Here is a 57,671-nt window from a genome sequence, read left to right as displayed (position 1 = left end):
GGTTGTTAGATCGGCAATCAGACCGAGGCCTTCATCGTAGAGTTCCATCGCCTCCTCACCTTCACCCCGATCCCTCAAAATGCCCGCCATCAGACCTCGCTGTGCGGCGAGCAGGGATCTCGCCTCGGCGCTCCCTGGACGGTGGGGAAGCAACTCCTCCAACAGGGATACCGCCGCCTTCGACATCGACTCCGCCGTCTTCATATCCCCATCGATCAGGGCCGACTCCGCGATCGAGCCATAGCAACCCGCCAGATCGATGCGCAGATCCAGATCGGAAGGCTTCTCCTTGATCAGCTCCGTCAGCACATCCACCGCCAGAGTCAGCGCCGTCCTCGCATCCCCCAGCTTGCCCATGGCGTCCTGGATCGTCGCCGAGGAGAGATAGCTGGCTACCAGCTCGGAACGGAGAATCGATGCGTCGGGGCGACTCGCCGCCAGACGGTTGAGCTCTTCTGCGGCACGGTGGAGCAATTCCAGCGCCCTGGCTTCCTCGCCCGCCGCTGCCAATTGGCGCGACTCGTGAATATCGAGAATCGCGAGCAAGCGCGCCACGCGATCCGCATCCACCTCCGCCTGCGGGACGGCCTCCAGTGCCTGACGCGCAGCGCCGAAACTCTCCTCGGTTTCTGGCGCCCCCTTTTTCTGCCTCAACAGAGCGAGAAACAGACGGTCCTTTGCGAGTCGGAGTTCCAGATCGGCACCCGCTTCCTCGAGATCGCCGGCAACTGAAATGGCCGCTTCCAGTCGAGGAGCGGCTTTGGCCGGGTCGCCACTGGCCAGCGAAACTTCCGCCAATTGCAGCTGAGCACGTGCTCGCTCATCCTCGAGACCAGCGACTCCTTCGGTTCGCTCGAGAAAGCTCACGTAGTAATTCTCCAATCGGCCCAGACGAACCTCCCGACTGTCAAGAGGCGGCAGATTCCGATTCCCTTCTTCCATCGCCCAAGCAAACAGCCGATCTCCCATGGCGCTCGATTCCTTCACCCGAGCCAGCCAGGTACTCGCCTCATCCCGCAAGGTTTGCTCCGCCGAAAGCTTCGCCTCGTGAGCGAAATCCCGCTGCTCTTCCGCGACCCGCAGCTCCTCCGTCAGACCATCCACTTCCGCTTTTCGCTCAATGGTGGCGTGTTCCAACTGAGAACGCGTCCACTGCCAAAGCAGCCCCAGGACAACCACGGCCGCCGTCAGAACCCCCGCCGCCACCGTCGCACGCCAAGCCGAGTGTTGAGTTCGGCGTCGCTGATCGAGAACCTCTTCGCGCTTCAGCTCCTCCTCGACGGCGACCTCCGCCTCACGCATCAAACGACGAACCTCCATGGCATTGGCCGGACGCGCCAGAGGGTCCAAAGCCAGGCAGGCATCGATCACCTCGCGATACGCTTCCTCCAACGGCGTTTTGGGCTCACCAGGCCAGGAAGTTTCAGGCTGCCCCTCCAGGGCGACGGCGATCTTCTTGAGGTCCGCCGCGACACCCTCGCGGCTCGTCTGGCCACAAACGGGAGCGACCTTCTGAAAGGTCGCGTGGCAGCGGGGAAAGACACCGGTCAGCAAGCGGTAAGCGAGCACTCCGAAGGCAAAAACGTCCCAGCGGTAGCCCTCTTCTTCCAGATAGCCATCCGACGAACGCAGCTGCTCAGGCGGATGATAGAGGCAGGCATCCGTGAATTCCAGATGGGTAACACCGGGCATGTGCCCAAGCCCCCAATCCACCAGAACCAGGTTGCCATCGTCATCGAAGAACACATTGCCCGGCTTCAAATTTCCATGAGCCACCTGCCGACCATGCAGCGCAGCCAAGGCCTCCGCCATCCCGACCACCACCGGCCACGAGCGCTCCCCGGGAAACTCATCAAGCTGGTGCTGCAGGCTTCTCGGTCTCCACTCCCCATCCTCCTGCTGATCGGCCAGACAATCCGTCAATCGAGCCGCCGGACGCGCGCGAAAGTCCGCCTCGTGCACCTCCAGCACCCCTTTCGGCCACCCCCCCCGTTCCAATCGCGCGCAGGCCTTCTCCAGAACCAGTCGGTTGATCGCCATTCCGTCGAGCAGCTTCACCACCTTCACTGATCCGTCGGCCTTCACCGCACGAAAAACCGCACCACTGGGACCAGATCCCAGCAGCTCTCTTTCCCGGAAAACATCCAGATGAGGCGACTCCATGGAGAAAGTCTAACGCTGATCCCAGCGAGGCCAACCCTTCAATCTGGCACCTAGCGGCAGTCTCTCTGGAATCGGCTCCACCGCCTTCATCCCGGCCGACTAGACGCTGCACCATTTCACTGCGTCTTGAGCCCGGTGAGTTCGTATTCTTGAGAACCGGAACGATATCACCTACACTCCCTCTCAAAGGGGCTATTTGCGATCCATTTGAGGCATCTGAAAAGCCTCACCCATTTTCCCCGTAGCCCTTGAAACCTTTCGTTCCGATCAAATTATGAAGCACCAATGCCCAGGAAACCCGCTCGAACGCTATTCATCTCGTCGCGAGTTCCTCTACGTCGGAATGCTCGGAGGACTCGGACTTACCTTGCCGGGATTCCTCCAGCAGCAGGCAAAGGCCGCTCAGAAATTCTATGAAACCACCGAAGGACCGGCCAATGGCATCATCCATATTTTCCTGCCAGGTGGCCTGTCTCATCAGGAATCCTTCGATCCCAAGCCCTACGCACCTGCTGAATACCGGGGACCCTTCGGTGCGATCGACACCAAGCTCCCCGGCATCCAATTCGGTCAGAAGCTCCCGCATCTCGCCAAGATCGCCGACAAGCTCACGATCATCCGCTCGATGTCGCACGGCGAAGCCGCCCATGAGCGCGGCACCCACAACATGTTCACCGGCTACCGACCCTCGCCAGCCGTCGATTACCCCTCGATCGGCTCGGTGATCTCCCACGAGCTCGGATCGAAAAACAATCTCCCTCCCTACGTCTGTGTGCCAAACGTGCCAAACGAGTTCGCCAACTCCGGCTACCTTTCCTCCGCCTACGGACCCTTCGCACTGGGCTCGAATCCCGAGCAGGGCAACTTTCAGGTCCGCGACCTCAACCTTCCCAAGGATGTCAGCGAAGAACGCTTTGCCCGACGCCGCTCGCTGCTCGAAACCGTCGATCATCACTTCCGCAGCTTGGAAGAGTCCGACGGGCTCGACTCGATGGATGCCTTCTATCAGCACGCCTACAAACTGATCTCATCCGAGAAAGCCCGCGAAGCCTTCAACCTCAAAGCCGAGCCCGACAAAACCAAAGAGGCCTACGGCAAAACCGCCGCCGGTCAGCGGATGCTCCTCGCACGTCGTCTGATCGAAGCCGGAACCCGCTTCGTCTCCCTGACAGCTGGTGGCTGGGACCACCATGACAACATCAAAGCAGGCATCGAAAAACAGCTTCCTTCCGTCGACAAGGCCATCGCCGCCCTGATCAACGACCTTGAGCAGCGCGGCATGCTCGACTCGACCCTCGTGCTCGTCACCACCGAATTCGGCCGGACCCCCAAGATCAACCCGACCGGTGGCCGGGACCACTGGCCCCGCGTCTTCTCCACCATGCTCGCCGGTGGCGGCACGAAAAGGGGCTACGTCCACGGTTCGTCCGACGCCCTAGGCGGTGAAGTTGATACCGATGGCGTCACCGTCGCCGACCTCGCCACCACCCTTTACAAACAAATCGGCATCACCGCCGACAAGGAACTCATGGCCCCCGGTCTTCGTCCGATCGAGATCATCGACGGCGGCAAAGTTCTCGAGTCGATCCTGGCATAATTTTTAAATGGCACTGGCTGCCTGCCGGTCATCCCGACGAATGGAGAGACTCGACAGGCATCGACCGTGCTATTTGTGAGTTACCGCGACACCCATGAAGTTCACCAATCGCTGCCTGAGAGCCCTCGCCAGACTCATCCCGACGGTCATCATCCTCGGGGTCGTCTATGTTGCTGCGTATTTCCTGCTCATGGAGAAAGGAACGGCGATTAACCGCACCACCTTGATCCCCGAATATTCATCGATCTCCCGGCTCGGGAAGGACGAGCGAAAGATCGGACCTCTATCGATCCAGGTGACTTTTTCCAGCTGGCTGAACCCAATCTTCGAACCCCTTGACCGGGTCTTTCGATAAGCCCTTCCGACATGCTCCGCCTCTTCTCCATTCTCGCCTTCGCTCTTCTAACAGTCGCCGACGCCGGCTTCACACCCGAGCTCGCCCGCATTTTGCCCCAGGGCATTCAGCGCGGCACCGAGATCGACATCAACCTCCGCGGAAACCGACTCGAGGCTCCGGAAGAAATTCTTTTCCACAAGTCGGGCATCGAAGTCCTCAAGCTCGAAGCCAAGGATCCCAAACATGTGATCGCCCGGATCCGCATCTCACCGGATGCCGAACTTGGCGAACACCCGCTGCGGCTCCGCACCAAGGGCGGCGTCACCTTCCTCCGCAGCCTCTGGGTCGGTCAGTTTTCTACGCTTGAAGAGAAGGAACCTAACAACAGCTTCGAAGCGCCACAAAAGGTGTCACTCAACTCCACGGTTCAGGGCCTTGCCAAGACCGAGGACGAGGATGTTTACTCCGTGAACCTCAAGAAGGGCGAAGCGCTTTCCGTCGAAGTCGAAGCCATGCGTCTCGGTCGGCTTTTCTTCGATGCCTACGTCGCCATCCTTGATCCAAAGCGCTTTGAGCTTGCCGCCTGCGACGACTCCCCTCTCCTCTACACCGACGCCTCCGCCTCGATCATCGCACCTGAAGACGGCGAGTATCGCATCGTCGTTCGCGAGGCCGCGTATGAAGGCAACGATCAATCCGCTTATCGCCTGCATATCGGCAGCTTCCCCCGCCCTTCTGCCGCCTTCCCCCCCGGAGCCAAGCCCGGTGAGACCCTCGACTTCCGCTTTATCGGAGATCCCTCCGGTGAGCTCACCCGCAGCATCACGATCCCGCCCGACGCCTCCGGCCGCTTCCCCGTCTTCGCCGAACGCGGGGGGCTGTTCTCTCCCTCACCCAACTGGATTGAAGTCTCCCCTCTCGAACATCTCGTCGAAACCGAGCCGAACGAAGGCGCCAAAGCCGCGACTCCGGCCCCCGCCATTCCTTTCGCCGTCCACGGTTTGATTTCGAAAGAAAAGGACGTCGATTGGTATCGATTCGCGGCCAAGAAGGGTCAGAACCTCGATTTCAATATCCTCGCGCGTGGCCTCCGCTCGCCGCTCGATTCGGTGATCGGCGTCCATGATTCCAAAGGCAAGGGCCTCGCCAACAATGACGATCAGGGGAGCCCCGACTCCATCCTCAAATGGACCTGTCCTGCGGATGGAGACTACTTTGTCAGCGTCCGCGACAAACTCATGCGCTCGGGCCCGGACTTCTTCTACCGCCTTGAAGCCACCACCCGAGCCCCGTCCATCTCCGCCACGCTGCCGGTGGCCGAGCGAAACAAATCCCAGGTGCGCAAAGTCATCAGCGTCCCGCGCGGCAACCGCTATGCCACTGTCGTCAACATCGCGCGCAGCAATCTCGGCTGTGACGCCCTCTTCGATAGCGGCCCTCTTCCCGCGGGCATGAGCATGCACGTCCCGGAGATCCCGCGCTCGCTTACCAGCTTTCCGGTCGTTTTCGAAGCGCAGGCCGACGCCGCGATCGCGGGTGGCTACGTCCCTTTCACCATCCGCTCCACTGGCGACAAAGCCCCGCAGGTGTCGGGACCATTGAAAGAGGAAATCCACCACGTCGAAGTCAACAATCAGGGCCCCTACCACTCGACCTTCTCGGAAAAGATTGCCGTCGCCATCATCGAAGAGGCCCCCTTCACGATCACTCTCGAAACCCCACCCACCCCCATCGTCCAGCGGGGTATTCTGAAATTGAAGGTCCGCGCCCATCGTCAGGACGGCTTTGACGAAGCGATCAATCTGCGTTTCCTCTGGAATCCCCCCGGCATCGGATCACCCACCAATCTCAAACTTGAGAAAGGCAAGAACGAGATCGACTACGAAATCAATGCCAACGCCGATGCGCCCGGTGGCGAATGGCAGGTTTGCGTGCTCGCCGATGCCAACACAGCCCAGGGCCCCGTCTTCGTCTCGTCATCACTAGTTCCGCTGAAAGTTGTCGAACCATGGGTCACGGCAACTATCGATCTCAGCGCCACCGAACAGTCCCGCAATGTTCCGGTTCTCTGCAAACTTGAGTATCTAACAACGTTCAAAGGAAAGGCGAAAGCCGAGCTCATGGGGCTTCCCCACGGCACAAAAACCAAGCCCATCGAGTTCCCCCACGGAACTGCCGATCTCACTTTCCCCATCGAAGTCGCCAAGGACGCGGCGGTCGGTAAGCACAACGGCCTTTTCCTCCGCATCGATGTCCCTGACCAAGGCACCACCATCCTCCACCAAACCGGCCACGGCGGCACCCTGCGCATCGACAAACCGTCGCAGAAAGAAGTCGCCGCCAAACCCAAGGCGGACAAAGCAAAAGAAAACAAGCCAGCTGCCAAACCCCTCTCCAGACTCGAGCAGCTCCGCCAGAAAGCGCCGTAACTCAAGTCACCACATGTAGGTGGCTCCCAACAAAAAGGAATCGGAGTCCGCACCACTCCGCTCGAGCGTCTTTGAGCTGATGTATGTCAACTGGAAGCCGAGCTTCGGCGAGATCGACATGCCCAGGCTCGTCCCCCAGAGGAAATTGTTTTTGTAGTCGTTGAGGCGGTTTCCATCGAGTGTCGATTGACCATCCGTTCCGAAAGCCGCCCCCGTCGCGAGCCAGAAGCCGGGCCGGAAGGTGTAGACGACGTGGCTCTGAAAGGACCACAGCGGGTCCTGTTCAAGAGTGCTGCCATTGAAGAACGAATCGTTGTCGGTATAGAACCAGACACTGCCCGTCAGCTCAAACGACCAGGGTCCGCGGCTATGAACCATGCCGATTTGAGGGCGAATCGTAAAACGATTCTCGCCAAGGTTGAGCAAGCGGTCCTTCAGGTAGTGGCCGGTCGGAAGCACCACGATCAGCGCCGCACCTACGATCGTCTCGCAGTCTCGCTTCTCGGCCCGATACTTCAGATACTCCTCACCGGAAAGTGGCGGAGCCCCATAGAGGTTCATCGAGAACCGGAGCGCCGTGTCGCTGAAACCGGTCCGGCTCGTGGACGTATCCACTCCATCCACGACACCTTCCCATCGGCCATCCTGATAGGCCTGCACCAGGTCGAAACGTGCCGATTTTCCGAGCAGCTCAAAACTCCGCACATAGCTGAACGCGGCCGTATGTTTATCCAAGGTCGCGTTTTCAACTCTCAGACTCGGATTCAGATAAAGATCCGCCGAGGTATAGCCATAGAGCACGCCCGCAAAATTCGTATCCATCGGGAAATGCCCCCAGCGACGCGGCTGGAGATCCTGGCCACTGGAAAGGGTGGCGCTCAGGACAAGAAGCAGGGCAGCAAAATATCGGATCACTCGCCGTCTTCTAGCGTGCACTTCATCAAGAGCAAGAAGGATCAAAGCGTCTTCACATCTTGAACAAGCCGCCCTTCTTTCCCCCGATGCCCGCCGCGCCGGCGATCGCGATGCCGAGGAAGACCATCGCCCAGACACCGAGAGCTGCGGCAAGTTCGTGGCCGTTGCCCAGCGTGCTCAGCAGGGTGTAGATCGCCTTGGTGATCGGATAATGCTGCGCCTGCTGGGCAAGGATCAAGCTGTCGCTGACTTCCAACATCGAGAAGGCGAAGGCCAGGATCGCGCCCGCGGCCACATTCGCTCCGATCAGCGGGATCGATATGCGCCACAGGGTTCTCCATGGTCCGGCGCCCAGGGAACGCGCGGCCTCCTCCATTGCAGGGTTGCTCTGCTGAAGTCCTGCCACCGCCGCCCTCACAACATACGGCAAACGTCGTACGGCATAAGCCACGATCAGCAGCATCGCCGGACTCCCTCCCGCACCCATGAGAAAATGCAGGGGCTGACCTTCCTGTGAAAGCGCCAGGTATCCGAAGGCCAGAACCAATCCAGGCACGGCCAGCGGAAGCATCACCAAGGCATCAAGAACACCCCGTCCTTTGATATCACTCCTCACCACCACCCAGGCGATGGCCAGCCCGAGAATCACCGCCAACATCGTTGCCACCGAGGCATAAAGCAGGCTGTTCTCAATCGATGGAACCACCAGCGGATCACCAAGCGCCTCCGCGAAATGCCTCCATGTCAGATGCAGCGGAGCCACACTATCATACCAATTTTCCGACAAGGATAGCAGCACCACGCCGAGGTGGGGAATCGAGGCGATGACGAACACGCCGGCGAAGACCGCCGCCAACCCGAGCGATTTGAACCCCCGCAGCTTGATCGCGGCATCCCGTCCCTTCGGTCGCGGTTGAGCTCCCGATTTTCCTCGCCCGAAGACGAACTTCGTCACGCCGAAGACGATCGCTGAGATCACCAGAATCACGGCTACCAGAGCATACGGTGCCGGGTTTCCGCCAAGGTCCTTGATGCCATCAAATACCTGCACCGGAGCGACCCGGCTGTAGTTGAAAACCAGCGGAACACCGAGCTCGGTGAAGGACCAGATGAACACGATCGAGCCACCCGCAAAGATCCCGGGCATTGCCAGTGGCAGGGTGATCCGAAACAAACGACGCCTCGGAGAGCAGCCCAGATTTTCCGCCGCCTGCTCCATTGCCGGATCCAGATTCGCCAGCGACGCCGCAATGTTCATGTAGAGGATGGGATAGAGGTGCAGCGCGTTCATCGCCACAATCCCCCAGAACCTTCCATTCGCCAGCCAATCGATCCTGCTCGTCGATTCCATCAAACCCCAATCAATGAGCAAGGCATTGAGTGAGCCGGTGACCCCGAGGATGTGGACCACTCCAATCGCTCCCACAAAGGGCGGCAGAACCAAGGGGACCAATATCAGGATGCCCAGCGCCTTTTTCCCAAAGAAGTCATAGCGATGCGAAAACAAGGCGAGCGGAAACGCGATCACGAAGGTCGCCAAGGTGCTGACGATGCCGAGCATCAGAGCATTCCTCAATCCTTCCACGTAAACCGGATTGCGAAACACCTCGCGCACGAAGTCGAGCGTCAGCCCGTCCTCGCTTTCGAAAGCCTCCTTCACCACCGACAAAGCCGGATAGACAAAGAAGAAGGCAAAAATGAGGCTAACCGCGACCGTCACCAAAATGGCGTGGCTGCGCTTCATGGCTGCCCCCCTTTCTCCTCTGCAGCCCGCTGGTAGTTTCTCCGGAACTGCTTCGAGATCTCCGTCATGGTTCGCGTCAACTCGATCGGGTCACCATCCTGCACCATCGGCACCAGCTCATTCATCACCCGCTCGTAATTGACCGCCGAGACATCATGAAAAACCGACAAGTCACCTCGGGCATCGACCGCCAAACGACTCCACGCCTTCTTCATTTCCTCGTGAGGATCCATGCACATCGCACGGAAGATCACACGCAGGGTATTGAATGCCTTACCCGTCAGCTCAGGCTGATACACGAACTGCCCGGTGCGCTCATAGGGCATCGCCCCGGCATCCGTGAAGTCCGCCATCAGCTCCGTCCTATACATGTCACGCCGTACCGGGAGCCGTCGCAGCGCCCGCGCCTTCGGACCGCCCTCCGAACCCGGCTTCCGATTCCATAGCAACTGACCTTTTTCGCTCAGACAAAACGTCACAAACCCCTGCGCGATTTCCATCTGCGGCGCACCGCGAAAGATCGCCACCGAGTCGACATTCAAGGAGGTCCCCCCTTCGGGAGAAACCCAGTGGACCCGGCTCCGGCCAGAGTCATCGCGCACCGCATCTTCAAACGAGCGACCGTAGAAATCGATGCAGGTTCCCGCCGCCGCATCGCCCATCGCGACGTCGTGCGGAATCTTGCTGGCGGAGTCGGTGAAGTAGCGTGCGTTCGCCGCGAACTTCTGCAGCATGTTCATCCCCAGCGCCCACCCTTCCGATCGTGATTCTGCGGAATCGCCCTTCTCGCGGATCACCTTCTGCATCTGCTCCTGCACAAGCATTTCGAATGCCTGAGTGACCGAACTGCTCTTGGTCGGGTCTGCGAGGGCGAGCTTCCCGAAATAAGCTGGATCTCCGAGATCACTCCACTCCTGAGGAGCCGCGATACCCATCCACTCGATGACGTCCCGGTTATAGACGATCCCAAACTGCGAAACGCAAACTCCCACCCAGCGGTGCTCGGAATCGTAGTACGTCTCACCCGAAAACCCCGCCGGCAACCTTTCCTCTCCGAACCATTCCGGATGACTCTCGAAGGCCTCGATTCTGGCCAAGTGCCCGAGCGATGCCTGCTTGATGAAATCCTTGGTCCCTCCTCCGAAGAACACATCCAGATCCGTGCCATCCTTGCCAAGCGCATGCGCCGCGGCGAACGAACTCCCAATCACCCGCAAAATATCTCCACCACCTCCGGGAGCACGCCAGTCGATGTAAAGCCTGCGTCCCGTCTTCTCTTTCCAATGGGCCGCAAAGGCCTCGCCGAATTCATTGCGAATCGAATCATTATGAGGAGTGATGATGACCAGACGGTCCTCACTGTCGTCCGCCTTCGCGACCTCTGTGTCACGTCGCAGCAGCAGCGGTGCCGCCACCACGATGGCCAGCAGAACAAACACCGGTAGGACTCGTTTCAACATGGCTCAATCCTTTAGAACGACCACATCCGTGCGCCTCACGGAGAGACGAATCGACGTTTCCCCACGCTCATGAAGCTTCAGCGGATTCAGCTCCACCACATGCTGCATGCCCGCTGCCGTGCTGACGACGTACTGGATGCACTGCCCCAGATAACTTCGTTCGGTCACTTTGCCTTCCACGCCGTTGTCGCGGTCTCCGTCTCCGATGTTCCAGGCTTCGGGGCGAATCGACAGAAGCACCGTCTCTCCATCGCTGGGCGTCCAGGATTCGTCCGCCGTTTGACCGACCATGACGCCCACCGGAGTCTCTGCCATCACATCGCCATCCTTCACCCCGATCACCCTTCCCTTGATCAAATTCGTCTCACCGATGAATCCGGCCACATACGCTGAGCGCGGCTGACGATAGATCTCCTCCGGGCGACCGAGCTGCTCGATCCGCCCGCCATTCATGATGGCCATCCGATCAGCCATCGCCAAGGCCTCCTCCTGATCGTGAGTCACGTAGATACCTGTTAGACCGCCCTCCTTCACGATCCTGCGGATCTCCCGGCGCATTTCGATCCGGAGCTTCGCGTCAAGGTTCGAGAGCGGCTCATCGAGCAGCAGGCACTTCGGACGCACCACCAGCGCGCGGGCCAGAGCGACGCGCTGCTGCTGCCCTCCGGACAACTGATCAATGCCCCGATCACCCATGCCACTGAGATGGACAAGCTCCAGCGCTTCACCAACCCGGCGCCTGATCTCCTCCTTGGAAACCTTCCGTTCCTCCAGACCGAACGCGACGTTCCTTTCCACATTCAAATGGGGCCACAGCGCGTAACTTTGAAAAACCATCGCGGCTTCCCGCTTGTGCGGCGGCAGGGAGCTCACTTCCTTCTCCCCGAATCGGATTTGACCCGAAGTCGGCGTCTCCAGACCCGCAATGCATCGTAGCAAGGTCGTCTTTCCGCAGCCCGAAGCTCCGAGCAGGAAAAACAGCTCCCCGGCATCCACTTCCACGCTCACGCCATCGAGCGCCGTGACGGCTCCGAACTTCTTAACAACGGCACTGACGCGAATCGATTCCATGACGAGCGCGCCCATGCTCCAAGGCATTCCTCATCTGGCAAGCCTCGATCTGGGACGAAAGAATTGAATTTCTTTCAAAGATTCTCTTGCCAACTTCCGGATCGCTCCCTAAATCCCCGCGCACCAACCAACCACACAAAGCTCAGGTGGCGGAATTGGTAGACGCGCTAGACTAAGGATCTAGTGGGCATTGCGCCCGTGCAGGTTCGATTCCTGTCCTGAGTACCATTTTTAGAACGACCCCGACGATTTCGATCGCCGGGGTTTTTCTTTGGGGATGCTGTGAGATGCCTTCAGTCGCCCTCTTCGACAATCTTACGAATCTCCTCCTCAATCTGGCGGACATTCGGATGCCTCCCCCCGAGACCTGCTTTTTTCAATTCTTCCAGCTCCTCCTCCAATTGAGATTTCCTGCTCGCTGGAGAGTTTACTTTGCGTTCCTCATCGCTCGGCCGGAGCAGCACCCGCTTCTGACCCAATGGAGGTTCACCATTTCGAATTCCAGCTTCAGGCGTATCGGTTTGAAAACGAGACCCGCTTTCCCGCACTAACTCCTCGGCATCGTCGCTCCCGGTTTTCGACTTGTTCTCCCAAAGTAGAAAGAGCGCCAACAGGACCAGTAGCGTGGCAACGGCGGGATAGATCCTAAAAGTTTCACCTTTCATCTTTGGTAGCAGACAATCGGGAACTCAGAGTTGCCAGTAAATAGCATCATCTGCGACTAGCACAATCCGCGTCACCACCCGCCTTCTCACTTTCCGAAGCCCTAAAATCCGTTAGGGTGCGCGTCGAGATGACCCCCGCCCTTGCCGATCTGCTATCCACAGCCTTCACCGGCGGAGCAAGCGACGTCTTCCTCGTCGAAGGAGAACGGCCCCGCGTCAGGACCAATGGCGAGGTCGTCGTCGCCCACGGGGAAGAACTCGATCACTCATCGATCGCCGAGATCTGGAGATCCTGCGGACTCGACCCCGAGAAGCAGAACGACGGCGACGCCAGCCTTGAAGTCGCCGGAGCCGGACGCCTCCGACTCAATGCCTATCGCACGCTCGGTCGCCTCGCACTGGTCATGCGACCCATCAAGGAAGTCGCCCCCTCGTTCGACGAACTCGGCTTGCCCGGCGAGTTGCTTACCTCGTGGCTCCAGCGCCGCTCCGGTCTGATCCTTTTCAGCGGACCAACCGGCTCCGGGAAATCGACCTCGGTCGCCGCCTGCCTCGACTGGATCAACAAGCACCACTCGCGCCACATCGTCACCATCGAGGACCCCATCGAGTACCTCTTTCGAAACGATCAATCCTACTTTTCCCAGCGCGAAGTCCATCACGACACCGGCGACTTCGACGTCGCCCTGCGTCAGGCCCTGCGCCAAAATCCCGACGTCATTTTTTTCGGAGAGATCCGTGATGCCGAATCCGCGCTCGCCGCCCTGCGCGCCTCGGAAACCGGCCATCTCGTCATTTCCACGCTGCACGGCTCGGGCGTCGCCGGGGTCACCACTTCACTCGAACGGATCGCGCGACTCATCACCACCCACACCGCCAGCACCGCCAGCCTGCTCTCCCAGCAGCTCATCGGCGTGGTGTCCCAGCAACTCCTCCCCCGGATCAATGGCGGCCTCGTTGCCGTGCTCGAGTATTTCCAAAACGCCTCCGTCACCCGCAAGTGGATCGCCGAAGGACGATTCGACGAATTGCGCGATCACGTCAGCACTTCCAAAAGTGACGGCGCCTGCCCCTTCATCCGCTATCTTGTCGCCGCCGTGGAGCAGAACATCATCGATCCAGACACCGCCCGCGCCGCCTGCGATCGCCCTCAGGATCTCGATCGGGCCCTGCGTGGTATTTCATAAATCATCAACCCCAGTCATCTCGTGAGCCAAGCCAGAGAAATCACCGACTACCTCCGTCAAGCTGTCGAACTCGGCGGCTCCGACCTTCACCTATCCGGCTGGGCCCCGCCTGCAGCACGCGTTTCAGGCAACCTGGTGCCGCTCGAGGACTTCATCCTCGATCCGCCGACGGTTAAGCGTCTCATCGACGACACCCTTTCCGAAACCCAGCGCTCGAACCTCGATGAGAACTGGGAACTCGACTACGCCCTGCACCTCGATGGCGTCGGACGATTCCGGGGAAACGTGCACGTCGTTCGCGGCAGTCACGAAGCCGCCTTCCGACATATCCCCGATGAGATTCCGGAACTCGACAACCTCGGCCACCACTCCGTCGTCGCCGAGCTCTGCAATCTCCGCCGCGGCCTCATCCTCGTCACCGGCATCACCGGATCGGGAAAGACCACCAGCCTGGCGGCGATGATCAAACGCATCTCCGAGACGCGTTCCGGCGTCATCGTCACTATCGAGGACCCCATCGAATTCGTCTACTCCCACAGCAGCTGCCTCATCAAGCAGCGCGAGATCGGCCACGACACCCGCGGATTTCCCATCGCCCTGCGCCAGGCACTTCGCCAGGACCCGGACGTCATCGTCGTTTCCGAGCTCCGCGACCTTGAAACCATTCGCATCGCCCTCACTGCCGCGGAGACCGGTCACCTCGTTCTTGCCACGCTCCACACGCTCGATGCCCCACAGTCGATCGACCGCCTCGTCGATGTGTTCCCCGCCGACCAGCAAGCCCAGATCATCACCCAGCTCGCCAGTGTGGTGGAAGGCATCGTCTCCCAGCGCCTGATCTCCCGGGCCGATGGAAAGGGCCGCGTCCTCGCCTCCGAAATCCTCCGGGCCAACCACGGGATCCGAGCCTGCATCCGCGAGAAAAAGTTCGAGCAAATCGTCGGCCTCATGGAAATCGGTCACCAGGATGGCAACCGAACGATTGACCAATCCATTGCCGGACTGCTTCAACAAGGCTACATCACCCGCGAGGAAGCCCTCTTTCACGCCCGCGACCAGCGCAACTTCGCCGAGCCCGAGCAAGCCAAGAAACCAACCAAATCCATCTGGACCTAATGGACCCCCGCATCATCGACATTCTCCGCTACTCCGCTCTCACCGTCGTCCTGCTGGTTGCTTCGCTGTTTGTTCACAAGCACTACCGCCGACACGTGGCGAAAAAGGAGATCGTCGCCGAGCTCCAGAGCATCACCACCGACTCATCGTTCTACCGACAGTTCGAAGCCGAGGCGGCTCACGCCACCCTCCTTCAAAGTGTCGCGCTGATCCAACAGGCCAGCGACCTCGGCCTGACGCCTACCGAACTGTTTGATCGCGTCTTTCTTCATGACCAGATGGATGACTTCGGTGAAAGCCCAAGCACCGACTACCCCGTCAAAGAGGAACTCGCCCGCAACACGCTCACCAGTGCCTACGAATCCGCCAAGCGGCTGGAAATCCTCAACGACAAGGCCGACATCAGCGACCTCCAGGATGGTCGCATGCCCATCAGTCTGTCCGGCACTCCCGTGATCCTCCCGCTGATCGATCCCAAGTTGTCGCCAGGACTTGAAAAGATCATTCCCAATCTGGAAATCCTTCCTGCCGACCGAGCCAACTCGGAACGAGAACTCACGGCGATCGAAACCGCCGCCGCACGCAAGCTCGCCAAGGATCTCGCCACCGCCGGCCTGATCGAGAACACCATCGCCGAGCGCATCGTCGAGCACTATCAGAGCAAAAAGAAAGTGGCCTCGGAAGACGCCGCGACCGAATAGGGTCAGGCACTCCAATCCACCCCACCAGCGATGGAAGAGCGCCCGCCGCTGCCCCCCTCTTCCCGACATGAGTGGCGATCCGCTCGTTCTCATCATTTTGGATCGGCTCGTGCTTCTCTGCGATCGGTGATCTGTGAATCACACCGTGCTCGCGGAACAGAAGTCCGTGCGCCCAGAGAACTCCGAACCCTTCCAAACGGCGAAATTCCTCCGGATTTCACCTAATAAATTCCTCAAATATTCGTTATCCCCATGAGCAAGGGGCCAGGCCGCGCTTTTCGGCTGGCCAAGTCCCTCACCCGCTCTACTTTTTTTCTCAAGCCAATCTCCGTCCACTCTCTATCCATGAGCCTTCACGCCCAACTCAGCCCGGAAGCCGAAGCGCGCCTCCATGCCCAGCGCCGCAACTCCACGATTTCCGCCGTTATCGTTTCCTTTCTCGTTCTTGTCCTTCTCGGGCTGATTCTCGCGTTCGTGCTCCTCGATCCCTTCTTCAAGGAGACTCCCGTCATCGTCAGCTATTCCTCGACCATCAGCGACGACGACAAGATCGAGAACAAGAAGATGAACACCAGCATCGAGCGCAAGCCCTCTGCGCCTTCGTCTTCCATGGCCAAAGTCATCGCAGCCAATACCAGCTCTCCGACCGCCGTTCCCGTCCCTGATATCGACGTGCCAGAACCGTCCACCGATTTCGGTGACGGCGATGACTTTGGCGATGGCTGGGGATCCGGTGGCGACGGCGGTGGTGGTGGTGGATTCGGAAACATCCCGGCCTCGATGAGCAAGCGCTGCTCCCCGGAAGACCGCATGTCCCGTCTGCTTGAAAGCGGCGGTACCGAACAGTGCGAAGTGGCGGTGGTCAAAGGCCTCGACTGGCTTCAGAAAACCCAGAATCCCGATGGAAGCTGGGGCAAGAGCAAGAAGGCCGCAATGACCGGTCTCGCCGTGCTCGCCTACCTCGGACACTGCGAAACTCCCCTTTCCGAAAAATACGGTGAAACCGTCCTCAAAGGCATCACCTACATCGTCAATGTCGGCGTGAAAAAGAAGGGCCGCCTCGTCGATGGCAACGAGCCAAACCCGATGCCCTACGAGCACGCCATTGCCACCTACGCCCTCGGCGAGTCCACCACCTTCTGCAAGCAACTTGGCCTCAACATTCCCAAGCTTGAGGAAATCACCCAGCAAGCCGGCCAGTACATCATCGACAACCAGCACACCAAGTCCGGCGGCTGGGACTACGGCTACGCGGAAGACGGCAAACGCGGCGGAGACCTCTCCGTCACCGCTTGGCAGATCCAGGCCCTCAAGGCCTGCAAGCACACCGGCCTCGACTTCCGCAACATGAGCGGCTCCATCAAGAACGCTCTCCAATACGTTGAAGAATGTCAGAACCGAGACGGCGGATTCGATTACCTCCCCGGCCGCAAGTCCCACTCGCCTGACGGCTACTCCACCCTCACCGGTGCCGGCATGCTCTCCTTCCAGATGTGGGAAAAGGAAAACCACGCCGCTGTCCGCCAAGGCGCCAAATACGCCGACAAAAACGCCAAGTTCAAGTACAACGAAGCCGACTGCGACCTCTACGGTCACTACTACCTCGCCCAGGCAATGATCGCCCGTGGCGGACCGGAGTGGAAAAAATACAACGACATGATCCGCGATGAGCTTCTTAAAAATCAAGGCGCGGACGGATCATGGAAGAAGCCCGGTGGCGGAACCAAAGTGAACGCCGTCGCCGCTCAGTTCGTCAATGACGCCCACTACCGCAATTGCCTCTGCATCCTGATGCTCGAAACCTACTACCGCTTCCTTCCCGGAACCGGAAGCCACTGAAACCTTTCGATCGACACCATTTCCAAACGGCGGCCCCCTCATGGGATCCGCCGTTTTGCATTCCCCCCATGAGGAAGATTCATGCCGCATCCCCCAAATGTCCGGCTTTTCCCCTCGCCTAGCCCCACAGCAACCACTATCCCAACAAACAGACATGAGCGCTACTCAACTCGATCAACTCAAGAAATTCACCACCGTCGTCGCCGATACCGGCGACTTCGAATCCATGAAGGCCTACCAACCCCAGGACGCCACCACCAATCCCTCCCTGATCCTCCAGGCTGCGGGAAAAGATGAGTACCGCCCTCTCGTTGAGAAAGCCATCGCCGAGCACAAGGACTCGTCGCTCAGCGGAGACGCCCTCATCGAATCCATCCTCGACCGCATCCTCATCATCTTCGGCCTCGAGATCCTCAAGATCGTTCCCGGACGCGTCTCCACGGAGGTCGATGCGCGTCTTTCATTCGATACCGAAGGCACCGTCGCCAAGGCTCGCCAACTCATTGCCGCCTACGAAAAGGAAGGCATCTCGCGCGACCGCGTGCTGATCAAGATCGCCTCCACCTGGGAAGGCATCAAGGCCGCCGAAGCCCTCGAGAAAGAAGGCATCCACTGCAACCTCACCCTGCTCTTCTCCTTCGCCCAGGCGGTCGCCTGCGCCGAGGCCAAAGTGCAGCTCATCTCGCCATTCGTCGGACGCATCCTCGATTGGTTCAAGGCATCGACCGGCAAGGATTATCAGGGCGACGAAGACCCCGGCGTCCAATCCGTCCGCGAAATCTACACCTACTACAAAAAGTTCGGCTACAAGACCGAAGTCATGGGAGCCTCCTTCCGCAACAAGGGCGAAATCCTCTCCCTCGCCGGATGCGACCTGCTCACCATCGCCCCCAAGCTCCTCGGCGAACTTCAGGAGTCCACCGACAGCGTCGAGCGCGTCCTTTCTCCTGAAACGGCCGCCGCCGCCGACCTGGAAAAGGTCTCCTTCGACGAAAAGAGCTTCCGCCTCGCCCTCAACGAAGACGCCATGGCCACGGAGAAGACCGCCCAAGGCATCCGCGGATTTGCCGCCGATATCGTCAAACTCGAGGAGCTCGTCAAAGGCATGCTCTGATTCTCCAGAGTTTCATGACATCACCCAAAAGCCGAAGCGACCGCTTCGGCTTTTTTTTTTGAAAAGACCCGCCGGATCTCCAGACCGACTGGCCGATCTTTTTCGAGATCTTCTGCGATTTTGGCGGGCAGCCATCGCCCCATTCATCCCGGTGACTTTTTCATTCACCCCAAGCCTCCTTCCAGTCACTCTCCGCCCATGAACCTTGCCCGCATCCTCATGGCCGCCCTCGCCATGATCCTGATTCTTCCCGCCTCCGCAGGTGGCAAGAAGGAGAACAACGCCATCATCGCCTTCCACATGGAAACCGATCCCGGCGACAACCATACCATGATCTTTACCCAGTTCGTGGCTGGCAAGGAACGGGTCTTCCGCCGCATGCCGGAAATCGGCACCAAGGACATTGAAACCTTCAATCCCTTCCCATCGAAAGACGGCGAAGGTTTCGGGCTCGTCTTCCGCGTCAAGAATGCCGCCAAGCACCGCCTCGCAGCCGTCACCGCCAACAGCACCGGACGCTGGTTCATCGCACGGATCAATGGACGCATCGTCGATGGCGTCATCGTCGACCAACAGATCACCGACGGAGAACTCATCATCTGGAAAGGCGTCTCGCTCGCCGAAGTCAACGAACTCGACAAACGATTCCCGCGCTTTGGCGCCAAAAAACCAAGAGGCTGAACTCACCATGTTTCGATCACTGATCCTCGCCGCCCTGCTTCCGGCCATCAGCGCCGCCCAGGTCACCCAATTCCAACTGCCCACCGAAAACGAACACCTCTTCACCGGAGAACCGGAGAAGTTCTACATGTACGTCGATCGGAACTTCGAAGGCGTCGCCTCGAAACCATGGGAAGGCGGATCCTTTGGGCTTGTTAGAAACCCCATCCGTGTCGGCGGAAACGTCGAATACCTCCAGATCCACGAAGGCATCGATATCGCGCCCATCAAGCGCGACAAGGCCGGCAACCCGCTCGACCTCGTCATGTCGATCGCCGACGGCACCGTGGTTCATCTCAGCGACTCACCCGGGCGCTCGAATTACGGTCGCTACATCGTCGTCGCCCACCCCATCGATGCCTCCGGCAATGTCGTCCACAGCCTTTATGCCCACCTCGCCCGGGCCTCCGTCAAACCGGGCGACACCGTCAAACGCGGCTCCGTCCTCGGCCAGATGGGCTACACCGGTGCCGGCATCAATCGCACCCGCGCCCACGTCCACCTCGAACTCGGACTGCTCATGAGCCCTCGATTCGATGGCTGGATCCGGAGCTACGGCGGTGGCACCAACCACCATGGGAACTACAACGGCATGAACCTCATCGGCATGGACGTCGCCCGCTTCCTCACCGAGCAGCGCGCCAACCCCCAACTCTCGGTCACCGAATTCGTGCGCAAGAGCCCCGCCTATTTCAAAGTGACCATTCCACGGAACGGCAGCCTCGATTTCGCCAACCTTCATCCCTGGCTCGTCTACGGCGAACTCTCCCGCCCCGGCCCATCGTGGGAAATCTCCTTCACCGATACCGGCCTGCCCACCGGCATCACCGTCAGCCAGAGGAAAGTCAGCACGCCCATCGTCTCGGCTGTTAGAGACGCCAAAACACCTCACCGGTATCTAACACGTGGGCTGCTCTCCGGAGAAGGCAAGACCGCCACCCTTTCAAGCAGTGGCAAGAAACTCGTCGCCCTCATCGCCGGCAGTTTCCCCGATCCCCGATAAGCACCAACTTCGCCGATCATCGGAATTTGAAGTTCACCATCTAACGTTTTTTCACCACATGGACCAAACACTCGAACACCTTCAGTCCCTCGGACACACCCTGCCCGAAGTGCCCGCACCCGTCGCGGCCTACGTCAACTGCGTCCGCAGCGGCAACCTGCTCTACCTCTCCGGCGGACTCCCCATCGATGGCGACCGCAAGATCCTCGGCAAGATCCCCAGCGATGTCTCCATCGAGGAAGGTCAGGAAGCAGCGCGCATCATCATCCTCAATCGTCTCGCCGTCATCAAAGCTGAGATCGGCTCGCTCGACAAAATCAAGCAAGTCGTCGCCCTCAATGGCTTCGTCAACTCCGAGCCCGACTTCTATGGCCACCCCCAGGTCATTAACGGCGCCTCCGAGTTCCTCATTGAAATCCTCGGCGAGCGCGGCAAGCACTCCCGCACCGCCCTCGGTGCCGCCGCCCTGCCCCTCAACGTCGCCGTCGAAATCAACCTCGTCGTCGAAGTCGAGGCCTGAGGAAGGGCCGGGTTGGGCAGCCGCCCATTTCCCGCACCTTCTAACAGGGGCACCGGCTTGCAACCGTTGCCCTCCCCCTCAGTTCACCTTCAGCGAGGCGAGGTATTCCACCAGATCGACAAACTCACCCAGCGTGAGATTGCTCGCCAGCCCCGGCGGCATCATCGAAGTCGACTGGTGGTCCCGTTTCGCGATGTCCGCGATCTTTACCTCTGTCGCGATTCCCGCGATGTCGCGAATCTCCAGCACGCCATCCTCATCGCGTGTCACAAAGCCCATTTTCACGGATCCATCCTTCAGCGTCAGCAACTCCGTCTGGAAACCCTGCGCCACCACTGCATTCGGATCCAAGATCGATTCAATGAGGTAGTCCCGCGTGAAGCCGCTCCCCGCCGATCCCAGATAAGGCCCCTTTTGCACCGCCGCCTGATCAATCGCATGGCAAGCGATGCAGCCCTGCCGGTTAAAGAGCGTCGCCCCATTCGCCACGTCGCCCTTTCCTTCCATCGCTGCCTTCATCACCTCGGCCGCATCCAGCTCCGCCACGATCTTTCCTCCGCTCGCTGCCGTCGATGCCAGCATCTCCTTGGTCCGCTTCGCCTCTTGGATCAGGGTGTCGTTGTCGCTATCGATCGCCGCCGCAATCTGCTCATCAAATCCCGTCAACTTCAGGTCCTGCAGTGCGAGAAAGAAGCCGACCTGCCGGGGATTGTTCTTCACCAGCTTGAGCGCCTGCTCCCGGAACATCTCCTTGGCCAGGGGGCTTTGAGAAAAGCTCAGCAACGCACGCCACGCGATGCGGCTCATCTGATCATCTTCCTTCACGGCCACCTGATGCAGCGTCTTGATCTCGAGAATCAGCGCCGGCGATGAAATGAAATCCGTCACTTCGCGCTCCGCCACCTCGCCGAGCGCCTCCTCCTGAAGCCACTTCGAAAGAATCTCGATCCGGTTCCGCAGGACCTCGGCCGCATCACCTCGCCCGAGCGAACGGTAGCAGCGAAGCCTCACCTCCCATGGGCGATCCGCGTCGAGCGCCGCACTCGTCAGCAACGCAATGTTTCCCTGGCTCAACTCCGTCGACCCAAGGGCCATCATCAACGGATCACGCTCGCCCAATTCCAACGCTGAAATATCAATCCGGTTCTTCGCCATCACCTCGATCAAGCGTCCATGCTCCGACTTCGGTGCCTTCGCAAACGCGCGCTCCAGAATCGTCTTCACCTTCGGCGTCCCCGACCACTCGCTCACCAGGAAATACGGCCCGCGGTCATCCGGACGCGTCCCCCACCAGTCCTTCTTGTCCCACTCACCCTCGGTGTAAAAAAGACGCGCCAAGGTTTTCACCAAATCAAACCTCAAGGACTCATCGACCTCCTCCTTCACCAGCAAGTTCTCCAATCCCGACACCACCTCATCCGTGTGCATCAACTGCAGCGCCTGCAAGGCCACCGCACGAGTCGCAGGATCCGATGCCGCTTCCAAACAAGCTTCCCAGGCCTCCAGCCCCGCCAGCGCCTGCACCGTCGCATGCGGAATCCGGTAATCCTCACCCGCCCCGAGCGAAAGCCGTTCTTCCCAGGTCTCCGAGCCCAAGGCAATCAACTCCGACGCCGCATCCTTCGCTCCCAAGCGCTGCAAACCGATCACCGCCTGCAAACGCACCCGGGGATTCGCATCCTTCAAGCCTCTAACAAAAGCATCACTCGGCACACCCTCAAGCTGGTCCTTACGATCCGCCACAGCCCTCAACACAAACTCCCGAATCGCCTCATCGCCAACATTCTCTAACAGAGCCGCATTCGCCTCAGCCCCATCCAGCTGCTTGAAGGTGAAAATCGCCGCCACCCGCGAGTAAAGGGGCAGCTCGCCATCCTTGATCAAAGCGACAAGACCATCCGCCACTGCCGGCTTCCCACCTCGCTTCAGCAACTCACGCTGAGCTTCCAAGCGACGCACCGCCGATCGATGCGCCACCTGCTTCACCAGATCCGCATCACCCATCTTCGCCAGATCCGGCCAGGCCTCCACCTTCATCCCGGGCATCGTCAGACGCTGCACCAAGCCAACCTTCACTCCCTCCCCTGCATAAACAAATCTCCCACCCCGCCAGTCGCAGACATACAAGTGCGACTCTCCATCGACGTCCATATCCACCGCCCGAGCCAGCGTCATGAAATCCTCCTGCTCCGCCTTGAAACTCGCCTCAAAGGGCTCCAGCGCATGCTTGTAAATTTTCCCCGTCGTCCAGTCACAGGTGTAAAGCTGATCACCCATCTCCCCCGGAAAACCCGGCTCATGAAGGTACAGAGCACCGGTTCCCGAGCCCCCACCCACATCTAACAGCGGCTTCACCGCCTCCGATGTGAAATTCTTGTAGAGTCTCGGATACCCATGCTCAGAACCATTCGTGAAGTGATGCACGCGCGTGTCCCACCCTTTGCCATCGTTCGTATTGTCGCGCGTGAACATGTCCAGATACGGACTGATCGCCACATCGCAATTGTTCCGCGTGTGATACGAATACACCTCAAGCTGACTCCCATCCGGACGAACCCGCGCCACACCACCACCATGCAAGGTCACCACCCGGCCATCCGTCCCCCTCGTCCCCTCCATCCCGAAATCCCCCACCGCAATATAAAGCCAGCCATCAATCCCCATCCGGCAACCATTCGTCGTGTGATCCGACCCCCGTGGGTGATTCAGACCAAAACCGATATTCTCCAACAGCACCTTGTGCTCGTCCGAAACCCCATCGCCATTCGTATCGCGGAACGAACTCAGAAACGGCGGATGAATGAGGTAAAGCGTATCGCCCACAAAATGCCCACCGCGCGGACTGTCGATCTTCGGCACGAAATCGAAAAACTCATCCGCCTTGCCATCGCCGTCCGTATCTCGACAGGAAACCACCTTTCCCACCTCCTTGTCCTTACCCAGGGAACCATTGCGGTCCGCGGACACATAGACCGTCCCATCCGCTGCCGCTGTCAACGCCGTCGGGTACTCCACTTGGAAAGGCTTCGCAAAAATCGTCATCTCAAAGCCCTCGGGATCCGCGTGGCAAAATGACGTAAGAGTGATGGCGAAAAGAGGCACTTTCATAACAAAAATCAGCTCACAAAGAGAAGGAGCCCCTCTTACGCGACCCACCGGCCCATTCTTAGTCCCGATCGAGGGTTTCCGCCCATTTTTCCCCTCATTGAAGTTTGAAGTTTAGAATTTAGAGTTGCCCCGTGCTCGACGCCCACAACCACCTCCAGCGCTTCTCCGATCCCGACCGCATCATCGCCGAAATGAAAGCCGTTGGCATCACCGGCTGCGTCGTCAATGGCACCTCCGAGAGCGACTGGCCACAAGTCGCCGAGCTTGCCGAACGCCATTCCGACTTCGTCCAACCCGCCTTCGGTCTCCACCCCTGGTTCGCTCACCAGCGATCTAGCAACTGGTTCGGCACCCTGACCACCTACCTCGACCGTTTTCCCCATGCCTCCATCGGCGAATGCGGACTCGATCGCTGGGTCAAGCATCCCGAGATCGACGAACAAATCCTCGTCTTCCTTCCCCAGCTCGCCCTCGCCCGCGAGCGAAACCTTCCCATCACCATCCACGCCCTCAAAGCCTGGGGTCCGCTGTTAGATGCCCTTGAGAAGGAACCTCCACCCGCCTGCGGCTTTCTCCTCCATTCCTTTGGCGGCACGCCCGAACTCGTCACCCAGCTCATCCCCCTCGGCGCCCGCTTCTCCTTCTCCGGCTACTTCCTTCATCCGAAAAAATCCGCCGTCCTCGAGTCCTACCGCGCCATTCCCTCTGAGCGACTGCTTCTCGAGACCGACGCCCCCGAAATGCTCCCCCCGGAGGAAATCATCAGCCACCCCCTCCCCGAAGAAAGGAACCACCCCGCCAACCTCCCCGCCATCGCCCAAGCCTTGGCCAAGCATCTTCGCCGCCCCCTCGAAGAGCTCACTCGAAGCTGCTCCTATTTCCAGAAACCGGACCGCTGACTTTCCTGCCCTCCGTTGCTTTTGGCGAAGGGGGAAGTCGACGCTGAAATCGTAACCGCGGCAGCTCGAAGCAGCCTCATCAGCCGAGCCATCCTCCAAGAAAACACCCGCGCCGAACACTGTTCACTTGAACATTTTGAAATCCCCCTCAAAATGTTCATCGCGTCCCATGCCAAGCGAAACAGTCATCGCCTTACGGAAACAGCTCCGCGAAAAATTCCCCGCCGCCCATCGCGAGGAGCAAGGGCGCTCCCGCCCTGTCGCCTCACCCCAGCCAGCCGAAGCCCCGACTTCCCCGACTTCCCTGTCCTCCCTGGCCCGGAGGGCGACGGAGGGTCACTTCCCCCTCAACTGCCCCTCGGAGCCTTGGCCAAGTGGGTGCACTCGGCACTATCTACCCGGCGCCATCACCGAGATTTCCCCCGCCGCCCCCTCCTGCGGCCTCTCCCTCATCGTCGCCGCCCTTCTTTCCCAGGAAGAAGCAGACGAACCCCGCCTGCCGCTCGTCCTCATCGACACCCGCGACCGCTTCGACCCCGCCTCCTTCAGCTCCGATGAATGCGCCCGGCTTCTCTGGCTTCGTTGTCAGAACAGCACCCAGGCTCTCCGCGCTGCCGACCTTCTGCTACGCGATGGCAATCTCCCGCTCGTTCTTCTCGATCTCTCCTCACTCCCAGCTCGCGAACTGCGCCGCATCCCAAGCGCTTCCTGGCATCGGCTTCGCCAGCTCGCTGAAAGCACCGACGCCGCCCTTCTCGCCCTCACCCCCACCCCCCTCATTCCCCGCACCGCCCTGCGTCTCACCCTCACTCGTCAATTCACCCTCGACGACCTCCACCTCTCCCGCCCCGAACTCCTCGCCACCCTCCAAACCCAGACCACCCGCCACCTCCACCAAACCGCGTAGAGCCCATACGGAGAAGGAGTTTGCAACTCCTTCCCCAGCCACACATCCCCGTGCCTTTCACTTCACACTGATCACTGATCACTCGGCACTGTCGCGAAGCGACCATGTACCTCACCCTCCATCTCCCATCCCTCCCCCTCGAAGCGCTTCTCCGCCACCAGCCGGAAAAGCGGCGCTTCCCCTGTGCCGTCGCCGCTACGGAGAAATCGCAGCACAGCGTCCCGATCCTCGCCCTCAACCGTCGCGCCGCCGCCTTTCATCTCGAACCCGGATTCTCCATCACCCGCGCCCTCGCCCGCTGCCCTCGACTCCTCGTCCTTCCACGCGACCCCGAAGCCGAAGCCCATGCTCTGCGCGACCTCCTCCAACTCGCCGAATCCCTCACTCCCGACTTCGAGCTCACCACTCCCGACACCCTCACCCTCGACCTCTCTCTCCATCCCCAATTTCAAATCTCAAATTTCAAATCCCCCATCGAAGCCCTCGGCCTCCCCGCCCACCTCGCCAGCGGCCCCACCCCCGATCTCGCCCACCTCTTTTCGCTCTCTCCCAGCACCTCCGACAGCCTCGTGTTCCGTGGCCCCCACTCCCGCTGGAGCCATGGCTCCCACAGCTCATTCCCCTCTCAGAATGTTCCACAGGAAGTGTTCCACAACCTCCCGCTCCACCTCGCCCGGCACCTTCCTCATTTGGAATTAGAAAATGGAACATTGGAAATTTCAAACATGTGGGGTCTCCACAGCCTCGGCGATCTCGCCCGCCTTCCGCGACAGGATCTCGCCGAAAGACTCGGCCCCGCCATCGCCCAACTCCACGACATCCTCCACGTCAAACATCACCGCCCACTGCGTTTGATTCATCCGATTGAATCGTTCGTTTCATCCATCCATCTGGAACACCCCATTGAATCTTCACAAGCACTTCTTTTCCTCATCCGTAAATATCTTCAAAATATACTGAATCGTCTTAATTCCAGATATTTAAAAGCAAATCAAATCCATGTCTCCTTAAAGCTTTCAAACGAAAGCTTGAAACAAATAGCAATCGACCTTCCTGAGCCTTCAGCTGCGCTCGAAACTCTGCTTGCTCCCCTCCAGAGTCGACTTGAATCCCTGCAGCTTTCCGCCCCCATTGAGAGTCTCGAACTCTCCCTCACTCCCAGCGAATCGAGTTCCGGCCAGCACCAACTTTTCGGTCACAGCATTCGCCAGCCCCATCGCCTCGCCGACACCTTGATCCGTCTCTCCGCTCTCCTTGGCGACGCGCAAATCGGTTTCCCTGTCCCTCACTTCACCCACCGTCCCGACAGCTTTCACCTCGCTTCCGCCCACCGCCTCTTCGGCAGCGCGGGTTTGCAACCCGCTTCACAAGCTCAGCTCCCACCCTCCCGTCGCAAAGCGACGCAAACCAACACTGATCACTGTCCACTGATCACTGATCACCCCCGCGCCAGCGGGCCACCTCTCTCCCGCTTCCGGCCTCCCCTCGAGATCGCCGTCGCCTTTGACCCACCCGCCCGAGGTCACCCCCAGCCTCTCGCCCTCCTCACGGGCCCCCATCGGGGCCGGATCCTCAAAAGCCATGGCCCCTTCCCCATCTCCGGCCACTGGTGGAGCCCTTCCGAATCCTGGCAGCAGCTCGAATGGGACATCGAGCTCGAAACCCACCACCTCCTCCGCCTCTCCCACACCCCTCCCGACCTCTGGCACCTCCAAGGCCACTACTTTTAAAACCTCATCCCTTCAGAAACTTGGCGTCCTTGGCGACTTGACGCTTCCAATCTTATGTCCTTCACCGAATTCCACGCCCGTTCCGCCTTTTCCTTCCTCCACGGCGCCAGTCTCCCCGAGACCATGGTCGCGCGTGCCGCCGCCCTCGGCTACTCGTCCATCGCCATCACCGACCGACTCGGTTTCCAAGGTTCCGCCCGCGCCCACGCCACCGCCCGTGAGCACGGCATCCGCGCCCATGTCGGCACCATTCTCGAAAGCCATGGCCGCCCCAGCGTCGTCGCCCTCGCCGCCACCCGCCAAGGCTACTCCCAACTCTGCCAGCACCTCACCACCCACCTCGGGAGCGCGGGTTTGCAACCCGCTTCACAACCCCAGCCCTCCCCCCCTCGCGAAGCCACACTCCTCATTGATCATTGGAACATTGAAAATTGGAAATTCGATCACGGAGTGATCGCAACGACCGGCGACCGCGATTTCCAACTCCCCCGCCTGCTCCTGCAGGGAAAAAAGCAGGAAGCCGAAAGCCACCTCCAGCAACTCATCCAGCAATTCGGTCACGGCAACCTCTACATCCAGCTGACCCGCCATCACCTCCGCGATGACCCCCGCCTCAACCGCCAGCTCATCGAGCTCGCCCACCAGCTCCGCCTTCCCCTCATCGCCAGCAACGCCCCGCTCCACGCGACCCGCGCCGACCGGCTCCTCTGCGATGCCTTTACCTGCCTCCGCCACCACACCACCCTCGACCAGGCCGGCGCCTTGCTCGCCCCCAATGGCGAACGCCACCTCAAGTCGCCGCGCCAAATGGGCGAGCTCTTTGCCGACCTCCCCGAAGCCATCGCCAACACCCAGCGCCTCGCCGAGCGCCTCGAATTCACCCTTGAAAACCTCGGCTACCAATTTCCCGACGCCCACGATGCGAGCGACCACCCGCTTTCCCTCCCCGAGCAAGCCACCCAGCTCCGGCGCCACACCTACCACGGCGCCCACCTTCGCTACGGCACTCTGACCCGTAAGATCAAAGCCCAGCTCGAACACGAACTCGCCCTCATCCAGAAGCTCGGCTTTCAGGGCTACTTCCTGATCGTCCACGACATCATGGACTTCGCCAAAGCCCACGGCATCTTCTGCCAAGGCCGAGGCTCCGCCGCCAACTCCGCCGTCTGCTACGCGCTGGGCATCACCAACGTCGACCCCATCGGCGGCGGCCTGCTTTTCGAGCGCTTCCTTTCCGAGAACCGTCGCTCCTGGCCCGACATCGACATCGACTTTCCCTCCGGTGAGCGCCGCGAGCTCGTCATCCAGCACGTCTTCGAAAAATACGGCCCGCGTGGTGCCGCCATGACCGCCAACGTCATCACCTACCGCCCCAGATCGGCTTTCCGCGAAATGAGCAAGGTCCTCGGCTTCCCTCCCGCCATCGCCGACCGCTTCTCCGACATCCACGCCTCCCCCCGCAGCGGCGAAACCGGCAGCAAAGAGCCCCCCGCCAATAGGGAGAAGGAGTTTGCAACTCCTTCCGCCACCACCCCAGCCTCATCAACCCCGTGCCTTTCACTTCACACTGATCACTCGGCACTCGGCACTCCCGCAAAGCGGGCCATCACTCCCGCGCAGCGCGACCTCTTCACCGCCGCCGGCATCCCCGCCTCCCACCCGCGCCTCCCCGCGCTCCACCACCTCTACCACGCCGTCCTCGCCCTGCCGCGCCACCTCGGCCAGCACTCCGGCGGCATGATCATCTGCGACCGAGGCCTCGACCACATCGTCCCACTCCAACCCGCCAGCATGCCCGGCCGCACCATCGTCCAGTGGGACAAGGACGACTGCGAAGACCTCGGCATCGTCAAGGTCGACCTGCTCGGCCTCGGCATGCTCGCCGCCATCGAAGACTCCCTCGCCATCTGCGAAAAGCGCGGCCACCCCATCGATCCCGCCACCATCCCGAAGGACGACCCCGCCGTCTTCGAGCTGCTCTGCCGCGCCGACACCATCGGCACCTTCCAAGTCGAGTCCCGCGCCCAGATGGCCACCCTGCCGATCATGAGGCCTCAGAATTTCTACGACCTCGCCATCGAAGTCGCCATCATCCGACCCGGCCCGATCGTCGGCGACCTCCTCCACCCCTACCTCAACCGCCGCCAGGGGATCCACGACGTCGACTACATCCACCCCTCCCTCGAACCGATCCTCCACCGCACCCTTGGCGTTCCGCTCTTCCAGGAACAGGTCCTGCGCATGGCCATGACCCTCGCCGACTTCGATGGCTCCGAAGCCGACGAGCTTCGCCGCGCCATGGCCTTCAAGCGGGCCGACGAAAAAATGGAACGCATCGCCACCAAACTCCGCCAACGCATGAGTGAAAAAGGCATTCTGTTAGATGCTCAGGAAAAAGTCATCCAATCCATCGGCTCCTTTGCCCTCTACGGTTTCCCCGAAAGCCACGCCATCTCCTTCGCCCTGATCGCCTACCTCTCCTGCTGGATCAAAGTCCACCACCCCGCCGAATTCTACTGCGGCCTGATCAACAACCAGCCGATGGGCTTCTACTCCGTCAACACCCTCATCGAAGACGCCAAACGCCACCGCGTCCGCAGCAAACCCATCTCCGTGGTTCATAGTAGTTACGCCACCACGGTCCTCGACAACCATCATCTCCGCCTCGGTCTCCATCGTCTCAAAGGCCTCAAAAAGTCCACCGCCCAGCGCCTCGTCGACGAGCGAAACGAGCGCCCCTTCGAATCCCTTCCCGACTTCCTCCGTCGCGTCGCGCCCAACGACAAGGAGCGCCGCCTCCTCGCCGCCAGCGGCGCCCTCAATCCCCTCCCCGAAGTCGAGCACCGTCGCCACGCCCTCTGGCAATCCGAACTTCCTCTCTTCGACGACCTTTTCTCCCGTAGCTGCGGCGGCAATACCGCCCTCCATCGCGAAGCGATTCATCCAACATCCAACATCCATCATCCATCATCTTCCCTTCTCCCCCCCATGTCCGACAGCGAGCGCCTCGCCGCCGACCTCTCCCTAACAGGTTCCACCACCGGCCCTCACCCCATGGCCCTCTGGAGAGCGGGTTTGCAACCCGCTTCAACAAACTCCCCCGATGCGAAGCATCGCACTTCATCACTTCCCACTTCCCACTCGGCACTCGGCACTGGCGCGAAGCGCCCCTACCGCGCCACCGAGCTCCACAAACTCCCCCATGGCCTCCCCGTCACCATCGCCGGCATGGTCATCTGCCGGCAGCGCCCTTCCACCGCCAAAGGTCACTGCTTCATCTCCCTCGAAGACGAAACCGGCATCGCCAATCTTTTCGTCCCGCGCGACACCTTCCACGCATACAAGCTCCTCATCACCACCGAGCCCTTTCTCCTCATCGAAGGCCGTCTGCAAATCTCCGAAGGCGGCCAACCCACGGTCTACACCACTGCCCTTTTCCCCCTCCCCGGCATCACCGCCGACCACGCCGCCGGCTCGCATGACTTCCACTAGGCACACTCAGCCGAGCATCTCCTCCCAGCACATTAGATCCCCTTCTGCCGGATCATCTCGCTGAGCTGCTTCTGGAAATCGATCACGTCTTCCTGCGAAGGACGGTATCCCGGCGTGTCCGGATCGAGTCCCGGGCGACCCTGCTGATCGAGCATCCAGATGGCCGTGCCGCCGTCCGAGAACGTCACCTTGCCGCTCACCAGAGCGCCGGGCATGGCGATGCTGTCCATCGTCACATGCACCTGCCCCGTCGGTTCAGGCTGCGCTTCAACCACGGGCTCGGGAGCTTTCGCCTCCTCCTTCTCGGTCTGGATCTCGATTCCCAGATCCAGGACCATGAAGCGCGCATCCATGTAGGTCATGCCAATCTGATACTCATCCTTGAGGCGATTTTGGAGGTCGGCAATCGACGCCCCTTCGGAAGCCCATTGGTGAAGGGACTGCTTCTGGGCATCGGTAAGTTGCTTGGCGCTGAACATCGGTGCTGATTCAGCCCTGCCCACCGCCATTTCCAAGCCTCAATTCCGGCAATCCGCCAAAGATCGCTGAAAACCCACCGACCTGCCCCGTTTCACTGCCCAATTCCCGCCATATTCGGACAAACCGGACCCGGATGGATCGGATGCATGCGATGGCAATTCTCGCCTTCAGAATCCCGCTACCACCCCGACTCCAAATTCACCGATTAGGAGCGCGCTCAGAACGTGAGCCTGAACAAGAACATCCTCATTCCTCCCCTCCATCCCGATCCAAATTCAGAACCCTCAATCCACCATTCCCACCCCTTCACGCCGTGCCTCCACCGCGAGCTGAAAGGCCTGACGGTCACCGTGACGTTTCACGGAGAACTTCACACAGCGCCGCTCCCCCGGTGCCGGGCACCAGGTTGCCTGCCAGAAATGATAGCTTGCCCCATTGCTGGCACTTACCACCACCTTGGAAACGCCAACCACACCGGACGAATTGCGCACCGATTTCAAACACACCCGCGCACCCGCCTCTTCCTCCAATTCCTCGATCAAGCGATCCCGCCAACTCTTCGCCTCCTCGTAGGCTCGCCGAGTCCCCCCACATTGCCGGTCGGCAAAAAACTTCCCGTAGCGGCGTCCGCGCCGCTGCATCCTCACCTGCCACCCATGTGTGCCAACACGCGGAAGATCAATCCGCGTGATGGCATAAGTATCGTCAGGAGTCCACATGGGCCGAAGGAAATGGTGCGGGCAAACTCACGCCATCCCTCAAGCTTGTCAATGAAAGGGCGGTTCCCCCAGGGAGCTGTGGCAAAGTGCGACGATTGCCGCCGTCACCACGCCCCCCAATCGCGTGCTCCATCAGCGACCACGGCCTCCGCGGCCACGATCACCACCACCACGACCCGCGTCGCCACTCAGAATTCTCTCTTTGACTTCGTCGCTGATTGCCGTGCTCTGCTGGACGTAGGCCTTCGCCGCGGCTTCATCTTCACGCATCCAGCGGCTCGCCGTCATTCCCACTGCACGGCTCCGATCCCGATCATCGGTGATGGTTTCCGCGAGGGTGATGGACTGCGATGGTGCCATCGAACGGTCGGTCCAGAGATAAGCCTGAGTCGCCGAATCTCGGATCTCTCCCTGCGGTTGGCTTTCGATGAAGCTCAATGCCGCCGTCGCATCCTGGCCCGCCCATGTCGCCATCACGTTGCGCATCCCATCGGAACCGCTCTCTTGAGAAGCCACCCAGGCTGCCGCAGCGGCCGGATCTTCACGAGCCCATGACGATCCCACGTCGCGGATCGCCCGCTCCTTTTCCCCACCTTCAGCCATCGATGAAATTTTCGCCGAAGCGCCCACGGGATCCGATTTGGCAAGCACACCGATCGCCGAGGCCAAGGCATCCTGCTTGTCCTCGCCCGTCAAAGTACTGATCCAAGCCTCAGCCGAAGCATAGTCGGACTGAGCCCACTTTTCAGCAATCTCGGAGTAAGCACGGTTGCGATCATCGCCTTCAAGCCCCGAAGCCACACTTGCCGCTTCGGCAGGGTCCTTCGCTGCCATCTCGCCCAGCACGGAAACGAGGGCCGAGCTCTTGTCGCGACCGTCCAGACCCTGAGCCCAATCGAGAGCCGCCTGAGGATCGAGCTTCGCCCACTCGCGAGCAATCACGCCCGCACCGTTGTCGCCACCCGGACCACCCCGGCCACCCATGTCGGCGAAATCATTCGGGTTCTCGCTGAAATACTTGGCCGCATTCACGGGATCCACGCTTGCCCAGCTCCGCAGCACCGTCGGTTTGGCGAACATGCCGCCAAAGCCCATGGTCTTGGTGAAGGCGAGCGCACCTTGAGGATCGATTTCACCCCACTGGCTGAAAAGCAGCATCGAGGCCATGATCCGGTCACCCATCGGCAAGCTGTCCAGGTTCTTGGCAGCTTCCTCCAACTGCGCGGCATCCATCCCGGCATAAAGATCCATCAGCGATTGCAAACGCGCCAACTGGCTCGGTTCGCGCAGCGCCCCTTCCACGCTATCGGCTCGTGAGAGACGCTCGTCACCGCTGCCACTGCGCTTGCTTTCGCGAACCAGGCTGACGCTCGATCCTGATGCGTCCGCCGTCTCCCCACCAGAGGAGCTCGCTGCTTTTCCTACCAGAAAGCCCCCGGCACTTCCTACGAGAAGCGCCGCTATTCCTACTGAGATACCTTGTTTCATGATTTTTTGCGATCGTGCTGCATTCGCCAACCCCTGAGGAAATCGAAAGTTGCGACTATTTTTCAGGGGCCTCCTTGACGTGGAACTCGGCCTTCGAGCGCTTGCGCTCGCCAAGCCGTTCGAGCTCGACAAAAAACGCCCCCAATTTCCGCGGCCCCAGCAGTTGCCCCTCGAACCAGGCTTCCAGTTCGACCGGTCCGGCATCCAGATCCAGCAACAAGCTCAGCTCGGTCGCTCCTTCCAGCACCTTGAGCTGCACCTCCTCCTGCCCCACCCGGACATGCGCCGTTCCCGGTCTCAGCTTCGCTAAATGTGCCACCTCATCCTTGCTCGCCTCTTTCGGCAGCAGAGCCATCCGGATCTGGTAATTCCCTGCCCGCGCCGCCTCCAACTTCCAGTGACCCGAGGTCCCCGGCAAAGCATTCCGCGTCCCCGCCACGCGCGCCTTATCGAGGAAATTCCGGATCCCTAGCTGATGGGAAAATGCCTGGCGGTTCCCCGCTTCCTCCTCACGGGATGGCCACCAGTCGTGTGCCGTCAGCTCCACCACCTGCTGCTCACCACCAATCACCTGCCGCACCGGCTCGCGCACGATCGGCACCACCGATTCCCACCAGCGCCCGTATTCCATCAGCAAGCGCGTCGCCTCCTCAGGATGCTTTTCGAAAACATTCACCTTCTGCCCCGGATCTTCCTGCATGTCGAAAAGCTCCAGGCCCACCAGACGCCAGCGTTCGTCTCTAACAGAGAAGTCCTTCGAACGAAAACGCTCCGGGCTTTCATCCCCCGGCCAGCGTCCGAGATGGGTAAACAAGGTCCGTTTCGAAGGAAACTTCTCCTGTCCCAGCAAGGCCGCCGAAAGGTCCAAACCATCTCCCTTCCAGCCCTCCGGCAACGCCACTCCGCACAGCCCGGCGACACTCGGCATCACATCCACATGCGCCGTCGGAGGAAGAATCGACGCCCCCGCCGCCACCTTGCCCGGCCATCTGACAAAGCACGGCACCCTCACGCCGCCTTCATCCACCGACGCCTTCGCTCCCTTCATCCCCGCATTGAAATGAGGCACTGCCGAGCCGTTGTCGGTCATGAAAATCACGATCGTTTCCTCCTCCATTCCCAACTCCTCAATCCGCCCTAACAGCCGTCCGAGATTTGCATCGATGTTCTCGATCATCGCATAGAACGAAGCCGCCGGTTCATCCAACCCCCGCTCCTTCAGCTCCTCCGCCTTGCCTTTCGGTGCATCGTACGGATCGTGCGGCGCATTCGTCGCCAACCACAGCAAGAACGGCTTTCTCGCTGTGACCTGGGTTTCCATCCACTTCGTCGCCTCTGCGAAAAACACATCCGTGCAGTAGCCATCCGTCGCCACCCAGCCATTCTTTCGGCGGATCATCGGATCCCAGTAAGTATTCCCCCAGCGGTCCGGCGTCTGGCCGATCCCGCCACCGCCATGCACGAAGACCTCATCAAAGCCCCGATCCTCCGGACGGCATGGCGCGTTGTCACCAAGGTGCCATTTCCCAAAAATCCCCGTCGCATAGCCCGCCCCCCGCATCACCTCCGCCAGCGTCGGCAGCCCCGGACGCAACAAACTGCGCCCCGCCACGGTGTGACTCACTCCCACCGCGAATTCATGCCGACCCGTCAACAAGGCCGCCCGCGTCGGCGCACAGGTCGGACTCACAAAGAAACGATCCAAGGCCGTGGACTCCTCACGCAGCGCATCCATCGCCGGCGTCCTCAGATCCGGATTGCCATGCGCCGAGACGTCGCCGTAGCCCTGATCGTCCGTCAGCACGATCACCACATTCGGTCCCGCAAGCAGCACCGACGAAAGCAGTAGTTTGGTCACTGCGACCCGCACCAAGATAGCCAGCATCAGGCACAGCCTCACCTGCGAGGACCGGACCCCGCAAGCCTTACCCCGCCCGCCGTCTCCACCGGGAAAAAATCTCCACATTTGTGAGCGCCAGGCGACAGACCTCCCAACGCCGGATTGTATACAATAAAGAAACCAAGCCCATGATCCACTTTCCCGCCGGCCTTCTGAGCCTCACCAGCTTCCTTACTCTGAACAGCACGGCGCTCTCCCAGCACCGGGCGGCCGACATTTCCTTCGACCCCGGCATCCGCCGAGAGATCGGCGGCATCAGCGAGTTCGATCGGAAAAAATTCATCACCATCCATGCCGGCTCCGGTGAGAGCGACTGGGTCGGCGAAGAAGACAAGCTCAAACACCTCGTCGATGATCTCGACGTCTACTTCGGCCGCCACACCGGCGCCATCACCTGGACCCTCTCTCAAATGAAGGAGGACCCCGCCAACAAGGGCCACGTCCACTTTCCCTTTATGGAAATGTACGCCCGCCAGGAACGCGCCCGATATCAGAGCCAGAGCCACCTGCATCCTTATGCCGAACGCGATGACCTCATCGTCGCCACCCAGCTTCATCCCTTCTGGCCCGATGGCGCCCTCATCACTCCACCCGACGGCAGTGCCCCGTGGTCCATCGCCAATGCCGCCGCCTCCGGTCAGGCCATGGGCTACTGGCTCAACATGTTCACTGGCGGCGATGGCCCGCCACGTCCCCGCTATTTTGAAATCGTCAACGAACCCGTCTACGAACTTCAAAAAGAAAACAAAGACGCCTCCCTTCGCCAGATCTGGGAGTATCACCGCGACGCCGCCAAAGCCATCCGCCGTCTCAATCAGGACGTCCTCATCGGTGGCTACACCGCCGCCTTCCCGGATGTGGAAAAGGACGACTTCCGAGAGTGGCACGAACGCTGGAAGGACTTCATCGACGTCACCGGCGACAGCATGGATTTCTACTCGCTCCACCTCTACGATTTCCCCGGCATCAACCACGGCCAGCAGATGTACCGCAAAGGCGCCCACCTCGAAGGCACCCTCGACATGATCGAGCACTACGCCACACTCAAGTTTGGAAAACCCAAGCCCTTCGTCATCTCCGAATACGGATCGCAACTCCACGACTGGTTCAACCAACCCTGGTCGCCCAACCGCGACTGGCTCTGCCTCAAGGCCATCAACTCGATGCTCCTTCAGTTCATGACGCGGCCCGACCAGATCGCCAAAACCATTCCCTTCATCACCGTCAAAGCCGAATGGGGCAACAACGAAGGAGGAAGCGGTTTCCCCTACTACTGGCGGCTTCTTCGCAAGGAAAACGAACCCCAATCCTTCACCGGCGACTACGTCTTCAGCGATCAGATCAAGTTCTACCAACTCTGGTCCGAAGTCCGCGGCACCCGCATCCTCACCCACTCCAGCGACCCCAACCTTCTCGCCGATGCCTATGCCGATGGAAACAAACTCCACCTCATCATCAACAATCTAACAACTGCCCCAAGCCTTCTCAATCTCCAGCCCGCCGACGTTCCTGGCAACGCCATCACCCGAACCCACATCCGCCACCTCTACCCCACTACCGAAGGACCCCGTCTCGACGCCTACGAGCGAACCCAGGAAAGCGCCGCTCTGGGACTCGGATCGGAGTCCACCATGATCCTGAGCTTTATCTACGAGAAGCCACTCGCTCAGAGCAGCACCGTCGACGAGCGGAAATACTACGCCACTTCCCACTTCCATCCCATCACCGCCGACCAGCCGGTCGACTACACCATCGCAAAGGTCCAGCCCGGCCAAAACGGAAAGGCCACGCTCCGCCTCGGTGTCGGTCGCGCCCACGGCAAAAAACTCACCCCGACCATCACCTTCAACGGTGAAATCCTCCGAGCTCCCGGCTTCTATCGGGGCCGCGATCAGACGGACCGCCCCAGCTTCTTCGGCATCTATGAAATTCCGGTATCCCCCGATCTCATCAAAGCCGAAAACAAAGTAACCATCACCTTCCCCGACACCGGTGGCCACCTCAGCTCCCTCGCCCTGCAAATACTGAACTAGAAAATCCGGAACCGCAGATGGACAGGATGAACGCGGATGAAGTGGATTCTGACGAAAAATTCCCCCATCCCGCTTCTGCGTCCATCCCGTTCATCTGTGGTTAGATAATTTTTCCAACGAAGCTCTGTCCTCTCCCGACACCGATGGCCACCCCTCGCCCTGCAAATACTGGACTAGAAGATCCGGAGCCGCAGACGGACGGGATGAACGCCGATAAAGAGGATTCTGATGAAAAATTTCCCCATCTCGCTTCTGCGTCCATCCCGTTCATCTGTGGTTAGATAATTTTTCCAACGAAGCTCTGTCCTCTCCCGACACCGATGGCCAACCCTCGCCCTGCAAATACTGGACCAGAAAATCCGGAACCGCAGATGGACGGGATGAACGCGGATGAAGTGGATTCTGACGAAAAATCCCCCATCTCGCTTCTGCGTCCATCCCGTTCATCTGTGGTTAGATAATTTTTCAACGAAGCTCTGTCCTCTCCCGACACCGATGGCCAACCCTCGCCCTGCAAATACTGGACCAGAAAATCCGGAACCGCAGATGGACGGGATGAACGCGGATGAAGTGGATTCTGACGAAAAATTTCCCATCTCGCTTCTGCGTCCATCCCGTTCATCTGTGGTTAGATAATTTTTTCAACGAAGCTCTGTCCTCTCCCGACACCGATGGCCACCCCTCGCCCTGCAAATACTGGACTAGAAGATCCGGAACCGCAGACGGACGGGATGAACGCCGATAAAGAGGATTCTGATGAAAAATTTCCCCATCTCGCTTCTGCGTCCATCCCGTTCATCTGTGGTTAGATAATTTTTTCAACGAAGCTCTGCCATTTCTTTCCCATTGCGATCCCCCCGCAAATCCCACACATCCCCTCACCAACATGAGCCAGCCACCCTACCGCGTCCTTTTTGTCTGCATGGGAAACATCTGCCGTTCCCCCGCCGCCGAAATCGTCTTCCGCAAACTCGTCCACGATGAAGGCCTCGACGAGCGCATCGAAATCGACTCCGCCGGCACCATCGGCTACCACGCCGGCAATCCCCCCGACCACCGCATGTCCGCCACCCTCGAGAACCGCGGCTACGAGATCACCGGCCAGTCCCGCCAGATCAAAGCCCCCGACCTCGACGCCTTCGACCTCGTCCTCGTCGCCGACAACGACAACCTCAACGACGTCAAGCGACTCGACATCGATCAGAAACACCTCCCCAAGATCAAGCTCATCACCGACTACTGTGTCGAAAAGGAGGCCAAGCACGTGCCTGATCCCTACTACGGCGGCGCCAGCGGCTTTGAAGAAGTCGCCGACCTCGTCGAGGACGCCTGTGCCGGCCTGTTAGATCACCTCAAAAAGCACGAGCTCTAAGAAGCGAAAAAGAGCAGCCATGCCCTTGCCAAAACACCAATCGCCTCCCGAAGCGGCAGGGAATTCTATCGCACCCAATATCTGAAAACCAAATCATCCCCCGCCCCCCCATCATCCACCCCGTCAGGTCCGACCGACCAGATCGAGTAGCCGCCGTCCTTCTCCAGCCGGTATCCCATCACCCCGTCCCCCAGCGGATCTTCAGCTTGAACAGAATCAGGGAATTTCCCTTCCTTCAGCCGCCGTATTTCGAGGTCGATCGCCGTCTGGGTAAGCCGCATTTGGGCCTCCCCCACCAGGCAACTGTGAGCTGTCATTTCCAGAAATTCCCAAACTCCTTCAGAAAGTGGAGGTTCAAGAACCAGATCGTCCAGGTCGAGGTCGTAGTAGCGAGGTTTTGATGCATGCTCTGAGCGAAATCTCGTAAGATCTTCGATGCTTACATCCCCGGTCTTCGCCGCCTCGTCTCCCATGGTTCTCAATGCTTTCTCCAAACCCATCGCATGGATACCTTCTGGCCCATGGGCATAGACGAGGCTCATCGCTTTCTTTCCTAAAATCTCACGATCAAGTGACCAGTTGGCGCACCATGTGTCCCAATCGACCTCCGGTCTCGCCTGCATGATCGGATCGTAGCTTTCGATCCAACCCGAGATCTCAACTACCAGCGATTTCCGATACCCCCTCTGCAAATCGAACTGAGAAAGACTCTTCGACAACTTCTCAAGATCATCCTCGCCAAAAGACCCCGCCATAAGGCCCTCATTGATGACGACTAGAAACGTCATGCGATACGAAGCAGCCAAGGCGTAACCGATCGCCATCTGAGGCGTTTGATCAATCGCATGACTCCAGGCAATCATCGTCTCAAGATCCTCCATCGCCACATCCGATCGGCCCACCGCAATCGAGGTCAACGCGTGATCAAATAGAAAGCCTGTGGCACGGTTGAGGAAGGTGAACCCACTCGGACCATCCTTGGAATCCATCAAGAGCAGCCGGTCCGGTCGAACTAACAGGAGCAATTTTCTGCGCTCCTCGTAGCGCTCGAAGAGAGTGAAAAGCTTCTCCGCCGCATCCCCATTGGAAATTCCATCTCCGTAGAACGCAGCAAATTGGGGACCATCAGGACCTTCTTCGATGTCAAGATAGACATCTTTCCGCAGGCCCGGGAAGCCCAGTGACGAAAGATCACCCAGCCCCTCGTCATCATTCTCAAACCGCGCCACCTCATCACGAGCCGTCTGGATCTCAAACAGATCCACCCTCCCTTTAGCCGAAGGTTCAACAGCCTCCTCAATCGTCGAAGGATACCCCGCCCCGTTCAGCTCCTCCACCGTATCCGTCCATACCTTCTTCCCATACCAATCAACTCCGATATATCCGAGCGCCAGCGTCACGATCGTCAAGATGGGGACCCCGATAAGGAAACGCCTCAGTCTCTTCGACCGCCACACACGCCAGAACCAGGAAGGAAGCACCATTCGCCGCGATTCTTTCCCGAAGCCGCCCGACGACAAGCTCCAATCATTTTTCACCCACCTTTCATCCTTCATTCACCGATCGCTGGGCAGAGTCTGCCCATGACTCCCTGTTATCACCCCTTCATCCACCTCGACCCCGGCGTTTGGAAAGCCACCAAGGCGGCCCACATCACCCTGACCGTGATCGGCACCTTGCACCTCGCTCCCGCCCTCCTCGTTCTCGCGGTCTTCTGGGACTCTCTCCAATCGGACTACTCGATCATCGGTCGGGGCGCTGAAGAAGTCCTCATCCTCGGCAGCGCCATGCTTGGAACCATCAGCGGTGGCTTCGCCTGGTGCGCGCTGTGTCTCCTCTACTTCAAGCGCAACGACCTCCGCTGGCAACGCATCGCCTGGACCACTTGCGCCATCTTCGGCTACCTCACCACACCATGCATTTGCGTCTGGATTCTCTGGATTCTGAATGAAGAACCCGGTGCCGGCGGCTTTCTCCTCATCCTCTTCGGGATCTTCATCTCATCCGTCTCCTGCATCATCCTCGGCAGGCAAAACGCACGACTCGCAGCCCAGCTCCTCCAGCGCCGACGGACTCAAGGCGGATCGTGATTTGCGGAAAAGGAATCATCTTCCGTCACGAAAACGCTACGAAGGCGCGGCCGAAAGAGATTGCCCTCGGCGAATCGGCATGAAAGCGTCCTTTCCATGTCGCAATGCCTTCTAAAGCTGGCCCTTGGGCTCGCCCTTCTGGTCCCCGCATCGAGCGATGTCATCATTCATCACCACGGCGTTCGACTTCTCGCCAAGCCCTTTGGCATCGAGAAACGGATCCGCTTGCTGAGCATCGATACCATCCATCTGGCCGCCGACGGATCGATGCGTCTCGACTTCACCTTGGAGAATTCGGGCGTCAAGGAAGTGCTCCTTGCAAATCCAAGTTTCTCATTCGACATCATCCTGCCCGACGGCCAATGGGCCTCACTCGGCCAGCTGTGCGGTTGCCTGATCACCTTTCCCGTGACGGAGGATGACCAGAAGCTCAAGCGAAGCTACACGGCCGAGTTCAAAAGCGAACTGAGCAGCAAGGACCTGACGTCTTACCTCAAGCAAGCCGCCGCGAATGGCGCTCCCATGCGCCTGCTCGGCCATGCGGACATGACGGTTCGCAGCGGCGGCAAGCCCAGCTTCAATCGCAAGGGCTTGAAGCTAGAACTAGACGGACCAGTGATTCTGGGTGCGAAGTTTGCCGTCAAAAAGCACCAAACGACCGACTCCATGCCAAAGCTCGGAGCAAGGTAGCCCACAGCGCCTTAAAGCTGATTCTTGATCGGCAGCCATCCGGAGACACGCGCCATCATCCGGTGGACCCATCCCGCCGACGGTGGTTCGCTCCGGACTTCACCGCGTGACTCCCAGGTCAGCCCACCTTTCCCATCGCTTTTCACCTGCCAGGAATTCTGTGGGCTGCTGAGTTCATCTAACAAGTCGGCTACTTCTCCAGCCAGAGCCGGCGACTCGATCAGTAATCCGCACTCGGTATTGATGTTCACCGCACGTGGGTCGATGTTGAGCGAGCCGATGAAACACTTGTCGCGCTCACTCACCACCGCCTTGAGGTGGAAGTTGACTCGTTCGCACCGCACCCCGCCCACATCGACCATATCCCGAACTTCTTCGCTCGGATCGGCTCGGAACTCACTGAGCCGAGCACCGCCTTCAACCAGGGCCTGCCTCGATTTCTCATAGTGACCATGAACCGCAGCATGGTTGTTCGCCGCCAGACTCGGCACGATGACCCGGAAGTCCACCCCTCGGGCATGCATCTCCGCCACCTGATCGACGCCCTCGTCCGAGGGCAGCAGGTAAGGTGAGGCCAGCCGGATTTCACTCTGTTGCGTGCGTGTCAGTAACTTCAGCTGCGTGGCCACCACCCGCTTGTCCTTGCTCGGATCGGGATCATCCTGAATGAAGCGGGCTTTCCCCCGAACCATCTCTCCACGAAGCGCGGCCAACTCGCCGCTCCAGTCGCCGCGACCGACACCAATCCCCCTGAGCTTGCCGTTCTTCTCCCTCTCGATCGTCGACTTGAAGCCTCTCCTCGACAGCTCAACCAACTGCGGATCATCCCGCTTCGAAAGATGCATCCCCGGGAACGACGCCGCGTCATTCCAAAACTTGTCAAAGCCATCCGAAACCTCTCTAACAACAGGACCCGCCACCAACACGTCGAGATCAACAAAGTTATAGTTCTCGTCCATGCCGAAATAATGGTCACCGATATTCCGGCCACCAACGATCGTCATGCAGCGATCCGCCGTGAAGGTCTTGTTGTGCATCCGCCGATTCAGGCGATTGAAGTTGGCCAGCATCTCGGTCATGCCGAAAATCTTGCTGCCCCGGACTCTCCCGGGATTGAAGATTCGGACTTCGAAATTCGGATGGTGGCGACACAGCGTGGCGACACTCACATTGCTCGCGCGTAAAAGGAAATCATCGACGAGGATCCGCACCCGCACGCCGCGATCGGCCGCCTGAATGGCTCGTTCATAGAGCAACTCACTCGAAGTGCCGCCGTGCCACAGATACAGTTGGATATCGATCGAGCTGCGCGCCGAGTCGATCAGCGCCAGACGCCACTTCAACGCCTCCTCCGCCTCGTTCAGCAGGAGAAATGACGAGTCACCCGCGGCCCTTCCATTCGCGAGGCTTCGACTTGCCTTAACCAGTGGCCCGGAATCAGGAACCGGCAAGGCCAACTCCGGCGGCTTGTCGCCAATCACAGGGAGGAGGGTGCAGCTCCCGAGAATCATCGGCACCAGAGCAGACAGCACGATATTTCTAATCACCGAGACACCCTCACCGCCATAGGATTGATTGACAAGCGGTCAAGCTGGCAGTGCTCAGGCAGGGCGATAAAGCGAGGGAGAGAATCGGTTCCATCTCAGTTGATTCAGACCACGATGGATAGATTTTGGCGTCATTGACCTCAGCTTCAGGCTCAAATTGAGGTTCAGCCATGATGATGATCCCCAAGATCGTTGGCTTCATCCTATCGATCTCATTCATCCTGGTCCAATTCCATCCCCAGCTTGATCGCCCTCAGCGCTCAGGACCTCGTTTTTTCTTGAAAACAGCCAAGTTCCACATGGTATCCCAAGATCAGTTCAGTCGCCATCATGAAACTCCCCCAATCTCTCGCTCTTCCAGCCTGCCTTTCCCTGCTCTGCGTTCTGGTCATCGGCTGCGCGAACTTTCGGAAGCTGGGCAAGGACCTGAAATTCCAGGATGAATCGGCCATTGTTACCGCCCGAATCACCAATGCCGGGTCGTATAAGAACATCAAGGGGCTGACCCTCAACTGGGATCGGGAAACCAATACGATCGCCAGTGGCGACATCTCCGAGGTCAAAGGCATCGGCGTCTTCGGCTTCTTTGTCAAAAAGTCGCCACACCAGTACATCCTCGCCTACAGCGACTCCAATGGAGACGCCAGATATCAGAAAGGCGAGCCCGCCTGGATCCACTCGGATTCGAACGGCAATCCGCTCCCGCTGGATCTCACCGAGAGCACCCCACGGCGCATCGAAGGAGCCCTATCCTCGAAGAACAAAGTCCCCCATGAACTTATCACCGCCGCCACGACATTCCTGGCCGGCCGGACCGTCGAGGAGGCCAAGTCCGGATGGGACATCCCCATCGCGCTCGGCGAGGTGGCCAATCTCAGTGAATCCCGCTTCTCTTCCGAAACCGGTTCCGAGGGCTACTGGGAGCCCACCGGATACACCATGAATACCGGCGTCGGCATCTACTTCCTCGAGAAATACGATCCAAAACGCATCCCCGTCCTCTTCGTCTACGGGGCTGCCGGATCACCTCAGGATTGGTCCACCTTCTTCAAGACCTTCGACCGCAAGCGCTATCAACTTTGGTTCTATCAGTACCCGTCCGCTACACGACTCTCCACTTCAGGCGGCGCTCTCGACCGCGGGATTCAGCTTCTTCAGGGCCACTACGGGTTCCAGGAAATGAACGTCGTCGCCCACAGCATGGGTGGCCTCGTTTCGCGCTACGCAGTGATCAACAACTACAACGCGGGACATCGCTACATCAAACACTTCGTCACCATCTCCAGCCCCTTCGGCGGCATGGAGTTTGCCAAGTCGGGCGTCAAGCACCTCAAGAACCCCGTCCCTTCATGGATCGATATGGTTCCCAATTCCGATTTCCAAACGGATCTCTTCAAGACCAAGCTGAAGGGCAAGATCCCCTACATGCTCCTCTACGGAGACAAGGCCTCTCACTCAATGGTCCTGCCCGAAGAAAACGATGGCACCGTCAGCGTCGAAAGCGTCACTCGCAAGGAGGCCGTCGCCGATGCCATCAAAGAGCAATCCTTCCATGAAGACCACGTCTCGATCCTCTCCAATTCGGAGGTGATCAAGATGGTCGAGGACTTCCTCGACAACTGAATCGACGGCTCACCCGCGAGCTCGCTTCTCTCTGGCGCTCTTGCGCTCTGGCGCCTTCCTGATCAGCTCGACAGGAAGGCAAAGAAGAGACTGATCAGGAATGACAAGACCAGATACCAGACACAGATCTTGATCGTCACCTTTTGACTCGCGCCGCAGATCTTATCCACGAGGAAATACAAGGCCGCGATATTCACGATCGCGGTAAATGGTCCCAGAATCCCTCCGAGAAGCAAGTTGGAGACAAAGCTGACTGCCAGCATTCCGATCACCACGATCCAGGTCTCGGTCAGGGTCTGGGAGGAATTCGTCGAGCGGGTAAACAGCGTGATCAGAAACCACAACAGCCCCACTGAAATGAAAGTTCCGATGATGTTCATTCTTTAGATCGCTTCTGGTGGCTTGAGCCACTCACCACTCCCGCTCCTAGAAGCGGCTCCACGCACTGCCAAACTGCACGTAGACCGCCGGACCTTCTTCGCCGTAGGCCACATCCAGCCCCATGTGGAGCCCATACTGACGGGCAATGAGATAGCGAATGCCCGCACCTCCGGTGGCCGTCGCATCCGAGCCCTTCCATGGATGATCGTCATACCATGAAAAGCCCACGCCTCCGAATCCCACAAGGCTCCAGCGTGGATGAAACTGCCAGCGAAGCTCGCCCTCGAACGAAGCCACCCCATCGCCCTGATAACGAACCGCCGGCGCTCCCCGCAATTTTACATAGGGCCTCATGTAGAACGGCATATCTCCAAAGCTCTGCTCCACCTCGCCCTTGATTCCAAAAAACAGCGTATCCTCGACCAGAGGGCGGTACCAGAAATTCGACCACTTGACCGATTGATTATTGGTGTCGCCACCCAGCGCCTCGAGATTCGCCGTCACACTCAGCTCCGAGACCAGACCCTTCGTCGGCGTGAAAACGTTGTCGCGAGAATCGTAGAGCAAGCTCGGACGCAAACTACTAACCATGTAGTCGATCCCGCTTTCCAGCACACCGATCGGTGGAAGCTGCGGATTTTCCAGACTCGCACCGATCTCCGCATAGGCGTAGCGAAGCCCGAGACTCCAGTACGACTCCCCCAGTTTCCACTCCCCCCCGAGCAAGCCAAAGGTCGAATCCAGGTTGTAACGGAACGGCTGCCCATTCGGCCTGAGACCACTCCCGATCCCATAGAAATCCAGATTCACGCTCATGTCGGCTCCTGCCGCGGTGACGTGAAGCCGCTGATCCAGAAAATACCCGGAGTAGCCTCCAAACACCCCTTCCGATCCGTTCGAAGTCCTCATCACCCCTGCCCCGGTAATGCTCGGACGTCCTCCATCGTCGGGCTTGTCGATGAAAACCGGAACCGCCGCCGCCCCTCCTCCGATCGCCGGCTCGGTAATCGGGATCAGCAGAGGAATGAAGCCCATCGGATGATCGAGAAACTCGCTCAAATCCAGCCACCCGTCTTCACGATCAAAGAACCTCATCTCCGTATCAGCTTCGCTTGATACAGGCTCCTCCAGCCGCTCGCCTGCTGCTCCCATCGAACAGCAAATCAACCACGTTCCCACAATCCGATGAGTCACGGAAGACGCATTAATCGCTTTCCGCATTCCCCAGAAGGAAAAACCACCTTCATTGACAGAGCCCCCGACCTACGCCTTCCTCCGGCATGGATGCGATTCAACGATTCGAGGGCGGTTTTCTCCTCACCAATGCCTACCTCCTCTCCACTCCCGGCGGCGGACACCTGCTGATCGATGCCCCTGCGGATACCGCCCAGTGGCTCACCCAAAACGACATCAAACCACTCGCCCTGCTCCTCACCCACCAGCACTTCGATCACGTCATGGACACCGCCGCAATCGCCGCCATGGGCGTACCGATCTACTCATGGAACGCCTACTCGACCCAGCTCACCGCGGAAGACATCGTGAAACAATGGGGCATGCCGATGAGCGTCGCCCCCTACTCCGTGGATCACGAGCTTGCCGGTCAGGAAATGCTCGAAATCGATGGCCTGAAACTCGAACTCGCCCACGTCCCGGGCCACTCGCCGGATAGCGTGACTTTCCATGACCGGGAACGCAACATCCTCATCTCGGGCGACACCCTCTTCAATGGCTCGACCGGTCGTGGCGACCTCCCCGGCGGCGATCTCCAGCTCCTTTGCCAAGGCATCGTCGAAAAGATCTACTCCCTGCCCGGGGAAACAAAAGTCTACCCCGGACACGGACCCGACACCACCGTCGCCGCAGAACGAGTCGGAAATGGCGTCATCCGCGCATGAAATAAGGCAAATCGGCCTCAGGGTGGCGCTCTTCCCAACTTGAGGGATCGACCCTCGCACGGGTCCGTGGATCCCTTGGAAAACCGGAGATTTCCGCTGGAAATGGACCGCTTCCTCTGGGAGCTTGGTAAAGATCCGCAGGAGATCACCGTTTTACCCTGAAACATGCCCGACGACCGCCATTCATCCTCAGCGCCGCTGCCCGAGTCCCTCCGGCGTCAACTCGAGGAATTCCGCCGCCAACTCTGGCGCAGCAAGATCGCCGAAGCCATCTTCGCCGGGATTTTCGGCCTGCTCTTCTCCTACCTTCTCGTCTTCGGGCTCGACCGCCTCTGGCCGACACCTGCAATCGTCCGCCTGATCATCCTCCTCGGCGGCACCTCGCTGGCCGCCGTCTTCGCACCAATCTGGCTCCACCGCTGGGTCTGGGGACATCGGCACGATAACCAACTCGCCCGGCTCATCGCCCGCAAGCACCCCGGTCTCGGCGACCGCCTGCTCGGTGTCGTCGAGCTCCAGAAGCAGCTCGAAAACGAAGACAGCCTCTCGCCCAGACTCCGCGCCGCGGCGATGGAGGCCGTGGCCGCCGAGGCAGAAAAACGCAAGCTCAACGACTCGCTCCCCGCTTCCCGCCACCGACGCTGGTCACTCGCCGTCATCGCCCTCTTCCTCATCGCCGGCACCGCTCTGGTCATCGTCCCCAAGGCCGGGCTCAACTCCCTCAAGCGCTGGCTCTTCCCCCTCTCCTCGACCGCTCGCTACACCTTCACGCTGTTAGAAGACGTGCCCTTCCAGCTTCCCGTCCCTCAGGGCGAGGCTTTCTCCATCGACCTGCGGCTTTCCGAAGACTCCGAATGGCAGCCCGAAATCGGCGAAGCCCAGTACGGCCGCCAGGACCCCGTCTGGGCCAAGCTCGACGATGGACATTACCGTTTCGAATTCCCCGGTCAGCAGGATCCCGGCGAGGTCCGCATTCAGATCGGCGACGCCCGCCACGAAATCACCGTCATCCCCTCCCTGCGACCATCGATCAGCAGCACCGTCGCCGAGATCAACTACCCGGATTACCTCGAACTCGAGAATCGCATCATCGACGTGCCGACCGGTGTCGTGACCGTAGTGGAAGGCTCTCAGGTCCAGCTCACCATCGAGGCCTCACGCGCTCTGGCATCCGCCGAGTTCGGTCCCTTGAGTGCCGCCACTTCCCTTCTCACCCCAGCGCCCTCCGCCCGCCAGGATTCCGGCGAGACACCCGCCTTTGATCCCGAAGCGGCCTCCATGGATATCAGCGATTCCCGCGCCAGCACCGGCTTTCTGAAAGTCACTTCCGGAAGTACCAACGTGCCGATGAGCTGGCGCGACGACCTCGGTCTAACAGGCAACGAAGGCTTCACGATTCGCATCGATGCCCTCAAGGATGAAGCACCGACCACCTACCTGCAGGGAGTCCAGACCCAGAAGGTCATGCTCCCCGAGGAGACCATCGATCTGGAGGTCATCGCCGAGGACGATTACGGACTCAAGGAATACGGACTCGTCTGGGAAGGTCAGTTCACCCGCCCCACCGATGAAGTTCCGGCCAAGGGCGAGTTGAGACTGGAAGAAGGCCAGCCCTCCATGAATCGCGCCGCCATGCCCGCGGCATTCTCACCCCTCACCTACGAGATCTCCCCGCAGAAACTCACTCTCCGCGCCTACGCCGAGGACTACCTCCCGGGCCGCGGACGCGTCTACTCCCAGCCCATCATCATCCACGTGCTCAGCCGTGATGAACACGCCCAAATGCTCAAGAACCAGTTCGATCGAGCCATCAGTGAACTCGAGGACATGGCACGACGCGAGCGCAACCTGTTAGAAGAAAACCAACGCATCGAGAGACTCGATGGTGAGGAGCTTCAGAGCGAAGAAGGACGCCAACGCCTCGCCGAACAGGAAGAGGCCGAGCGCCAGCAGGTCGAACGCATGGAGAACCTCGCCGAGAAGATGGAGGAACTCCTCAAGAACAGCAGCCGCAACGGCACCATCGACAAGGAGACCCTCAAGAAGATGGCAGAAACCGCCCAAGCCATGCGCGAACTCGGCGAGCAGGACATGCCCAAGGTCGAAGACAAACTGGACGAAGCCCAGGACCAGAAAAACACCGAGGAAAAATCCGAGCAGGACGTCGAGAAAGCCGTCGAACAGCAGCAGCAGAACCTCGAGAAGATGCAGGAAACCATCGAGAAGGCGAACGATGCCAACCAGCGCTTCGAAGCCAGCACCTTCGTCAACCGTCTCAAGAAAGCCGCCGGTGAAGAGGAAGCCATCGCAATGACCGCGCTCGCCGGGAGCAGGAACTTCGGCCTGCACTCGCGCGAACTCGATCCCGCCGATCTCCGTCTGCTCAACGAAGCCGTCCGCCAGCAGTCCGATACCGCCTCCGACGTCCACTGGATCCAGGAAGACCTCGGACACTTTTTCACCCGCTCCAACAAGCAGGAGTTCCGCGAGATCCTCGATGAGATGATCACTTCGGAAATCGACCTCGGACTCGAAGACATCCGCCTGAGCCTGATCAAAAACCACAGCTACATCGCCGCCGATCAGGCAAAGAATTGGTCCGCCAAACTGCTCGAATGGGCGAAGAAGCTCGAAGGTTCCGAGGACAGTCCGGCAGGAGGCGGTGGTGGCGGCGGAGGTGGTGGTGGCGAAGACGAGGACTTCGACTTCATGCTCCGCGTGATGCGCCTCATCCAGCAGGAACAGGACCTCCGCGCCCGCACCCGGGCCCTCGAAACCCTGAGACGAAGCTTTGAAGCCGAGACCCCATGAAAGCCCTCATTCCCATCTTTCTCTTCCCCCTCATCGCCCTCGCCGATGATGCCGAACTCGCGGAGAAAATCAGCAAGTTCCAGACGGGTGCGCGCGATCTTTCCGATAAGCAGGACGAACTCGCTGCCGATGTCCAGCAGCTCACCATCGAACAAACCGTCCCCCAAGTCATCGAACTCTTCCGCGAAGTGGAAGACGCCATGGACGAAGCATCCGAACGCCTCTACGAACACGAAACCGGCGGCGAAACCATCGCCGCCGAAACCGACGTGATCGAAAAGATCTTCGAGGCCGCCAAGGAAAAGCAAAAGCAATCCGGCCCCGGCAAACCCGGCGAACAACCCGGAAGCGCCATGCTCGACATGATGGAGCGCATGATGGGCCGCGAACCCGGTGGCCAGAAGCCGGGGGACAAACCCGGAGATCAGGCCGGCGAGGGTTCCACCGGCGACTCTAACAGCGAGAACAGCAACCAGAGTGGCAACGCCGACGGCAAGGTCGAAGAACGCCGCGTGCCGAAAGGTTCCGGCACCGCCGGCAAGTCCGTGCCTCCCGAATTCCAGGACGCCCTGCGCGCTTACAACCGTGCGGCGGAAAAACTCAGCCGCTGACGCTACCGCCACATGAAACTCTTACGCCTCTTCCTCGCCACCCTCATCGTCAGCCCGGCCATCGCCCAGGAACTCCCACGCCGCCCGGACGATCCGATTCCCCCACAGCTTGAGACCGTCTACGAACGCGGCCTCGCCTACCTCGCAAAAAACCAGAACGAGCACGGCGCATGGAATGATCAGATGGGGGGAGAACCCGGCGTCGTCGGCCTCTGCGTGATCGCCTTCCTCGCCCATGGCGAGGACCCCAACCACGGCCCCTACGCCCGCCACATCCAGAAGGGCATCGACTACATCCTCTCCCGCCAGCGGGAAAGCAACGGCTACATCGGCAGCTCGATGTACAACCACGGCTTCGCCACCCTCGCCCTCGCCGAAGCCTACGGCGCCGTCGATGATTCAAAAATCGCCCCCGCGCTCAAGAAAGCCGTCGACCTGATCCTCTCCGCCCAGAATCGCAACAGCGCCGGCGCCTGGCGCTACACCCCCGACAGCCGCGATGCCGATACCACTGTCACCGGCTGCCAGCTCGTCGCCCTCTTCGGTGCGCGGAATGCCGGCCTCCCCGTGCCCGATGAGGCCATCAAGAAAGGCCTCGCCTACATGTCACGCTGCCGCGGCGGCGACGGAGCCTACGGCTACACCTCCGCAGGCGGCGGCAAGCAGACTCTCACAGCCATCGGCGTGACCTGCCTCGCCCTCGCCAAGGAAAAGGACGGCAAGGGCTTTCAAACCAGCCTGGCCTACCTCAAGGAAAACCTGAATTACCGCGAGCGCCACTACCCCTACTACTACGAGTACTACATGTCGCAGGCGCTCTTCCACGCCGATGAAGAGGCCTTCGAGGAGTGGAATGCCAAGAACCTCAAATACCTCTCCACCATCCAGCGCCCCGATGGCTCCTGGCCCGGAAACAAGGGCGAGTCGTTCAACACTTCCTCCTCCCTCCTTTCTCTCGCTCTCAACTACCGCTTTCTTCCCATTTACGAAAAATGATCCGCCTCTCCCTACTCCTCGCCACCACACTCCCCCTGTTGGCCGATGACCAGGTCAAGCCCGATCTCCTCCGCTTGACCAACGGCGAACTCGAAGGACACTTCGCCGGACTCGATGCCAATGGCGTGCTCCGTTGGGAACGCGAAGACGGCATCGCCCCGATGGAATTCAAAACCGACAAGGTCCGCCAGATCGTCCTGCGCGGCGGACACCCGATCGATGCGGGAAAAGACGCCGCCCACATCGAGCTCGTCAATGGTGACCGCATCCCCGCCCGCGTGGTCTCCCTTGAAAACGACAGCCTTACCATCGGAACTCCCATGGCCGGCCGTATCGAGCTTCCCCGTGATGCCGTCGTGCGGGTCGCTCCCAATCCCTTCGGCGGTCGGCTCATCTACGCAGGCCCCTTTTCCGAAGAGGGCTGGGAAATCTACCGCCCCGCCGATGACTTCCCTGAGCTCGAGGAAAATGAAGATGAGGATGAAGACGCGGAGCCTGCCAAGGAGCGCAAACCCAGTTGGAATCATCGCGGATCAAAGTGGTACTTCAGCGGCGGCCGTGATGCCCTGCGCAGCCCGATCGGCATGCCCGATGAAGCCATCCTACGCTTCGAACTCGAATGGCGAAACCGGCCCTCCATCGCCATCGCCTTTCATGCCGACTTCCAACCGCCCGTCTACCCCCCAGCCGATGAAGACGAAAAGCTCAGCGAAGAGGAACAGCAGAAGCTCCAGAAACAGCGCGATGACCGACGCCGCTCTTCACAACATCTCGCCGACTATTTCGGCAACGCCTACGTGCTCACCCTCCGCAGCAGCTATGCCCAACTTCAGCAATGCGGTTTCAACGAAGATGGAGAACCGTTCCTCGACCAAATCCGCTCCTCGACCACCAACTTCCGGTTTGACGACACAGGCATCGCCGTCTTTGAACTCCGCTGTAACCGGAAAAAAGGAAGTGTCTCCCTTTTCGTCAACGACGAGTTCTCCATGCAGTGGGACCTCAATCCCGGAATCGATTGGGATGACGATGAAGAACCCACCACAAAGGGCTACGGAGGCCTCGGCGATGGCATCGGCTTTCAAACGCTCGGCTCCGATACCCCCGTCCGCATCTCCGACATCATCGTCGCCGAATGGAACGGCATGCCCGATTCCGCCCGCAGCTTGAAAAGCGAAGCATTCGACGTCGTTCTCCTCACCAACGGCACCGACCGCTTTTCAGGGAAAATCAAAACCATCATCGACGGCAAACTCACCCTGGAAAACCGCTACGCCCCACTCGAAATCCCACTCGAAGAAATCGCCGAAATCCACCTTGCCGAAAACAGCCAACGCGAAATCGAAGACAGCTCCGACCGAAGAACCCGCGTTCATTTCCAACCCATCGGACGCATCAGCGGAGTGCCTGGCGTCACCAGCAACACCACCATGAGTCTCAACTCACCGCTACTCCAGAAACTCAATCTGGACCTCACTTCCGCTGTGGTTCTCGAGTTTCAGTCCGGATCCAGCTTCCTCAATTACTGGGACGAAGAATTATGAGAACCCTCCCCCACCTTCTCGCCCTGACCCTCGCCGGACCCCAACTCATCCTGGCCGATGTCCTCGAACTCCAGGATGGCGGCAAACTCAGTGGCTCCATCCTATCCATCTCCCCCGACGGCGTCATCACCGCCGACCTCGAAATCTCGGATTCCCCCGTCGGCATCCATGCCGACAAAGTCAAGGACGTCAGCTTCCTCAAACCCTCGCGCAAGTTCGATCACGACACCATGCTGACCCTCATCAATGGGGACCGCCTCCCCTGCGACATCGTCTCCATTTCCGACACCCAGCTCGCCGTCACCACCGATTACGCCGGCGATTTGGCCATCCCGAGAAAGATCGTCGCCACCGCCCAACTCGGCATCCGCCCCCGCAAAACCATCTACAGCGGCCCCGAAAACCTCGTCAATTGGAACATCGAGGACAACTGGCACTTCGAAGACGGCAGCATGGTTTCCGATGGACGTGGCTCGATCGCCCGGAACTTCCCCACCCTCCCCGATTCCTTCTCACTCTCCTTCCGCCTGAAGTGGGCCGACAAGCCAATGCTCAAGGTCTTCTTCGCCTCCGACACCCCCGCCAGCAGCGGAGGAAAACATGACCGCTACTTTCTCCAGATCGGCACCGCCGGAATGGAAATCAAACGCCAGAGCTCCGGACGAAACCCCTACCACTCCCTCATCACCGTCAACCGCAACCACGACTCCTTCGCCGAGCGCGAAGCACGCTTCGAAATCCGCGTCGACAACCGCCAGCGCCGACTCCTCCTCTACATCGACGGTCAACTCGAAGGTCAGGCCGCCGACCCCCTGCCAGTCATCCCAGACGGCAAGATCGTCATCCTTCACAGCGACTCCTCCGAAGCCGAAGCCCATCGCGTATCCGACATCATCCTCCGGGAATGGGACGCTTCGGGCGAACGCCACCGCAGCGAAGACCGCGGCGACTTCGGCGAAGACGCCCTCATCAACAACAAGGGCGAACGCTACGGTGGCCGCATCATTTCCTCAAAGACCGACCATCGCGGCAAACTCAGCATTCTCTTTAAAACACCCTTCGCCGAGGATACGTCCACGATCCCCACCGCAGAAATCTCCACCCTCTTCTTCGCAGAAATAGAGAATGCCACCGAAAACTCGGCCACCCCACTCATCATCGGACTCGCCGGGGCCGGCACGCTTGGCGCCCACGCCTGTACCTTCGGCCCCGATCACGTCCATCTCACCCACCCCCTCCTCGGCGACATGAAACTCAGCCGCGACGCCGTGAATCAACTCCAACGCCGCGAAATCCCCGCAGCAGACTCAGCACCAGAAACCGAACCCGACACCGAAGAATGAAAGCCCTCCTCTTCTTCAGCCTTCTCGCCTTTGGTGCGGCCCTCGCCACCCCGCCGATGACCGCCCGCTTCAATAATGGCGACACCATCACCGGGAATCTCACAGGGATCGATGAGCACACCATCACCTGGGAATCCGAATTCTTCACGGTCCCTCAAGCGCTCAAACTCGACCGACTGCTCGACATCTCACTGTCCTCCAGCGACGCCGTCGACCTCCCCGAGGGCGACCACATCGCCATCCTCACCCTGACCAATGAAGACGTCGTCCGCGGATCACTCATCAGCCTCGACAAAAAACACATCAAACTCCGCACCAGCTACGCCGGCGAGCTCGTTTTCCGCCGCGACATGGTCGCCGCACTCACCATCGAGGAAAAACCCGAAATTTTCTACGCCGGCCCCGGCACCATCGATGAGTGGGAGATCGAGAAAGAAGGCGACTGGACCCTCGAAAACGGCGAACTTGTTAGCCACAGCTCATCGAGCATCTCACGTGACATCGGAGAGCACGACCGCTTTCGCGTCGCCTTCGACGTCGAATGGCGGGGCAACGCGCGCTTCCGCATTTTCACCTGCGCCGATAGCACCAACCTCAACGAGATCAGCAACGGCTTCGAACTCGTCTGCCAAAGCAATTACGCCTACTTGCGCAAGCGCACCCAAAGGAACGGCCGAGTGGAACCCGTGAATATCGGGAATGTCGGCGGTATGCGGGAGTTTCAGGAGCGTGAAAAAGTCCGCATCGAGATACTTCAAGACCTCATCTCAGGCCGCATTCGTCTCATCATCGGAGGCCGGGTCGTCGCCGATTGGAGAGATGACGTTCCAGGCATCGGCCAGCTTGGCAGCGCCCTTCACTTTCTCTCGGATTCCCGCAATAAGTTGCGCGTCTCACGCATCCGGGTGAGTTCGTGGGATGGCACCATCGAAGGCCCTTGGCAGGAAGCAGGCATCGACCCCTTCGGCAATGAAGAGACAGATGAACTCAACCCTCAAGATCACCCGCCTCTCGGAATCCTCCTCCGCAACGGCGACAACATCAAAGGAGAAACCCTCGCCATCGAAGACGGCGCCGTAAAACTCAAAACCGAGTTGGGCGAATTCGAACTCCCCGTCTCACGGCTCCGCAAGTTCGCCCTGCGCACCCCCGAGGAAGCCGCCAACCCGGAACTCACCTGGAAGCCCATCCTTCGCAATGGAGACATCCGCGCCCATTTCATCGAAGGCGATGCCATCACCTTCCAACTCATCGGATTCCAAGACGGAATGATGCATGGAAAATCCCAAACCTTTGGTGAAGCCGACTTCGACCTCTCCTCCTTCAGCCGCCTCGAATTCAACCTCTATGCGGCCGACAACGATGAGGACTGGTAGAGAAGCCCTCAGATGCCAACTCCATCCAAAGCGATCAATCAGAACCCTTGGGTAGGGAGTGTTCCAAGCTGAAGATTGGATAATCTCTTTCACCAAGAGAGCTTGACGCAAGTTCAAGTCCCTCACCTGGCCCAAGAGTGAGTCTACCCCGGCCCTCGTAGCTCCGGAGGACGAATCCCTCCCGAATCCTGATCGTCCAGCACTGCCATCAGCATCCTGTGATACTCCTCGCGCGGCACCTCCACCGCCCCGAACTGCCTCAGATGCGGCGTGATCCACTGCGTATCTAACAGCTCGAATCCGCTCGCCCGCAGTCCCTCGACCAAATGCACCAGCGCGATCTTCGAAGCATCCGTTTTCTTTGAAAACATGCTCTCGCCAAAGAACCCACGCCCCATCGCCACCCCATAAAGCCCACCCTGCAAACCCTCCTCATCCCAGCACTCCACCGAATGCGCATAGCCCCAATCGTGCAGCAGGCAGTAGCTCTCGAGAATCACCTCATCGATCCACGTCTCCTCCCGCTCCGCGCAACACTCCATCACCTCCCGGAACGCCGTGTCCCAGCGAATCTCAAACGGCTTCTTCCGCAGCGCCTTCCTCAAACCGCGCGGCACATGAAAGCGCTCATCCAGAGGAATCACCCCCCGCATGATCGGCGAGAACCACACAATCTCCCCATGATCCGCCATCGGGAAAACGCCCTGAGCATAAGCCCCAAGCAAAACCTGCGGCGGAAGAACCTCTTGTTTTGGCGACTCAGACACTGGACCGCACTCTAGCTCCATCGACGCCTCAACAAAAGTTCGAACTCACTTCCGGAGCAGCGACCTTACTGTCGCTGGCCAACCCCGCCCCTTTCCGCAGACCCAGAAGCGACCGCCCAAACGGACCGTCGACTTCAGTCGGCAAGAAAAACCAAGCCCCCCAATCCCGTAACTTTCCCTCAAGCGATCAAGCAAGGGAAGGAATGGGACCAGGATGAATGAGATCGATAGGATAAATGCAACGAAATCCAACGATCTCAATAATCATCCTGGTCGACCTCAGTTCCCGCCTGAAGCCGAGCTCAACGGCTCCAAAATCCGATCCACCTGTCCCGCCATAGCCTTGGCGACGGAGAATCCGATCCATCCCATCCATCCTATCCATCTTGGTCCGAAAATATTCAGTTCGAACCGCGGGAACCGCATGAGGCGCAGCCTTTTACGCGAAGCAACGAGTTTTTGGCAGTGCCCGACACGATTTCCAAATGTCCTGACAAGATTTTCAAGAGTCCCGACTCCCCAGACGAGAGGACCAGATCCTCTTACTGGAGGAATGGCTCCCTATACCGGAGGATTGCCTCCTCTTCCGAGCGCTTTCATTCTCCATGCGGGAGTCATTACTCCTCTTACAAGAGAACTCACTCCTGAGACAGGAGATCCGGTTCCTTTCCCCGAACGAAAAACCATCCCTAAATCGCCAACCCTCCTCACAGATTAGCCAATGAGCGCCTCCGCATCTTCACCAACTCCCTTCAAGGGGCTTCCCCTCGCTCAGGTCCTGCCCGCGATCTCCAGTCCCGTCCGTTGCGCCATCCTGCGCGAGCTTGCAAAGGGAGAATCACTGCCAAATGTCGAGCTTGCCAGAAGGCTGCGCACCACCCCTTCCGCCATTTCCAAGCACTTCAGTGTTCTCTATCGGCAGCGCGTCGTGAGTTTCAAGCATGGCCGCTACGTGATCGCCTCTGGCCTGCTTTCCGATGACCGCCAATCCATCAACTTTGGCTGCCTCCTCATCCGCCTCAATCACCGAAAGTGATTCTCAGGTGTTCTCGGATGTATCGCCGAGTCACCATTGCTTGAGGAAAAGGCGCGAGGAAGGAATGGGGCCAAGATCTCACTTCTCACTTCTCACTTCTCACTTCTCACTTCTCACTTCTCACTTCTCACTCGTCACTGCCGCACAGCGGCCTCGAACCCATCCAGCGGACTCGTCACCCCCAAACCGCTCACCCCCATCGCCACATGCAGATAGATTTCTGTAGTGGTAATGTCCTGATGGCCCAAC

Annotated in this window: 44 protein-coding genes and 1 tRNA gene (1 of these 45 running past the window's edge); 29 read left to right on the top strand and 16 right to left on the bottom strand. The window is 59.6% G+C overall.

Annotation, left to right across the window (positions count from 1 at the left end; all coding sequences use genetic code 11):
• Positions 1–2,163: the 5' portion of a protein kinase domain-containing protein gene (locus ACFQY0_RS16710; RefSeq protein ID WP_379714730.1), read on the bottom strand. It extends 369 nt beyond the left edge of the window; only the first 2,163 of its 2,532 coding nucleotides appear in the window; it begins with the start codon at positions 2,161–2,163; its stop codon lies beyond the left edge, outside the window.
• Between the two features lie 274 nt (positions 2,164–2,437).
• Between ACFQY0_RS16710 and ACFQY0_RS16705 the strand changes: the two genes are divergently transcribed.
• The 3 genes from ACFQY0_RS16705 (at position 2,438) to ACFQY0_RS16695 (ending at position 6,526) form a co-directional block, all read left to right on the top strand.
• On the top strand, positions 2,438–3,760 hold the full coding sequence (locus tag ACFQY0_RS16705) for a DUF1501 domain-containing protein (RefSeq protein WP_379714728.1): 1,323 nt from the start codon (positions 2,438–2,440) through the stop codon (positions 3,758–3,760).
• A 94-nt stretch (positions 3,761–3,854) separates the two neighbouring features.
• Complete coding sequence (locus tag ACFQY0_RS16700; RefSeq protein ID WP_379714726.1) at positions 3,855–4,115, top strand: hypothetical protein; 261 nt, start codon at positions 3,855–3,857, stop codon at positions 4,113–4,115.
• Positions 4,116–4,126: 11 nt separating this feature from the next.
• A complete protein-coding gene (locus ACFQY0_RS16695) occupies positions 4,127–6,526 on the top strand; it encodes a pre-peptidase C-terminal domain-containing protein (protein WP_379714723.1) in 2,400 nt (799 codons plus the stop codon).
• 6 nt (positions 6,527–6,532) lie between these two features.
• Here the strand turns inward: ACFQY0_RS16695 and ACFQY0_RS16690 are convergent, their stop codons facing one another.
• The 4 genes from ACFQY0_RS16690 to ACFQY0_RS16675 are packed head-to-tail and all read right to left on the bottom strand — an operon-like array spanning position 6,533 to position 11,716.
• Complete coding sequence (locus tag ACFQY0_RS16690; protein ID WP_379714721.1) at positions 6,533–7,441, bottom strand: transporter; 909 nt, start codon at positions 7,439–7,441, stop codon at positions 6,533–6,535.
• 52 nt (positions 7,442–7,493) lie between these two features.
• A complete protein-coding gene (locus ACFQY0_RS16685; protein ID WP_379714719.1) occupies positions 7,494–9,185 on the bottom strand; it encodes an ABC transporter permease in 1,692 nt (563 codons plus the stop codon).
• On the bottom strand, positions 9,182–10,645 hold the full coding sequence (locus ACFQY0_RS16680) for an ABC transporter substrate-binding protein (RefSeq protein ID WP_379714717.1): 1,464 nt from the start codon (positions 10,643–10,645) through the stop codon (positions 9,182–9,184). The genes ACFQY0_RS16685 and ACFQY0_RS16680 overlap by 4 nt, the downstream gene beginning before the upstream one ends.
• A 3-nt stretch (positions 10,646–10,648) precedes the next feature.
• Positions 10,649–11,716 carry an ABC transporter ATP-binding protein gene (locus ACFQY0_RS16675; RefSeq protein WP_379714865.1) on the bottom strand — a complete coding sequence of 356 codons (1,068 nt, stop codon included), beginning with the start codon at positions 11,714–11,716 and terminating at the stop codon, positions 10,649–10,651.
• Between the two features lie 140 nt (positions 11,717–11,856).
• Between ACFQY0_RS16675 and ACFQY0_RS16670 the strand changes: the two genes are divergently transcribed.
• A tRNA-Leu gene (locus tag ACFQY0_RS16670) sits at positions 11,857–11,944 on the top strand.
• A 65-nt stretch (positions 11,945–12,009) separates the two neighbouring features.
• Here the strand turns inward: ACFQY0_RS16670 and ACFQY0_RS16665 are convergent.
• On the bottom strand, positions 12,010–12,381 hold the full coding sequence (locus ACFQY0_RS16665; RefSeq protein ID WP_379714715.1) for a hypothetical protein: 372 nt from the start codon (positions 12,379–12,381) through the stop codon (positions 12,010–12,012).
• 116 nt (positions 12,382–12,497) lie between these two features.
• Here ACFQY0_RS16665 and ACFQY0_RS16660 point away from each other — a divergent pair, with 116 nt between their 5' ends.
• The 8 genes from ACFQY0_RS16660 (at position 12,498) to ACFQY0_RS16625 (ending at position 20,581) form a co-directional block, all read left to right on the top strand.
• Positions 12,498–13,568 (top strand): type IV pilus twitching motility protein PilT, encoded by a 1,071-nt coding sequence (locus ACFQY0_RS16660; protein ID WP_379714713.1) that lies wholly within the window; start codon positions 12,498–12,500, stop codon positions 13,566–13,568.
• 21 nt (positions 13,569–13,589) lie between these two features.
• Entirely contained in the window at positions 13,590–14,684 is a 1,095-nt protein-coding gene (locus ACFQY0_RS16655) for a type IV pilus twitching motility protein PilT (protein WP_379714711.1), read from the top strand.
• On the top strand, positions 14,684–15,385 hold the full coding sequence (locus tag ACFQY0_RS16650) for a hypothetical protein (RefSeq protein ID WP_379714709.1): 702 nt from the start codon (positions 14,684–14,686) through the stop codon (positions 15,383–15,385). Before ACFQY0_RS16655 ends, ACFQY0_RS16650 begins: the two co-directional genes overlap by 1 nt.
• A 345-nt stretch (positions 15,386–15,730) precedes the next feature.
• Positions 15,731–17,224: a prenyltransferase/squalene oxidase repeat-containing protein gene (locus ACFQY0_RS16645; RefSeq protein WP_379714707.1), complete on the top strand. Its 1,494-nt coding sequence runs from the start codon at positions 15,731–15,733 to the stop codon at positions 17,222–17,224.
• 154 nt (positions 17,225–17,378) lie between these two features.
• The gene (gene tal / locus ACFQY0_RS16640) at positions 17,379–18,338 is read left to right on the top strand and encodes a transaldolase (protein WP_379714704.1); all 960 of its coding nucleotides are present in this window, start codon (positions 17,379–17,381) and stop codon (positions 18,336–18,338) included.
• A 198-nt stretch (positions 18,339–18,536) separates the two neighbouring features.
• The gene (locus ACFQY0_RS16635; RefSeq protein ID WP_379714701.1) at positions 18,537–19,019 is read left to right on the top strand and encodes a ubiquitin family protein; all 483 of its coding nucleotides are present in this window, start codon (positions 18,537–18,539) and stop codon (positions 19,017–19,019) included.
• A 7-nt stretch (positions 19,020–19,026) separates the two neighbouring features.
• Positions 19,027–20,061, top strand: coding sequence for a M23 family metallopeptidase (locus ACFQY0_RS16630; RefSeq protein ID WP_379714699.1), 1,035 nt, complete (start codon positions 19,027–19,029; stop codon positions 20,059–20,061).
• Positions 20,062–20,119: 58 nt separating this feature from the next.
• Entirely contained in the window at positions 20,120–20,581 is a 462-nt protein-coding gene (locus ACFQY0_RS16625) for a RidA family protein (protein WP_379714697.1), read from the top strand.
• A 78-nt stretch (positions 20,582–20,659) separates the two neighbouring features.
• On the opposite strand, the gene ACFQY0_RS16620 is transcribed toward ACFQY0_RS16625, so the two are convergent.
• Complete coding sequence (locus tag ACFQY0_RS16620) at positions 20,660–23,689, bottom strand: DUF7133 domain-containing protein (RefSeq protein WP_379714695.1); 3,030 nt, start codon at positions 23,687–23,689, stop codon at positions 20,660–20,662.
• A 131-nt stretch (positions 23,690–23,820) separates the two neighbouring features.
• On the opposite strand from ACFQY0_RS16620, the gene ACFQY0_RS16615 reads away from it, so the two are divergent.
• From ACFQY0_RS16615 to ACFQY0_RS16600, 4 genes are all read left to right on the top strand, one after another.
• Entirely contained in the window at positions 23,821–24,588 is a 768-nt protein-coding gene (locus ACFQY0_RS16615) for a TatD family hydrolase (protein WP_379714692.1), read from the top strand.
• 169 nt (positions 24,589–24,757) lie between these two features.
• On the top strand, positions 24,758–25,495 hold the full coding sequence (locus ACFQY0_RS16610) for a hypothetical protein (RefSeq protein ID WP_379714690.1): 738 nt from the start codon (positions 24,758–24,760) through the stop codon (positions 25,493–25,495).
• A 104-nt stretch (positions 25,496–25,599) separates the two neighbouring features.
• Positions 25,600–27,225 carry a Y-family DNA polymerase gene (locus ACFQY0_RS16605; protein WP_379714688.1) on the top strand — a complete coding sequence of 542 codons (1,626 nt, stop codon included), beginning with the start codon at positions 25,600–25,602 and terminating at the stop codon, positions 27,223–27,225.
• Positions 27,226–27,279: 54 nt separating this feature from the next.
• Positions 27,280–30,717: a DNA polymerase III subunit alpha gene (locus ACFQY0_RS16600; RefSeq protein ID WP_379714685.1), complete on the top strand. Its 3,438-nt coding sequence runs from the start codon at positions 27,280–27,282 to the stop codon at positions 30,715–30,717.
• 32 nt (positions 30,718–30,749) lie between these two features.
• On the opposite strand, the gene ACFQY0_RS16595 is transcribed toward ACFQY0_RS16600, so the two are convergent.
• From ACFQY0_RS16595 to ACFQY0_RS16580, 4 genes are all read right to left on the bottom strand, one after another.
• Positions 30,750–31,196 carry a hypothetical protein gene (locus ACFQY0_RS16595; RefSeq protein ID WP_379714683.1) on the bottom strand — a complete coding sequence of 149 codons (447 nt, stop codon included), beginning with the start codon at positions 31,194–31,196 and terminating at the stop codon, positions 30,750–30,752.
• A 285-nt stretch (positions 31,197–31,481) separates the two neighbouring features.
• The gene (locus tag ACFQY0_RS16590; RefSeq protein ID WP_379714681.1) at positions 31,482–31,916 is read right to left on the bottom strand and encodes a hypothetical protein; all 435 of its coding nucleotides are present in this window, start codon (positions 31,914–31,916) and stop codon (positions 31,482–31,484) included.
• Positions 31,917–32,048: 132 nt separating this feature from the next.
• Entirely contained in the window at positions 32,049–33,404 is a 1,356-nt protein-coding gene (locus tag ACFQY0_RS16585; protein ID WP_379714678.1) for a hypothetical protein, read from the bottom strand.
• A gap of 55 nt (positions 33,405–33,459) precedes the next feature.
• The gene (locus ACFQY0_RS16580; RefSeq protein ID WP_379714675.1) at positions 33,460–35,289 is read right to left on the bottom strand and encodes an arylsulfatase; all 1,830 of its coding nucleotides are present in this window, start codon (positions 35,287–35,289) and stop codon (positions 33,460–33,462) included.
• 143 nt (positions 35,290–35,432) lie between these two features.
• Here ACFQY0_RS16580 and ACFQY0_RS16575 point away from each other — a divergent pair, with 143 nt between their 5' ends.
• On the top strand, positions 35,433–37,337 hold the full coding sequence (locus tag ACFQY0_RS16575; protein WP_379714672.1) for an agarase: 1,905 nt from the start codon (positions 35,433–35,435) through the stop codon (positions 37,335–37,337).
• 886 nt (positions 37,338–38,223) lie between these two features.
• On the top strand, positions 38,224–38,709 hold the full coding sequence (locus ACFQY0_RS16570) for a low molecular weight protein-tyrosine-phosphatase (RefSeq protein WP_379714670.1): 486 nt from the start codon (positions 38,224–38,226) through the stop codon (positions 38,707–38,709).
• 65 nt (positions 38,710–38,774) lie between these two features.
• Here ACFQY0_RS16570 and ACFQY0_RS16565 read toward each other — a convergent pair whose 3' ends face one another.
• The gene (locus ACFQY0_RS16565; RefSeq protein ID WP_379714667.1) at positions 38,775–40,118 is read right to left on the bottom strand and encodes a hypothetical protein; all 1,344 of its coding nucleotides are present in this window, start codon (positions 40,116–40,118) and stop codon (positions 38,775–38,777) included.
• Positions 40,119–40,292: 174 nt separating this feature from the next.
• Between ACFQY0_RS16565 and ACFQY0_RS16560 the strand changes: the two genes are divergently transcribed.
• Together ACFQY0_RS16560 and ACFQY0_RS16555 are read left to right on the top strand one after the other, a co-directional pair.
• Entirely contained in the window at positions 40,293–40,799 is a 507-nt protein-coding gene (locus ACFQY0_RS16560; protein WP_379714664.1) for a hypothetical protein, read from the top strand.
• 96 nt (positions 40,800–40,895) lie between these two features.
• Positions 40,896–41,489 carry a hypothetical protein gene (locus ACFQY0_RS16555; protein WP_379714661.1) on the top strand — a complete coding sequence of 198 codons (594 nt, stop codon included), beginning with the start codon at positions 40,896–40,898 and terminating at the stop codon, positions 41,487–41,489.
• A gap of 11 nt (positions 41,490–41,500) precedes the next feature.
• Here the strand turns inward: ACFQY0_RS16555 and ACFQY0_RS16550 are convergent, their stop codons facing one another.
• Positions 41,501–43,021, bottom strand: a complete 1,521-nt coding sequence (locus ACFQY0_RS16550; protein WP_379714659.1) for a phospholipase D family protein — start codon at positions 43,019–43,021, stop codon at positions 41,501–41,503.
• Between the two features lie 345 nt (positions 43,022–43,366).
• Between ACFQY0_RS16550 and ACFQY0_RS16545 the strand changes: the two genes are divergently transcribed.
• Entirely contained in the window at positions 43,367–44,659 is a 1,293-nt protein-coding gene (locus ACFQY0_RS16545) for an alpha/beta fold hydrolase (protein WP_379714656.1), read from the top strand.
• Positions 44,660–44,721: 62 nt separating this feature from the next.
• On the opposite strand, the gene ACFQY0_RS16540 is transcribed toward ACFQY0_RS16545, so the two are convergent.
• Positions 44,722–45,039, bottom strand: a complete 318-nt coding sequence (locus ACFQY0_RS16540) for a hypothetical protein (RefSeq protein WP_379714653.1) — start codon at positions 45,037–45,039, stop codon at positions 44,722–44,724.
• A gap of 46 nt (positions 45,040–45,085) precedes the next feature.
• The gene (locus ACFQY0_RS16535; RefSeq protein WP_379714650.1) at positions 45,086–46,261 is read right to left on the bottom strand and encodes a BamA/TamA family outer membrane protein; all 1,176 of its coding nucleotides are present in this window, start codon (positions 46,259–46,261) and stop codon (positions 45,086–45,088) included.
• Positions 46,262–46,320: 59 nt separating this feature from the next.
• Between ACFQY0_RS16535 and ACFQY0_RS16530 the strand changes: the two genes are divergently transcribed.
• From ACFQY0_RS16530 to ACFQY0_RS16500, 7 genes are all read left to right on the top strand, one after another.
• Positions 46,321–46,938: an MBL fold metallo-hydrolase gene (locus ACFQY0_RS16530; protein WP_379714648.1), complete on the top strand. Its 618-nt coding sequence runs from the start codon at positions 46,321–46,323 to the stop codon at positions 46,936–46,938.
• Between the two features lie 165 nt (positions 46,939–47,103).
• Complete coding sequence (locus ACFQY0_RS16525; protein WP_379714645.1) at positions 47,104–49,749, top strand: hypothetical protein; 2,646 nt, start codon at positions 47,104–47,106, stop codon at positions 49,747–49,749.
• Positions 49,746–50,360, top strand: coding sequence for a hypothetical protein (locus ACFQY0_RS16520; protein ID WP_379714643.1), 615 nt, complete (start codon positions 49,746–49,748; stop codon positions 50,358–50,360). Before ACFQY0_RS16525 ends, ACFQY0_RS16520 begins: the two co-directional genes overlap by 4 nt.
• A 12-nt stretch (positions 50,361–50,372) precedes the next feature.
• Positions 50,373–51,356: a prenyltransferase/squalene oxidase repeat-containing protein gene (locus tag ACFQY0_RS16515; protein ID WP_379714641.1), complete on the top strand. Its 984-nt coding sequence runs from the start codon at positions 50,373–50,375 to the stop codon at positions 51,354–51,356.
• Positions 51,353–52,900 carry a hypothetical protein gene (locus tag ACFQY0_RS16510; protein WP_379714639.1) on the top strand — a complete coding sequence of 516 codons (1,548 nt, stop codon included), beginning with the start codon at positions 51,353–51,355 and terminating at the stop codon, positions 52,898–52,900. The genes ACFQY0_RS16515 and ACFQY0_RS16510 overlap by 4 nt, the downstream gene beginning before the upstream one ends.
• Complete coding sequence (locus ACFQY0_RS16505; RefSeq protein ID WP_379714636.1) at positions 52,897–54,243, top strand: FHA domain-containing protein; 1,347 nt, start codon at positions 52,897–52,899, stop codon at positions 54,241–54,243. Before ACFQY0_RS16510 ends, ACFQY0_RS16505 begins: the two co-directional genes overlap by 4 nt.
• Positions 54,240–55,619: a hypothetical protein gene (locus ACFQY0_RS16500; RefSeq protein WP_379714633.1), complete on the top strand. Its 1,380-nt coding sequence runs from the start codon at positions 54,240–54,242 to the stop codon at positions 55,617–55,619. Before ACFQY0_RS16505 ends, ACFQY0_RS16500 begins: the two co-directional genes overlap by 4 nt.
• A 143-nt stretch (positions 55,620–55,762) precedes the next feature.
• Here the strand turns inward: ACFQY0_RS16500 and aat are convergent, their stop codons facing one another.
• The gene (gene aat, locus ACFQY0_RS16495; protein WP_379714631.1) at positions 55,763–56,386 is read right to left on the bottom strand and encodes a leucyl/phenylalanyl-tRNA--protein transferase; all 624 of its coding nucleotides are present in this window, start codon (positions 56,384–56,386) and stop codon (positions 55,763–55,765) included.
• Between the two features lie 721 nt (positions 56,387–57,107).
• Here aat and ACFQY0_RS16490 point away from each other — a divergent pair.
• Positions 57,108–57,422, top strand: coding sequence for an ArsR/SmtB family transcription factor (locus ACFQY0_RS16490; RefSeq protein WP_379714629.1), 315 nt, complete (start codon positions 57,108–57,110; stop codon positions 57,420–57,422).
• Positions 57,423–57,671: the final 249 nt, after the last annotated feature.

It is taken from the genome of Haloferula chungangensis (assembly GCF_042664875.1).
GTDB classification, from domain to species: Bacteria; Verrucomicrobiota; Verrucomicrobiia; order Verrucomicrobiales; family Akkermansiaceae; genus Haloferula; species Haloferula chungangensis.
The sequence above is the reverse complement of the archived record's forward strand: the minus strand, read 5'-3'. Positions and strand labels throughout refer to the sequence as shown.

Excerpts from the sequence above, each read along its gene's own strand:
- ACFQY0_RS16600 (WP_379714685.1), top strand. The coding sequence starts at position 27,280 with ATGTCCTTCACCGAATTCCACGCCCGTTCCGCCTTTTCCTTCCTCCAC.
- ACFQY0_RS16590 (WP_379714681.1), bottom strand. The coding sequence starts at position 31,916 with ATGTGGACTCCTGACGATACTTATGCCATCACGCGGATTGATCTTCCG.
- ACFQY0_RS16705 (WP_379714728.1), top strand. The coding sequence starts at position 2,438 with ATGAAGCACCAATGCCCAGGAAACCCGCTCGAACGCTATTCATCTCGT.
- ACFQY0_RS16540 (WP_379714653.1), bottom strand. The coding sequence starts at position 45,039 with ATGAACATCATCGGAACTTTCATTTCAGTGGGGCTGTTGTGGTTTCTG.
- ACFQY0_RS16585 (WP_379714678.1), bottom strand. The coding sequence starts at position 33,404 with ATGAAACAAGGTATCTCAGTAGGAATAGCGGCGCTTCTCGTAGGAAGT.
- ACFQY0_RS16675 (WP_379714865.1), bottom strand. The coding sequence starts at position 11,716 with ATGGAATCGATTCGCGTCAGTGCCGTTGTTAAGAAGTTCGGAGCCGTC.
- ACFQY0_RS16520 (WP_379714643.1), top strand. The coding sequence starts at position 49,746 with ATGAAAGCCCTCATTCCCATCTTTCTCTTCCCCCTCATCGCCCTCGCC.
- ACFQY0_RS16635 (WP_379714701.1), top strand. The coding sequence starts at position 18,537 with ATGAACCTTGCCCGCATCCTCATGGCCGCCCTCGCCATGATCCTGATT.
- ACFQY0_RS16530 (WP_379714648.1), top strand. The coding sequence starts at position 46,321 with ATGGATGCGATTCAACGATTCGAGGGCGGTTTTCTCCTCACCAATGCC.
- ACFQY0_RS16500 (WP_379714633.1), top strand. The coding sequence starts at position 54,240 with ATGAAAGCCCTCCTCTTCTTCAGCCTTCTCGCCTTTGGTGCGGCCCTC.
- ACFQY0_RS16505 (WP_379714636.1), top strand. The coding sequence starts at position 52,897 with ATGAGAACCCTCCCCCACCTTCTCGCCCTGACCCTCGCCGGACCCCAA.
- ACFQY0_RS16650 (WP_379714709.1), top strand. The coding sequence starts at position 14,684 with ATGGACCCCCGCATCATCGACATTCTCCGCTACTCCGCTCTCACCGTC.
- ACFQY0_RS16680 (WP_379714717.1), bottom strand. The coding sequence starts at position 10,645 with ATGTTGAAACGAGTCCTACCGGTGTTTGTTCTGCTGGCCATCGTGGTG.
- ACFQY0_RS16620 (WP_379714695.1), bottom strand. The coding sequence starts at position 23,689 with ATGAAAGTGCCTCTTTTCGCCATCACTCTTACGTCATTTTGCCACGCG.
- ACFQY0_RS16700 (WP_379714726.1), top strand. The coding sequence starts at position 3,855 with ATGAAGTTCACCAATCGCTGCCTGAGAGCCCTCGCCAGACTCATCCCG.
- ACFQY0_RS16575 (WP_379714672.1), top strand. The coding sequence starts at position 35,433 with ATGATCCACTTTCCCGCCGGCCTTCTGAGCCTCACCAGCTTCCTTACT.
- ACFQY0_RS16645 (WP_379714707.1), top strand. The coding sequence starts at position 15,731 with ATGAGCCTTCACGCCCAACTCAGCCCGGAAGCCGAAGCGCGCCTCCAT.
- ACFQY0_RS16625 (WP_379714697.1), top strand. The coding sequence starts at position 20,120 with ATGGACCAAACACTCGAACACCTTCAGTCCCTCGGACACACCCTGCCC.
- ACFQY0_RS16695 (WP_379714723.1), top strand. The coding sequence starts at position 4,127 with ATGCTCCGCCTCTTCTCCATTCTCGCCTTCGCTCTTCTAACAGTCGCC.
- ACFQY0_RS16535 (WP_379714650.1), bottom strand. The coding sequence starts at position 46,261 with ATGCGGAAAGCGATTAATGCGTCTTCCGTGACTCATCGGATTGTGGGA.
- ACFQY0_RS16570 (WP_379714670.1), top strand. The coding sequence starts at position 38,224 with ATGAGCCAGCCACCCTACCGCGTCCTTTTTGTCTGCATGGGAAACATC.
- ACFQY0_RS16560 (WP_379714664.1), top strand. The coding sequence starts at position 40,293 with ATGACTCCCTGTTATCACCCCTTCATCCACCTCGACCCCGGCGTTTGG.
- ACFQY0_RS16555 (WP_379714661.1), top strand. The coding sequence starts at position 40,896 with ATGTCGCAATGCCTTCTAAAGCTGGCCCTTGGGCTCGCCCTTCTGGTC.
- ACFQY0_RS16525 (WP_379714645.1), top strand. The coding sequence starts at position 47,104 with ATGCCCGACGACCGCCATTCATCCTCAGCGCCGCTGCCCGAGTCCCTC.
- ACFQY0_RS16490 (WP_379714629.1), top strand. The coding sequence starts at position 57,108 with ATGAGCGCCTCCGCATCTTCACCAACTCCCTTCAAGGGGCTTCCCCTC.
- ACFQY0_RS16630 (WP_379714699.1), top strand. The coding sequence starts at position 19,027 with ATGTTTCGATCACTGATCCTCGCCGCCCTGCTTCCGGCCATCAGCGCC.
- ACFQY0_RS16665 (WP_379714715.1), bottom strand. The coding sequence starts at position 12,381 with ATGAAAGGTGAAACTTTTAGGATCTATCCCGCCGTTGCCACGCTACTG.
- ACFQY0_RS16515 (WP_379714641.1), top strand. The coding sequence starts at position 50,373 with ATGAAACTCTTACGCCTCTTCCTCGCCACCCTCATCGTCAGCCCGGCC.
- ACFQY0_RS16595 (WP_379714683.1), bottom strand. The coding sequence starts at position 31,196 with ATGTTCAGCGCCAAGCAACTTACCGATGCCCAGAAGCAGTCCCTTCAC.
- ACFQY0_RS16610 (WP_379714690.1), top strand. The coding sequence starts at position 24,758 with ATGCCAAGCGAAACAGTCATCGCCTTACGGAAACAGCTCCGCGAAAAA.
- tal (WP_379714704.1), top strand. The coding sequence starts at position 17,379 with ATGAGCGCTACTCAACTCGATCAACTCAAGAAATTCACCACCGTCGTC.
- ACFQY0_RS16580 (WP_379714675.1), bottom strand. The coding sequence starts at position 35,289 with ATGCTGGCTATCTTGGTGCGGGTCGCAGTGACCAAACTACTGCTTTCG.
- ACFQY0_RS16545 (WP_379714656.1), top strand. The coding sequence starts at position 43,367 with ATGAAACTCCCCCAATCTCTCGCTCTTCCAGCCTGCCTTTCCCTGCTC.
- ACFQY0_RS16605 (WP_379714688.1), top strand. The coding sequence starts at position 25,600 with ATGTACCTCACCCTCCATCTCCCATCCCTCCCCCTCGAAGCGCTTCTC.
- ACFQY0_RS16685 (WP_379714719.1), bottom strand. The coding sequence starts at position 9,185 with ATGAAGCGCAGCCACGCCATTTTGGTGACGGTCGCGGTTAGCCTCATT.
- ACFQY0_RS16510 (WP_379714639.1), top strand. The coding sequence starts at position 51,353 with ATGATCCGCCTCTCCCTACTCCTCGCCACCACACTCCCCCTGTTGGCC.